Here is a 56576-nt window from a genome sequence, read left to right as displayed (position 1 = left end):
AACGAATTAAAAGAAGCATCAGTTTCTCACGTAGAAATCGAACGTGCTGCTAACCGTATCAATATTGCAATCCACACTGGTAAACCAGGTATGGTAATTGGTAAAGGCGGTTCAGAAATTGAAAAACTTCGTAACAAATTAAATAACTTAACTAACAAACGTGTACACATTAACGTGATCGAAATCAAAAAAGTTGATTTAGATGCTCGTTTAGTTGCTGAGAACATCGCTCGTCAATTAGAAAACCGTGCATCATTCCGTCGTGTACAAAAACAAGCTATTCAAAGAGCTATGAAACTAGGAGCTTTAGGTGTTAAAACTCAAGTTTCAGGTCGTTTAGGCGGAGCTGACATCGCTCGTGCTGAACAATATTCAGAAGGAACTGTTCCACTTCACACATTACGTGCTGACATTGACTACGCACATGCTGAAGCTGATACAACATACGGTAAACTTGGAGTTAAAGTATGGATCTATCGTGGAGAAGTTCTTCCTACTAAGAACAATAGTGAAGGAGGAAAATAATAATGTTGCTACCAAAACGCGTTAAATATCGTCGTCAACATCGTCCAAACACAAAAGGACGTTCTAAAGGCGGTAACTTTGTAACATTTGGTGAGTATGGATTACAAGCTACTACAACTTCTTGGATCACATCTCGTCAAATCGAATCTGCTCGTATTGCGATGACTCGTTATATGAAACGTGGCGGGAAAGTTTGGATTAAAATCTTCCCTCATACACCATATACTAAAAAACCTTTAGAAGTACGTATGGGTGCTGGTAAAGGTGCAGTAGAAGGCTGGATCGCAGTAGTTAAACCAGGTAGAATCTTATTTGAAGTTGCAGGCGTGTCAGAAGAAGTTGCACGCGAAGCATTACGTTTAGCAAGTCACAAACTTCCAGTTAAATCTAAGTTTGTAAAACGTGAAGAATTGGGTGGTGAATCAAATGAAAGCTAAGGAAATTAGAGACTTAACCACTTCAGAAATCGAAGAGCAAATCAAATCTTCAAAAGAAGAACTTTTTAACCTACGCTTTCAGTTAGCTACAGGACAATTAGAGGAAACTGCACGTATTCGTACAGTAAGAAAAACGATTGCACGTCTAAAAACTGTTGCTCGTGAAAGAGAAATTGAACAAAGTAAGGCTAATCAATAATAATTGAAAGAGGAGGTTACAAAAGTGAGCGAAAGAAATGATCGTAAAGTTTATGTAGGTAGAGTCGTATCAGACAAAATGGATAAAACTGTAACTGTACTTGTAGAGACTTACAAAACTCATAAATTATATGGTAAACGAGTAAAATATTCTAAAAAATATAAAACTCATGATGAAAACAATTCAGCTAAATTAGGAGACATCGTTAAGATTCAAGAAACTCGCCCTTTATCAGCAACAAAACGTTTTCGTTTAGTAGAAATTGTTGAAGAATCAGTTATTATTTAATCATTTAAAGATAAGGGAGGTTTAATTCATGATCCAACAAGAAACACGCTTGAAAGTAGCTGACAACTCAGGTGCTCGTGAAGTTCTAACAATCAAAGTATTAGGCGGATCTGGTCGTAAAACAGCGAACATCGGCGACGTAATTGTGTGTACTGTTAAAAATGCTACACCAGGAGGCGTTGTTAAAAAAGGTGAAGTTGTTAAAGCTGTTGTAGTACGTACTAAATCAGGAGTACGTCGTAAAGACGGTTCTTACATCAAATTTGATGAAAATGCATGTGTAGTTATTCGTGACGACAAGAGTCCACGCGGTACTCGTATCTTCGGACCAGTAGCTCGTGAATTACGTGACAGCAACTACATGAAAATTATTTCATTAGCACCAGAAGTACTATAATTTTAATAAATAAAATCTAAGGAGGTGCCCACATGCATATCAAAAAAGGTGACAACGTAATCGTTATCTCAGGTAAAGATAAAGGTAAAACAGGTGTTGTACAAGCAACAGAACCTAAAAAAGACCGTGTCGTTGTGGAAGGTGTGAACATCATTAAAAAGCACCAAAAACCGACTCAATTTAATCCAGAAGGTGGAATCTTAGAAACTGAAGCAGCTATTCATGTTTCTAACGTACAATTATTGGACCCAAAAACAAATGAACCAACTCGTGTAGGTTACAAATTTGTTGATGGTAAAAAAGTTCGTATCGCTAAAAAATCAGGCGAAGAAATCAAATCTAATAATTAATAACTAGTTGAAAGGAGGATCCACTTTGAGCCGTTTAAAAGAAAAATTCAATACAGAAGTTACTGAGAACTTAATGAAAGAATTCAACTATAGTTCAGTAATGGAAGTACCTAAAATCGATAAAATCGTTGTGAACATGGGTGTAGGTGACGCTGTTCAAAACTCTAAAGTATTAGACAACGCTGTTGAAGAGTTAACATTAATTACAGGTCAAAAACCATTAATCACAAAAGCTAAAAAATCAGTAGCAACATTCCGTTTACGTGAAGGTATGCCAATCGGAGCAAAAGTTACTCTTCGCGGAGAAAGAATGTATGAATTCCTTGATAAATTAATCTCAGTATCATTACCACGTGTACGTGACTTCCACGGTGTTTCTAAAAAAGCATTCGACGGTCGCGGTAACTACACATTAGGTATCAAAGAACAATTAATTTTCCCAGAAATCGATTATGATAAAGTAAGTAAAGTAAGAGGAATGGATATCGTTATTGTTACAACTGCTAACACTGACGAAGAAGCCCGTGCATTGTTAACTCAATTCGGTATGCCATTTCAAAAGTAAGCTCTAATATAAAGGAGGCTAATTAAGTGGCTAAAAAATCAATGGTTGTAAAACAAGCTAAAAAGCAAAAATTCCCAGTGCGCGAATACACTCGTTGTGAACGCTGTGGACGCCCACATTCTGTATACCGCAAATTTAAATTATGCCGTATCTGTTTCCGTGAATTAGCTTATAAAGGCCAAATCCCTGGCGTTCGTAAAGCTAGCTGGTAATTAAAGAGAGTCTTGAAAGGAGGCAACAATCTATGACAATGTCAGATCCAATCGCAGATATGCTAACTCGTGTAAGAAACGCAAACATGGTGCGTCATGAAAAAATCGAGTTGCCTGCGTCAAATATTAAAAAACAAATTGCTGAAATCCTTAAAAACGAAGGTTTCATTAAAAACGTTGAGTTCGTAGAAGATGATAAACAAGGTGTTTTACGTTTATTCCTTAAATATGGTCAAAACAACGAACGCGTTATCACAGGCTTAAAACGTATTTCTAAACCAGGTTTACGTGTCTATGCTAAAGCTGACGAAGTACCTAAAGTATTAAACGGTTTAGGTATCGCATTAGTTTCAACTTCTGAAGGTATCGTAACTGACAGAGAAGCAAGAAAACGTAACGTAGGCGGAGAAGTATTAGCATACGTTTGGTAATAAATAATTAAGGAGGTGCCCGTAAATGAGCCGTGTAGGTAAGAAAATTATTGAAATTCCTAGCGATGTTACAGTAGACATCAAAGGTAATACAGTTACAGTAAAAGGTCCTAAAGGTGAATTATCACGTACTATGGATCCTAGCATGACTTACAAATTAGAAGACAACACATTAGAAGTTGTACGTCCATCTGATTCTCAAAAAGACAGAACAGTTCATGGAACAACTCGTGCGTTAATTAACAATATGGTACAAGGTGTAGCTAAAGGTTTCGAAAAAACTTTAGAACTTATCGGTGTTGGTTACCGTGCACAATTGCAAGGTAGCAACTTAGTACTTAACGTTGGTTACTCTCACCCAGTTGAATTCAAACCAGAAGATGGTATCACATTCACAGTTGAGAAAAACACAACAGTTAAAGTTGAAGGTATTTCTAAAGAATTAGTTGGTGCTACAGCATCTAAAATCCGTGCCGTAAGACCACCAGAACCTTATAAAGGTAAAGGTATCCGTTACCAAGGCGAATATGTTCGTCGTAAAGAAGGTAAAACTGGTAAATAATAAATAACTCTCTAAAGAAAGGAGAATAAAGCATGATCAGCAAAATTGATAAAAATAAAGTACGCTTAAAAAGACATGCACGTGTACGTACTAACTTAACTGGTACTTCTGAAAAACCACGTTTAAACGTATATCGTTCTAACAAACACATCTATGCACAAATCATTGATGATACTAAAGGCGTAACTTTAGCTCAAGCATCAACTCAAGATAAAGATTTCGAAAATGAAACTGGTTCAAAAGTTGAATTATCAGCCAAAGTGGGCGAAGTAATCGCTAAGAAAGCAGTTGATAAAGGTATCACTGCAATCGTCTTCGACCGTGGAGGTTACTTATACCATGGACGTGTTAAAGCATTAGCAGATGCAGCACGTGAAAATGGCTTAGAATTTTAATCATAAAAGGAGGGACAAATAATGGCTCGCAGAGATGAAGAAAACAAAGAATTTGAAGAACGCGTTGTTACGATTAACCGTGTTGCGAAAGTTGTAAAAGGTGGACGTCGTTTCCGTTTCACTGCATTAGTAGTAGTTGGAGACAAAAATGGTCGTGTTGGATTCGGTACAGGTAAAGCACAAGAGGTACCAGAAGCGATCAAAAAAGCGGTAGAAGCTGCTAAAAAAGAATTAGTATCTGTAAACCGTGTTGAAGGTACAACACCACACACAATCACTGGCCGTTTCGGTTCAGGAAGTGTATTATTGAAACCAGCAGCACCTGGTACTGGGGTTATCGCCGGTGGACCAGTTCGTGCCGTATTAGAGTTAGCAGGTATCACTGATATCTTAAGTAAGTCATTAGGTTCTAACACACCAATTAACATGGTTCGTGCTACAATCAATGGTTTAGAAAATCTAAAAAGTGCTGAAGAAGTTGCGAAATTACGCGGCAAATCAGTAGAAGAATTATACAATTAAGGAGGGAAAATGAATAATGGCTAAATTACAAATTACCCTCACACGTAGTGTTATTGGTCGTCCAGAAACACAACGTAAAACTGTTGAAGCATTAGGTTTGAAAAAAACTAACTCTACAGTAGTTGTAGAAGACAACCCAGCTATCCGTGGACAAGTGAACAAAGTAAGTCACTTGCTAAAAGTTGAAGAATTAGACGCATAATTAGATAATATATAAGGAGGTGCCGTAATGAAATTACATGATTTACATCCAGCAGAAGGATCACGTAAAGAACGCAACCGCGTAGGTCGTGGTGCTGCTACAGGTAATGGTAAAACAAGTGGACGTGGTCAAAAAGGTCAAAAAGCACGTTCAGGTGGTAAAGTAAGACCAGGTTTCGAAGGTGGTCAATTACCATTATTCCGTCGTATCCCTAAACGCGGTTTCACAAACATCAACCGTAAAGAATACGCAGTTGTGAATTTAGACCAATTAAACCGTTTTGAAGAAGGTACAGAAGTTACTCCTGAACTTTTAATCGAAACAGGCGTAGTTAAAAACGCAAAAGCGGGTATCAAAGTATTAGGTAATGGTTCTCTAGAGAAAAAATTAACAGTAAAAGCACATAAATTCTCTGCATCTGCAGCTGAAGCAATTGATGCTAAAGGTGGAGCACACGAGGTGATCTAATGTTTGACACATTCGTAAACTTCTTTAAAACAAAAGAAGTGCGAAACAAGATCTTTTTTACGCTCGCAATGCTAGTTATTTTTAAAATAGGTACTTATATACCAGCGCCTGGAGTCAATCCAGCAGCGTTTGAAAGTCAACAAGGTTCTCAAGGTGTCACTGATCTATTGAATACATTCGGTGGGGGAGCCTTGAAGAACTTTTCCATTTTTGCAATGGGTATTATGCCCTACATCACTGCTTCAATCGTTATGCAGTTATTGCAAATGGATATAGTTCCTAAGTTTACAGAATGGGCCAAACAAGGTGACGTTGGTCGTAAGAAACTAAACAACGTTACGCGCTATTTTGCGATACTTTTGGCATTCATCCAATCAATAGGGATGGCATTCCAATTCAATAACTATCTTAAAGGTGCATTGATTGTTGATCCTTCACCTATGAGTTATTTGTTGATTGCAATTGTATTAACAGCAGGAACAGCTTTCTTATTATGGTTAGGTGAACAGATAACACAATATGGTGTAGGTAATGGTATTTCCATTATTATCTTCGCCGGTATCTTGTCTACTTTGCCATCATCACTGATTCAGTTCTATCAACAAGCCTTTGTAGGGCAAAGTGATACAACAATCGCATGGTTGCAAGTAGCAGGGCTAGTTATTGGTTTGATTTTACTAACAATGGGTGCTGTGTACGTATTACAAGCTGTTCGTAAGATACCTATTCAATATGCGAAAAAACAATCCGCTCAGCGTTTAGGACGAAATGCAACGTATTTGCCGTTGAAAGTTAACTCAGCAGGGGTTATCCCGGTTATCTTTGCTATGGCATTCTTCTTGTTACCGAGAACGTTAACAATGTTCTTCCCTAAAGCTGACTGGGCGCAGCAAATTGCCAATACAGCCAATCCATCAAGTAACATCGGAATGGTAATTTATATTATCTTGATCATTGCATTCACTTATTTCTATGCATTTGTTCAAGTTAATCCAGAAAAAATGGCTGACAACCTTAAGAAACAAGGCAGTTATGTACCGGGTATCAGACCTGGTGAAAAAACTAAAAAGTATATTACCAAAGTTTTATATCGTTTAACTTTTGTAGGTTCTATCTTCTTAGCAGTTATCGCTATTTTACCGATTCTTGCTACTAAATTTATGAACTTACCGCAATCGATTCAAGTCGGCGGTACAAGCTTATTGATCGTTATCGGTGTTGCAATCGAAACTATGAAGAGCTTGGAAGCACAAGTTAACCAAAAAGAATATAAAGGCTTTGGTGGTAGATAATTTGTAGGAGGGCAATATGAATATCATCTTAATGGGTTTACCTGGCGCAGGTAAAGGAACTCAAGCGAGTGAAATTGTTAAGAAATTCCCTATTCCGCATATATCTACAGGTGATATGTTTAGAAAAGCTATCAAAGATGAAACTGAATTAGGTAAAGAAGCTAAGTCTTATATGGACCGTGGCGAACTTGTACCTGATGAAGTAACTGTGGGTATCGTTAAAGAAAGACTTTCTGAAGACGATGCGAAAAAAGGATTTTTATTAGATGGTTTCCCACGTACACTTGAACAAGCAGAAGCATTAAGTAAAATCATGACAGAACTTGGCAGAAAGATTGATGCAGTTATTAATATTGAAGTTCCGGAAGAAGAACTCATGAATCGTTTGACTGGACGTCGCGTTTGTGAAGTTTGCGGAACAACTTATCATCTTGTGTTCAATCCTCCAAAAGTGGATGGTGTTTGTGATCTTGATGGCGGTAAATTATACCAACGTGAAGATGACAATCCAGAAACAGTTGCAAAACGTTTAGAAGTTAACGTAAAACAGTCTAAACCTATCTTAGAATACTATGATAAAGAAGGCGTTTTGAAAAACGTTGACGGTTCTAAAGATATCCAAGAAGTAACTGGCTCAGTTATCGATATCTTGGAAGATCTTAAGTAATTCAACATTGCTGCTTGTATGTTGAATGAAGGCAGTCTGATATTGTTTGTCTCTCAGCCTAACGAATTATGAGTGACAGCATAACGATAATGATTCCCGATTTTTGTTCAACGTAATGATACAAGGGCAGTATGTCTAACATTTTCCAATAGACATTAACTAATAATGCAAAAGGGGGAATTGTTCTAATGGCAAAACAAGATGTAATTGAATTAGAAGGTACAGTAACAGATACTTTACCAAATGCAATGTTTAAAGTAGAATTAGAAAATGGTCATGAAATTTTAGCACATGTGAGTGGTAAAATTAGAATGAATTATATTCGTATTCTACCTGGCGACAAAGTAACAGTAGAAATGTCTCCGTATGATTTAACTCGCGGAAGAATCACTTATCGTTATAAATAATTCGTCACTCCATTATTACAGGGAGGTATTAAAATGAAAGTAAGACCATCAGTAAAACCTATTTGCGAAAAATGTAAAGTCATTAAACGTAAAGGTAAAGTAATGATCATTTGTGAAAATCCGAAACACAAACAAAGACAAGGTTAATAAAAGAGAGGTGTAAAATAATATGGCACGTATTGCAGGAGTCGATATTCCACGCGAAAAACGCGTTGTAATTTCATTAACTTATATTTACGGTATTGGTAAATCAACTGCTGAAAAAATCGTAGCAGAAGCTGGAGTTTCTCCACAAACTCGTACTAACGAATTAACTGACGATGAATTAGGTCGTCTTCGTGAAGTTGTAGACAGCTACAAAGTAGAAGGTGACTTACGTCGTGAGCAAAACTTAAACATCAAACGTTTAATGGAAATCTCATCTTACCGTGGTATCCGTCACCGTCGTGGCTTACCAGTTCGCGGTCAAAAAACTAAAAACAATGCTCGTACACGTAAAGGCCCAGTTAAAACTGTAGCTAACAAGAAAAAATAATAGGTAAAGGAGGAAAATATTAATGGCACGTAAACAAGTATCTCGTAAACGCAGAGTGAAAAAGAATGTTGAAAACGGTGTGGCTCACATTCGTTCAACTTTCAACAATACAATCGTAACAATCACTGATGAATTTGGTAACGCATTATCATGGTCATCAGCAGGTGCGCTTGGTTTCAAAGGTTCTAAAAAATCTACACCATTCGCAGCACAAATGGCTTCAGAAACTGCTTCAAAAGCAGCTATGGAACATGGCTTAAAATCTGTAGAAGTAACAGTAAAAGGACCTGGTCCAGGCCGTGAATCAGCTATCCGTGCATTGCAATCAGCAGGTTTAGAAGTAACAGCTATTAGAGACGTTACTCCAGTACCTCATAACGGTTGCCGTCCGCCAAAACGTCGTCGCGTATAATATTATTGTCAAGAAATAGTTATTTTCCGCAGATCACTAAGATAAACTGTATCTTATAAGTCGACGTAACCAAGGAGGATATGTAAATAATGATAGAAATTGAAAAACCTAGAATTGAGACAATTGAAATTAGTGAAGATGCTAAATTCGGTAAGTTTGTTGTTGAACCACTAGAACGTGGCTATGGCACTACGCTAGGAAACTCCTTACGTCGTATCCTACTATCTTCATTACCAGGTGCAGCCGTTAAGTACATCGAAATTGAGGGAGTTCTACACGAATTCTCAGCAATTGAAAATGTGGTTGAAGACGTATCTACAATCATTATGAATATTAAGAAACTAGCTCTTAAAATTTATTCTGAAGAAGATAAAACATTAGAAATCGATGTTAAAGATGAAGGCGAAGTAACTGCAGCTGACATTACTCATGATAGTGATGTTGAAATTTTAAACCCAGAGCTTAAAATTGCTACAGTTGCTAAAGGTGGACATTTAAAAATCCGTCTTGTTGCGAATAAGGGTAGAGGTTACGCATTAGCTGAACAAAATAATACTAGTGATTTACCAATTGGTGTTATACCAGTAGACTCTTTATACTCACCAGTAGAAAGAGTTAACTATACAGTAGAAAATACTCGTGTAGGTCAAAGCAGTGACTTTGATAAATTAACATTAGATGTATGGACTGATGGATCAATCACTCCACAAGAATCAGTTTCATTAGCAGCAAAAATTATGACTGAACACTTGAACATCTTTGTTGGACTCACTGATGAAGCGAAAAACGCTGAAATCATGATTGAGAAAGAAGAAGATCAAAAAGAAAAAGTACTTGAAATGTCTATCGAAGAATTAGACTTATCAGTACGTTCTTATAACTGTCTAAAACGTGCAGGCATCAACAGCGTTCAAGAATTGGCTGACAAATCTGAAGCAGATATGATGAAAGTACGTAATTTAGGTCGTAAATCTTTAGAAGAAGTAAAATACAAACTTGAAGACTTAGGTTTAGGTCTAAGAAAAGAAGATTGATAAAGGTAAAGGAGGTTAACTCATGGGTTACAGAAAATTAGGTCGTACATCTGATCAACGTAAAGCAATGTTACGTGACTTAGCTACTTCATTAATCGTTAATGAGCGTATTGAAACAACTGAAGCTCGCGCTAAAGAATTACGCGGTGTGGTTGATAAATTAATCACTTTAGGTAAAAAAGGAGATTTAGCTTCACGTCGTCAAGCAGCTAGAATCGTTCGTGATGTTGAAATCTTAAACGAAGATGAAACTACACAAACAGCTTTACAAAAATTATTCGGTGAAATTGCTCCTCGTTACACAGAACGCCAAGGCGGATACACTCGTGTACTTAAAGTAGGTCCTCGTCGCGGAGACGGTGCTGAAGCAGCAATTATCGAATTCGTTTAATTCCAACTTTAACTTGTAACAAAGCAACGATGATAAGTAGAAGCACACGATGGTGATGACATTGTGCGCTTATCATTGTACAAGTAAACACACTGAACTTATGAATATATAAAGCAAATGAGTGCAACGATAATGTTTGCCACATACAAATATTGTCTAGCTCAGAGTACCCCATTCACAGAACTTAATATTTTTTAAAGCGTGAACTCAATTATTGAATGGGGTGCGCGCTTTTTTATTTCGAAGCCCCTTTACTCTCTTTAGGTACAGGGGCTTTTGATACATAGTCTTGGATATACACATATCGTATATTCATGTACAATAAGTAGAGTGAAAATAAACAGAAGGGACAGAGTCATATTGAACACAGAGAACATTATTGAATTTAATGACGTGTCATTTCAATACCAAGGCGACGAATGGTTCACATTAAAAAATCTATCATTTAATATCCCTAAAGGTAAATGGACCTCTATTGTCGGTCATAATGGTTCAGGTAAATCTACCATCGCAAAACTGATGATGGGTATGATGCCGTTTCAAAAAGGGGAAATTCTTGTAAACGGTCAACCAATGACAGCTGATAATTTAGCAGAGATTCGTCAACACCTAGGCATAGTCTTTCAAAATCCTGAGAACCAATTTGTGGGCTCTACAGTTCAATATGATGTCGCATTCGGTTTAGAAAATTTCGAAGTCCCTTACAAAGAAATGCATCAAGCTGTCCCGCAAGTATTAAAAGAAGTTGAAATGTATGCACAACGTAATCATGAACCACAAGCCTTATCAGGCGGACAAAAACAACGTGTTGCGATTGCAGGTGTATTAGTTTTAAGTCCAGATGTGATTATCTTAGATGAAGCCACATCTATGTTAGATCCTGAAGGCAAACAATCGCTGATGCAGCTGGTCAGACATTTGAACACTGAAAAAAATGTAACGATTATTTCGATTACACATGATTTAACTGAAACATTAGATTCAGATTATATGATTGTGATGAATCGTGGAGAGGTGTATGAAAAAGGTACACCAGAAGCAATTTTTGAGAAAGGAGCATCATTAACAGAAATAGGTTTAGATTTACCATTTCCAATGCGCATTAATTCATTGCTTGGTAACCCGTCTGAGTTTCTGACATATGATGCACTGGTGGCACGTTTATGAGTATAAAATTTAACGACGTCACATATGTGTACCAAAAAGGCACACCTTTTGAATATGAAGCATTACATCAAATCAATACAGAGTTTGAACCAGGACATTATTATGCGATTATTGGTCAGACAGGTTCAGGCAAATCTACATTAATCCAACATTTTAATGGCTTGTTAAAGCCCTCTTACGGCACCGTAGCGCTTGATGATTTAGTTCTGAAGGCAAAGACTAAGGATAAAGCGATTCGCCCTATGAGACAACGTGTAGGGCTTGTCTTTCAATTTCCAGAATCACAACTCTTTGAAGATAGTGTAGAGCGTGAGATTCTGTTCGGTCCCAAAAATTTCAATATGAACTTAGACAAGGTAAAGGACTACGCATATCGTTTACTGATGAAATTAGGTTTTGACCGCGATGTGATGAACAAGTCACCCTTTCAAATGTCTGGAGGACAAATGCGTAAAATTGCGATTGTTTCAATTCTTGCGATGGATCCAGACATCATTGTGTTAGATGAACCGACAGCAGGCTTAGATCCACACAGTCGAAAGCAAGTGATGGGTTTACTAAAACAGTTGCAGCAGGAAGGAAAGACTATCGTATTGGTAACTCATGACATGAATGACGTTGCACAATATGCAGACCGTATTAAAGTCTTACAACAAGAAACGCTTGTATATGAGGGGACACCAAGAGCATTATTCAGTGATTCCGAGCGTATTAATGATTATTCATTGGATTTACCAGACATTGTGCAACTACAAAGAGACTTTGAACACAAACATCAGACTAAACTATCTGATACAGCATTAACTGACGAAGAGTTTATTGAACTCTATAGGGAGTGGCAGCGAAATGAAAAATAAATTTATCATTGGTCGCTATTTACCTCTGGATTCGATAATACATCGTATGGATCCTAGAGCTAAATTAGCATTTGTCTTTTTCTATATTGTCTTAGTCTTTTTCTGTCATAGCTTCCCGATGTATGGGTGGATGTTGTTAGTGTTATTGATATTTATGTATTGTGGTAAAATCAAGCTGTTTTATTTATTAAAAGGCTTAACCCCAATACTGTTCTTTTTAATTTTTACGTTTTTAATGCATTTGTTTTTAACTAAAGGCGGAACGACGTTGTTCAGCTGGAAATTTATTTCGATTGATTCAGGTGGTATCAAAGAAGGGATCTTTATATCTATGCGGTTGATGTTCATTATGATGGCTTCAACGATTATGACTTTAACAACGAATCCGATCGCATTAACAGATGCCTTTGATAAAATTTTATCGCCGCTTAAAGTTGTAAAAGTCCCTGTACAACAATTAAGCATGATGATGTCCATTGCGCTACGTTTCATCCCAACGTTAATGGAAGAGTTAGATAAAATTATTTTAGCGCAAAAATCACGAGGATCTGAAATTAGTTCAGGTTCAATGGGACAAAGAATCAAAGCATTTATTCCATTACTGATTCCACTATTTATTTCTGCCTTTCAACGTGCAGAAGATTTAGCAATTGCGATGGAAGTACGTGGATATGATGTAAAATCAAAACGTACAAGTTTCCGTAAATTAGAATGGCATTGGAAAGATACTTTGCTTATCGGTTCATTGATTCCAATTGCGGTTATATTATTTGTATTAAAATATTTAGGAGTGTAGACGTGTGCGTATTTTAGTTAATATAGCGTATCAAGGAAGCAACTTCTTAGGCTTTCAGATTCAACAACACGGTAGAACCGTGCAACAACAATTTGAGAAGATTTTAAAACGTATGCATAAGCGTCATGTACGTATCCATCCTTCAAGCAGAACAGATAGAGGGGTGCATGCGATGGAACAATATTTCCATTTTGATACAGAACTAGATATCGCACCTAAGCAATGGCAATATGCGATGAATAGCGCACTGCCTGACGACATTTATGTCAAAGAGGTATCAATCGTCGATGACGACTTTCATTGCCGCTATGACTGCGTAGGAAAGCGATATCGTTATATGGTGTATCAAGGTGCGCATCGCGATGTTTTTATGAGCGGTTTAAAAACTTATAATGATTATGACTTAGATTTAGATAAAATGAATCAAGCAGCACAACAATTTATCGGTACGCATGATTTTACAGGATTTTGTTCACAAAAGACCGAAGTAGAAAGTAAAGAGCGTACGCTTTATCAAAGTGAAATTATTAAAACAAAAAATGGCTTTGACTATGTTGTGACTGGCTCTGGTTTTCTATATAATATGGTACGTGTGTTAGTCGCGTTTTTAATCGAAGTCGGTAAAGGTAAGCGATCACCAGACGAAGTTCCAGGCTTATTAGAAGCGAAAGATCGTAATCAAGTACCGTTCACTGCACCCGCAGAAGGATTGTATTTAGAAAAGATATATTTATCACCAGAATCACTGATACAAGATTTTGGTTCAGATATAAAAATTCATCGCAAAAAATCATTGCAAAATGACTGATTCGTATTGACAAATACACTAATAAATTATACGATTATATGCGGTATTGTTTTATATCACCCCACGATAAGCCCCGGAAACTTATTGTGTTACTAGATATAGAAGCAAAGTCGAAACGAAATCAACAATCTGAAATTATCTGAGCTTTGAATCGTAACATTGATTTTTTAAAAAGCAACTCAACACGCAGTTATTATTAGGAGGACAATTATTATGCGTCAAACATTTATGGCTAATGAATCAAACATTGAGCGCAAATGGTATGTTATTGATGCGGCTGGCCAAACACTAGGTCGTTTATCATCAGAAGTAGCAACTATTTTACGCGGAAAACATAAAGTAACTTACACACCACACGTTGATAACGGTGACTATGTAATCATCATCAACGCTGGACAAATCGAAATGACTGGTAAAAAAGAATCTGACAAAGTTTACTACCGTCACTCAAACTACCCAGGTGGTATTAAATCAATCACAGCTGGTGAATTAAAAGAGAAAAACCCAGCACGTTTACTTGAAATTTCAATTAAAGGTATGTTACCAAGCAACCGTTTAGGTGAAAAACAAGGTAAAAAATTATTTGTATATGGTGGCGCTGAACATCCACACGCTGCACAACAACCAGAAAACTACGAGTTACGTGGTTAATTAGAAGGAGGAAATTACATTGGCACAAGTTGAATATAGAGGCACAGGCCGTCGTAAACACTCAGTAGCACGTGTACGTTTAGTACCAGGCGAAGGTAACATCACTGTAAACGGTGTTGACGTACGTGAATATTTACCATTCGAATCATTAATCTTAGACTTAAACCAACCATTCGAAGTTACAGAAACTCAAGGTAACTACGACGTTTTAGTTAACGTTAACGGTGGCGGTTTCACAGGTCAAGCACAAGCTATCCGTCACGGTATCGCTCGTGCATTATTAGAAGCAGATCCTGAATACAGAAGTTCTTTAAAACGCGCTGGATTACTTACTCGTGACCCACGTATGAAAGAACGTAAAAAACCAGGTCTTAAAAAAGCACGTCGTTCACCACAATTCTCAAAACGTTAATTGTTGGACAAACGATTATTATTATTCAAACACTTCCCAAGTTTGGGGAGTGTTTTTTTATGCCCGTAAAAGTTATTTACATATCGACCTTTTAGAAATTTTTTCATTTCTGGTATCCTTTCATATCATTAATTCGCTGGTGCTTTCAATTCTAATTAATTAGTTGTGTGTGATATGATTATTTTAAAAGAAGGAGGCGGTAACATTGCATGAAAAAGTAGATATTTTAGTAACGCTAAATGAAAACTATTTGAAACCATTAAAGGTTATGTTGTTATCATTACATGATACGAATCCCCATTTATCATTTAAAGTTTGGTTGGTTCATGAGAAGATAACACAAAGTAAACTAATGCAGTTAGAAGAATTATTGTCATCATTTAATATGGAATTAGAAGAAGTTAAAGTACCGCCTAATTATTTTGGCAATGCGAAAACAGTTGAACGTTATCCTCAAGAAATGTACTTTAGATTAGCGTGTGGTGAATTACTGCCTGAATCAGTGACAAAAGTACTTTATTTAGATCCAGATATTTTAGTGATTAATACAATAGACGATTTATGGAATCTGAATTTAGAAAGGAATATATTTGCGGCAGCAACACATGAAGGATTTACAAAATTTTCACAAGGCATGAATAATCTACGTTTAGGTACGAAACAAGGTCAAGTATATTTCAATTCAGGAGTTATGTTGATTGATGTAGAAAAAGCAAGACAAGAAATAAGCATGGATGATATTTTTAATTTTATAGAGAAAAATAATCAATACTTATTATTACCTGATCAAGACGTTATGAATAGTTTGTATGGTGATAAGATTAAAGAAATACCGGAAGAAATTTGGAATTATGACACAAGACAAGCAAATATGTATTATACAAAAAGTGTAGGTAAGTACGATACACATTGGGTTGCCTATCATACTGTGTTCTTACATTTTTGTGGTCGTCCAAAACCTTGGGATAACAAAAGCAACAGTAGATTTACCATGTTATATCTTCAGTATCAAAAAAGATTAGAACAACTTGAAAACTTAAATGATTAAATAAAACTCAATACTTGAAAGAAGGGGACATCATGAAAAAAATCATCAGAAGTATTGCGAAATGTAAAATGTGCGGAGATATTATTGAATCTACACATAGACATGAAATGGTCAATTGTAAATGTGGTTGTATCTTTTTGGATGGAGGAACAGATTACCAAAGAGTACTGTGGAAGCCTCAAGAAGGTAAAGGTAGTAAAATGGAAGATTATATTGATTTGAGTTTAACAATTTATGAAGAAGAGGATGAGAAGGACGAGAATAAAAAAGAATGAAAATATACTTTGTCAGACATTCATTAAGAGATAATAGTGTGAAAGAAGATGTCATTGCACCTTTAACTAAAGAAGGGCTGAATAAAGCAGAAGCATTGGCATCTTTTTTTGACGATAAAAACATTGAACAGATATACGCCAGTCCTTATCGTCGTGTCATAGAAACTGTATTACCCACAGCAAAAAGATTGAAGCTGCTGATTAATAAAGACGAAGGTTTGCGTGAAAGAAAAATAGGACGCTGGGTAGAAGACTTTTATGAATTTGCGGAAAAGCAGTGGCGAGATTTTGACTATAAGTTGGAAAATGGTGAGTCTTTAAATGAAGTTCAAGATCGTATCGTTCAAACCTATAATCAAATTATAAAGAATAGTAATGTATCTACATTATTAATATGTGGACATGGCACCGCAATGTCACTGTTATTTAATCATTTAACTAAAGGCAAGTTTCAATATGAAGATTTCCTTCAGATGAAAATGCCTGCGATCTATGAATGGGATACGCAAACACAAATATTAACACATATTCAGTGATTAATCTGATAAAATTCAGTGAATATGCTAATATCGTCACTGATATTAAACAGTTATACTAGAAGAGATGAAATATAAGAATTGCAGGTGTTTGTGATGTTTAATATTAGTTCAGTTTCAAATGAGGTTAAAGAAGAAGTTAAAGGACTCATTGATCAACATATACATCAAGAAGATATTACTGACATGTTAATAGAACTCTCTCAAAACGAATCAAGCAGTAAAATAACAGAAGCACTTAGACAGCTTTACTTTATTGAAAAATTTACGTCTATGTATGAAATAGAACGTTTTGTCTCAACATATGAAAAGGTGACAAAACAATCACTGACAGAAATCACACTTTCAAATGATAAAACGCATCCACTGAATATCTTCCAACAAGAAATTAATATATTTAAGTCATTGCTTCAAGAAACGAGCGCTTTGTTAGATCAAGTAAAGGCGAATGAAACAGAAGCGATTGAATTATTTAAAAGGAAAGTTCAAACACTTTCAGGTTTAATTCCACATTTTAATCGTAAAGAAAAGATTATCTTTCCTGTCATAGAACGAAGAGGAGAGTATATCTTACCGAGAAAAATGTGGGCAGATGATGATGTGATTCGTTTTGCGTTGAATAAACTACAAAAACGTGTAGCTAAACTTGAAGAAGTAGATTGGCGACATATTCAAAATGCTTATACTGAATTAGAAAGCAGTTTAACGGATATGTTACGCCAAGAAGAGATACTATTCATCCCACTAATGCAGGAAGACATCAGTGCAGTTGAGTGGCAACAAATTGCGCACGAAAGTAGCGCTTTTGGCTATGCGGTAGAAGTCACTGAGATATGGCACGATTCTGAAATAGAATTAACTTCTATTGACGCAAAATATGATGCAAAACAAGGGCAACAGAATTTGCGCTTTGGTGGAGGTTTCTTAACGACAAAAGAAGCGGACCTTATTTTAAATAACTTGCCAGTAGAAATTACGTTTGTAGATAAAAACGGCACTTTTAAGTATTTCAATGATTTAGTTGAAGCGTCTGACATGATGTTTATCCGTACATCTATCTCTATTGGGAGAAATGTGGCTAATTGTCATCCACCAAAAAGTTTAAGCAAAGTGATGCAGATTATTCGTGATTTGAAAACAAAACAAAAAAAGTCTGAATCCATGTGGTTTAAAAAAGGTAACCAATTCATTCACGTCACATACAAAGCTTTATTTGATGAAAAAGATGAATATATTGGTATTTTAGAATATGTACAAGATATTCAACCATTCTTTGAGTTACCACAAAAGTTCAAACGAGATGCGACTAAACAATAAACGTTAATTAATAATAAAATGAACAACCCACGAGTCCAATAATGATTCGTGGGTTGTTCATTTATCACAGTCGTTTTAAAGAAACGGTAAGAATTTTGACCAATAAGTAATCAAGTATAGCGGGAAATTCATACAGATATGAATTAATATCAGTAAGTAGATATTTCGATATTTGGCCCAGAAAAAGCCAAGGAATATCCCCGCAAGTGCATGTGTGACCAATGCTTGTGCTGACAAATCCAAAAGATTTCCTTGTCCTTGGATGCCCGCATGCCATAAAGACCAAAGCACTGTGCTGATACATACAGAAGATACTATACCCAAATGTTCTAAACGTGTTTGTAGCCACACACGGTAAAATACTTCTTCTAATACAGCATTCATTAATATTGAAATGATCGCAAATATCAGTACGAAAAGATAAGGTTCATCATAAGAGATATTAGATAAGTTGTTCAAAGGACTAAAATAGAGCACTAACCAAATTACATAGACAATAGGCGCAAGAGACCAATCAATCACTGGATTAGCTTTAGAGAGTATGGACAGTTTTTCTCGCTTAATAATCCATAAAGGAATCAACAACAATAATACAAATTTATAAATATAAAAGAGCTCAAAGTAGGGTTTAGGTGTAAGAAACACAAGTACGATATATAAAACACCTAATATGAGTAAAATACGTTCTGACTTCAAAGGTTTCTGAATAAGAGGTTGAAACTTAAAGTGTAAAGGTAAAACAAATAGCACAACAAGTGGAATTAAATAGATCAACCAAATATTCATAAAATGAGTTTTGTCTTTGGTATCTGCGCTCGTTTGAATAAAACCATTCTGTGTAATTTGTACATATAAAGCTGAAACCATAATTAATAATAAAGTGACAATAGGAATCAATAAACGTAATTTATTTCTCTGCATGGCGTTCTCCTTAATATTAAATTGTAAAAGCATTTAAATAATAATACCCAATTTTATTTAATTTTGGTCCTTTAAACATAAAAAATCCTCAAACCAATTTGATTTGAGGATTAAAGCAATATAGGAATGTCGTTAGTAGAAAAAATTATTTTTTAAAGTTTGCTTGAAGATACTCATAAATCGCATCTGTATCAGTCAATTTAAAGAATTTTTCTAATTCAGCTTTATCTTGTTTTTCAAAGAACACGATAAGGTCTGATAATAAATGTACTTGAGTTGCTTTTGTACCGTTTAAAATCACAAATAAGAATTCTACTGGTAAATCTTTATGAGGTGAACTCATATTTTGGAATACGATAGGGTTAGTTAATTTAACAGGTACAATTTTAGTTGTGTTTACAAATTCAGGTTCAGTATGAGGTACTGCCACATTAGGATATGTTTCACTGATATTTGATAAACTTAGGGCTGTTGGGTAATTTTTTTCACGATCTAAAACATGTTCTAAGAAATTGTCTTTTACATAACCTGCTTTTACTAATGCTTCTGATACTTCTGTTAGTACCGCTTCTTTACTATCCGCATTTGAGACAAAAACGCTATCTTTTGAAAATAATTGAGTCATAAGTTGCTCCTTCTTCGTTAGTAAGTATTTTAATATTTATCTGGTCAATTAAAGTATAGGTAAATGAATAGATAGATGTCAATGTATTATGTGTTTTATACCACAATACATCCCACAATTTTAAAATATTTGTCATAAATAAACGTCGATGTAAGACACCGACGTTTATAACCTATATATTAACTTTCCTCAATTTCCTTTAGTGCCAATTTAATATGTTCTAGATGATGGTTACCATGCCAAGCCATTTTAGCTACAAGATCTGCAAGTCTACCTTCACCTTCTTCAGGATGGTAGAACGTACGGTCAAATGCTTCGATGGGCAGCTCACGTAATAAGATGGCCCAACGTTTATGCATACCGTCAATCAGTTCTAGTGAGTATTCTAAGGGTGCTTGATTGTCTGGAGCTTCAGCCCAAGCATCTTGTAGGAATGATGTGACAAATGGATGGTCTTCAGTCAATGTTTGTTTCGTACGAATAAAACCGTGCATGTGGCTATCAGCAATATGGTGAATTAAAGTTTGAACATCGAAACTGCCTTCACGATAGGTCGCATGACGTTCTTCTGCAGATGCGTTCGTTGTGAGTGTTGTGAGTATATCTGGTAATTCTTCAATCGCATCAATCCACGTGTTTAAATCTTCTACACTATAACGATCTGGTTTTTGGAACTTACCGATTGGAAATTGATTTTTCAGCATGGTTAATCACCTTTCATCAAATATTGAATGAAGTGCTAGTATATCACACGTGAATTTAAATAGATAATTGACTTATTTTACTTTAATATTCTGTATGAAAGACTAAGCTACTTGTAAGACACTATACCCTAATTGTTCTATTGTTTCGCTGATTTGTTCAGAAGAGATGATTGTGTCATCATATTTAACTTTGACTTTACTGCTGTTGAATAAGACTTTTGCTGATTCAACACCTTCTGTTTTATTTAAAGCACCTTCAATTTTCTTGATACATGTAGGGCATGTCAGGGTTTCTAATTGTAGTTTGAGTTGTTTCATTTAAATCTTCTCCTTTAATTTTAAATTTGATTAAACGCATGGCGTTGAATATTACGACTAAGACACTTGCTTCATGGATAAACATTCCAATTGCTAGGTTCACACCGCCGAGGAGTACACCGATGAGCAGTGCAAATACTGTCAGCATCGCAATCCAGATATTTTGTTTAATATTACGGTGTGTGGCTTTAGCTAATAAGAATGCATGAGCATATTGTTTTAAACGATCCGCCATTAATACGATATCTGCGGTTTCCATTGAAATATCTGTACCGCCGTCTCCCATAGCTAAGCCGATATCTGCAGTCGCAATCGCAGGGGCATCGTTAATACCATCACCAGCCATCGCAACATGATAACCTTGATTTTGTAGTTGTTTAACGTAAGCTGTTTTATCTTCCGGTAATAAGCCCGCTTCAACCTCATCTATATCTAACTGTTCTGCTATCACACGTGCAGTATGTGCATTATCACCAGTTAACATAATGGTACGTTTCACACCATGTTGTTTCATTAGATCAATGGCTTGTTTCGCATCTTCACGTACTTCATCTTTAATCGATAAAACAGCTGCTAGTTTTCCGTTAATTGCCGCAAAGACTAAAGTATGACCGGTTTGTTCTTCGTATAAGGCATCTTGTTCAGCTTGTGAAATATCAATATGGTGATTTTGCATTAAAGCACGGTTACCGACGATTAATTGTTGATGATCAACTTGACCTGCAATGCCTTTTCCTTTAATCGGCGTCGTTGATTCTACAACATAATCCGTCAGCACATGATGTTGTTCAGCGTAACTTGTTATCGCATGGGCTAAGTGGTGTTCAGAGGTTTGTTCTAAAGTACCGATTAAACCTAATAAATCATGAGGCGGATTATTATAAGTTTGTACACGTAAGAGTTCTGGTTGTCCTTTAGTCAATGTACCTGTTTTATCAAAGACCATCACATCAATATGTGCTAAGGTCTCCATAATGTCACTGCCTTTGATCAAAGCACCATGTTTTGCGCCATTACCTATACCCGCAACACTTGAAACAGGGGCACCGATAATTAATGCACCTGGGCATGCGATAACGAGGAAAGTAATTGCGAGATGCAAGTTCCAAGTGATAAGCCCAACAATAGCGGCTAATACAATGACAGCGGGTGTATACCATTTAGCGAAGCGGTCTAAGAAACGTTCGGTGTTAGATTTAGTTTCTTGAGCTTCTTCAATCAAATCAATAATCTTCGCAAACGCAGTATCTTCTCCGACTTTATCCGCAATCATTTCAACATAACCAGATTCTAATATCGTACTGCTGTATAACGTATCTTGTTGGCGCTTTGTCAGTGGAACCGATTCACCTGTAATAGAGGCTTCGTTAAATGTACCTTCACCTTCAATGATGTGACCATCAACAGGTACACGGCTGCCTGCTGTTAATATAATGCGATCACCTCTTGAAACTTCTTCGATTGATACTAAAGTACGTGATCCATCCGCTTGTTTAATTAAGGCTTCTTCAGGTGATAATTCTGTTAATGATTGAATGGAGCGACGTGTCCGTTCTAATGTCTTTTTCTCTAAATAACTTCCAAATAAGAATAGAAACATTACAACAGCTGCCTCGATAAATTCACCAATAAAGAGTGCACCGATGACTGCGATACTAATCAGCAGTTCAATGCTGAACATTTTAAATCGTAGTGCCTGTATCGCACGTAATCCGATAGGCAACATCGCAATAGCAGTCGCAAAGATAAGCAAGGCATCTCCCATTACAGCAATATCTTTTAGAAAGATACGTATCAAGATGCCAGCTACAATGGCAATGAATGCGACTAATGTTAATGTTTGTTCATAACGATAAATCCATTTTGTAAACATCAAAAAACTCCTCCTCTCATATGAAGTGATGTCTGCTTTCACTTTTAATGATACGAGAGAAGGAGAGAAATAAAATTGACCTAGATCAATTTTTCAGTACTTTATAGGTATTGTGATTGATTTTGTCTAAAACACCTTCTTGTTCCAGTTGTTTGAAGGTACGATTCAGTGTTTCTGGCTGCATGCTTAAATAAGTCGCTAAATTCTTTTTAGTCATTGAAAGCTTTAATAAACCGTCTGTTGTCTCTAGTTGGATGTATTCCAGTAAACGCTCTTTACTGCTCATCAATGCGATTTGTGTCGTCATCGTTTCAGATTGATTCAATCGTTCTGCCAAACCTTCAATCATTTTAATTCCGATTTCAGGATAATCTGTCATTAATTGATGAATAGAGGATTGGTTAATCGTACATACATCACTGTCCTCTAACGCTTCTGCATACGTATTAGCACTATCTGATGCATTAAATAAAGTCAACTCACCTGTAAAATCACTATGTTCTAAAATACGGATTAATTGTTCATTCCCTTCATCCGTCAGTCTATAGATGCGTACTTTGCCGGAATGAATCACAAATAAAGTATGCACATCATCTCCAGCCATAAAGAGGTAATCGCCTTTACGTACTTTTGTCGCATGAACTTTTGAAAAGACATGTTCTAATGCTTCTGTATCTAAATTTTGGAATAAGGGTACCTTACTGACACATAATTCATAACCTTTCATTATGGATGCTCCTTTAATCTTCTTATCTTTAGCTTAATTCATTTAATTAAAAGGGTAAATAACATTGCTTTTAACTAAAATGTAACGAATTAGTGAAATATTTAACAAATTAATTGAAACAATTGTATGTTTTTAATTGTCAAAGCGTTTTCAGTATGACATACTACAAACTAATTAGTATGACACATTGATAAAAATAGATGAGGTGATCTACAAATGACAAAATATATTTATGCATTTGAAGAAGGTAGTCAATCCATGAAGGATTTGCTTGGCGGTAAAGGTGCAAACTTAGCTGAAATGATGCGCTTAGGTTTACCAGTACCAGATGGCTTTACGATAACTACAGAAGCATGTATTGAATATTTGAAACAAGGCGCAACATTATCTGACGAGTTAAAAGAGGAATTACATACACAACTCAAAGCTTTCTCAGAACGTACTAGGAAATCTTTTTCATCTGACGACAACTTGTTGTTAGTTTCTGTCCGTAGTGGTGCGAAAATTTCAATGCCGGGTATGATGGACACGATTTTAAACTTAGGTTTAAATGATGAAAATGTTGAGAAGTTAGCTGAAAAAACAAATGATGCACGCTTTGCGTATGATTGTTATCGTCGCTTGCTTCAAATGTTTGGACAAGTTGTATACGGTATCAACATGACAGCATTTGATCGCTACTTCGACAAATATAAAGAAGATAATGGTTATGAAACTGATGCTGAAATTCCAGCAGAAGGTTTAAAAGTCATCAGTGCACGTTTCAAAGAAATTTATGAAGAAGAAGTTTATAAACCATTCCCGCAAGATCCATTTACACAATTGACTGAAGCAGTTGAAGCGGTATTTAAATCTTGGGATAACGACCGTGCGCGTGTATACCGTGATTTAAATGATATCCCGCACGATATCGGTACAGGTGTCAACATCCAAGAAATGGTCTTCGGTAATAGTGGAGACCGCAGTGGTACAGGTGTTGCTTTTACAAGAAACCCTGTGACAGGTGATAACCATGTCTTTGGTGAGTACTTATTAAATGCACAAGGTGAAGACGTTGTGGCAGGTATTCGTACACCAAAAGAAATTGAAACACTGGCACAACAAATGCCTGAGGTTTATCAAGAGTTCGTAGATGTGACTGAGAAATTAGAAGCACATTATAAAGATATGCAAGATATTGAATTCACAATTGAAAACGGTAAACTTTATATTTTACAAACAAGAAATGGGAAACGTACAGCCAAAGCAGCAATGAAAATTGCGGTTGATTTAGTAGATGAAGGGGTTATCACTAAAGAAGAGGCGCTAACAAAGGTAGATGTAAAATCAATTGATACATTATTGCATCCGACGTTCAAACCAGAAGCGATTGAAGCGGCAGAAGCAATTTCTGATGCAGGTCTTCCTGCAAGTCCAGGTGCATCAACAGGTAAAGTAGTCTTCTCAGCAGAAGATGCGAAAGTACAAGCGGATCAAGGTGAAAAAGTAATTTTAATGCGACCTGAAACATCACCTGAAGATATTGAAGGTATGGTCGCAAGTGAAGCGATTGTGACAACGCATGGCGGTATGACATCTCATGCGGCAGTTGTTGCTCGCGGTATGGGTAAATGTTGTGTAACAGGCTGTTCAAACTTAAATATCGATACTGAAAATAAAGTTGTAACATATCATGGTCAAACGTTAAATGAAGGTGACATCATTTCAGTTGATGGTTCAACAGGTAATATTTATTTAGGCGATATTGAAAAAACAGATGCTGACCACAGTGAAGACTTTGATCGCTTCATGCAATGGACACAAGAAACTGCACGTTTAAATGTACGCATGAACGCTGAAACACCACAAGACATCGCATCAGGTTACCAATTTGATGCAGCAGGTATCGGCTTAGTCAGAACTGAGCATATGTTCTTTGGTGCAGAACGTTTAGTTCAAATGCGTCGTTTCATCTTAGCTTCTTCACAAGAGGAACGAATCGAAGCATTAAATGAAATCCGTAAATATCAAATTGAAGACTTCGAACAGATTTTCAGATTATCTAATGGCCGTCCGACAATTGTACGTTTACTGGATCCGCCATTACATGAATTCTTACCGAAAACAAATGATGAAATTCAATTAGTTTCACAACAATTAAATGTTGATAAAGACGTGCTGCGTAAACGTATTGTTGACTTGCATGAAACTAACCCAATGCTTGGTCACCGTGGCTGCCGTTTAGCAGTAACTTATCCAGAACTTGCTGAAATGCAGACTGAAGCGATTATCGGCAGTGTGTTAAAATTAAAAAATGAGGGTATCGAAAGTCAACCTGAAATTATGATACCGCTTGTATCTACAGTAGAAGAATTCAAAACATTAAAAGACACAATCCAAGCGACAGCTGAAAGCATGTTAGCAAAAGACAATACGTCGATCGATTACTTAATCGGAACAATGATTGAAACACCAAGAGCTTGCTTGATTGCAGGGCAACTTGCGAAAGAATCAGAGTTCTTCAGTTTCGGTACGAATGACTTAACACAATTAACATTTGGATTCTCTCGTGATGATGCAGGTAAATTTATCAGTGAATATATCAACAGAGGCTTACTTGAAGTCGACCCATTCCAAACATTGGATGTTGATGGTGTAGGTCAGTTGATTAAAACAGCAGTAGAGCAAGCTAAAGCTGCAAATCCAAACATCAAAATTGGGGTTTGTGGTGAACTCGGCGGTGATCCGAAATCAATTCATTATTTCAATAACTTAGCGATTGATTATGTCTCATGCTCACCATTCAGAGTTCCTGGCGCAATGTTGGCTGCTGCTCAAAGCCAAGCAGAAAGTGAGAGAGCAATCGGTGCAAAACAATAATGAACATTTAGCATTATATATAGTGTCAGATTCTATCGGAGAAACTGCACAGCGTATGATTCATGCGACACTAACGCAGTTTCCTGATATAGAAGATGACGTAGAAATTAAGAAATTCCCCTTCATTAAAAATGAAGAAGAATTTCTAACGATTTTAAAATTAGCAAAGCAGCGTGATGCGATTGTCATCACAACGCTCGTGAATCCAAAATTTAATCAAATCGGTCAAGCTTATGCTGAAGAGCAAGGTATCCTTTATGTAGATTATATGACAGATTTGCTTAATTTAATTGAAAACAAAACACATAAAAAAGCCTTACGTGAAAGCGGTGCCTTACGCAAAATGGATCAGCACTATTTTGAACGTATTGAGGCAATGGAATTCTCAGTCAAATATGATGATGGCAAAGTTTTTACCGGTATTGAAGAAGCAGATGCGGTGATTCTAGGTGTGTCCCGAACATCTAAAACACCTCTTAGTATGTATCTTGCGAACAAAGGTTATAAAATCGCCAATATTCCATTAGTACCTGAAGCACCGATTCCTGAAGAAGTCTTCAACAAGAAAATGTTAGTATTCGGCTTAACCGCAAGTCCCGATTATATTATGAATATCCGTACAGAACGCATCCGTGTACTGGGTATGAAAGGTTCAGCCAACTACAACAGTTTACATCGCATTAAAAAAGAATTAAGTTATGCGGAAGAAGTCTTTGATAAATTTAATGCCATTGTCATTAACACGGAATATAAATCTATCGAAGAATCTGCATTTTACATTGAAAAATACCTGAACAAATAACAACCATTCTATTCATCCATTAAACATAATAGAAAATTCCTTAATAACTTCTCACAAATATAAACGAAGCCGTAACTGCCTCCATTCAGTTACGGCTTTTTAAGTTGCTTATATTGAACTTTATGCATTTCACATTTAATTTAGAAGTATAAGTAAAAAAAGGAGCGGTTAAAATGGAAAATGAACAAATTGTCTTCGCACAATTTCCAGACGGATTACCAGATGAACAAACGTTTCGTTATGAACCAGCTGAAATCATAGAGCCAAAACAAGGTGAAGTGTTATTAGAAACAGCATACCTATCAATTGATCCTTATTTTCGTAATGGCATGATTAAAGGGGCTTCTTATGTGACAGCCTTCAAAATTGATCAACCAATATGGGGAAGAGGGCTCGCAAAAGTAATTCAATCAAAAGACAATACGTTCAAAGAAGGAGACATTGTCAGAGGTCTGTTTGAATGGAAACGTTATAATACAATGTCGGCAGAAGATTTGGAAGTGCTAAATGTAGATGATGATATACTAGTGCATTGGTATTTAGGTGCTTTAGGTGCAACGGGTCAAACGGCTTATCATGGTTTGTTAGAAATTGGCCAACCAAAAGCTAGTGAAACGGTTGTTGTTTCAGCAGCATCAGGTGCTGTCGGTTCAGTCGTCGGCCAAATTGCGAAAATCAAAGATTGCTATGTAGTAGGTATTGCCGGCGGTAAGGCTAAAACACAATACCTCATAGATGAACTTGGATTTGATGACGCAGTCGACTACAAAAAAGAGGATTATGCTGAAGCATTAGCTAAAGCAGTACCAAATGGTGTCGATGTATACTATGAAAATGTCGGCGGTACAGTTGCGAATGAAGTATTTAAGCATTTAAATTCATTTGCGCGAATACCTGTGTGTGGTTCAATCTCTAACTATAATGATAAAGAAATATCATATGAACCCGCTGTTCAACCAATGTTGATTAAAAATCAAGCATTGATGCAAGGGTTTTTAGCTTCTCAATTTAAAGATGATTTTGAACGTGCTGAAAAAGACTTAGCACAATGGATCAAAGATGGAAAACTCAAAACAAAAACGTCATTAGTAAAAGGCTTCGGCAACATCCCAAGTGCATTCAGAGCACTCTTTACAGGTAAAGAAATTGGCAAACAAATCGTTCAAGTTTCTTCCGTATTAGATTAATCATTTAGGCATTCTAAAGGTGATACACCACTTTTAGAATGCCTATTTTTCATTGCAGTCCTTTAAAGAAACCTCTATACTTAAGTGAAAATATACAATCAGCAGGAAAGAACGAGGGGATAGAGATGGAGAAACAAAATCAACCTGATGCGAAAACGATTAGAATTATCGCCATAATTGCGATTGTTTTAGGCGTACTAGGTATTGTTAAGTATATATGGGCTGAATATCACCCCACAAATCCGTTAGATAAAGAAACAAAAATCAATACACCTACAATTTTTATGCATGGTTATGGCGGCAGTGTGAATTCATTACGCTTCTTTGAAACACAGGCACAAAAAGAAGGCTATACGAAAAAGCCGGTCGTCGCGACAGTAGGGGCAAATGGCCATGTCACTTTAAAAGGTAAATTTGATACGAAAGATAAACACCCGATTGTTTTAGTTAATTTGAAGGATAACGAAAATGGTGACATGAAACTGAATGCATTTTGGATTAAAAATGTACTTGAAGCGTTACAACAAGATTATCAATTTAAACAATTCAACATTGTGACACATTCTATGAGTAATATGTCGTTTGCGAAGTACATGTTAGACAACAGTAATAATCCAGACTTGCCGACTTTACATAAACAAGTCAATATCGCAGGTATATTTAATGGCATCATCGGTATGGGAGATGAACCAGGAAAAGTAACATTAGATAAAAATGGGAAGCCTGATCAAATGACAGATGGTTATGTAGAAATATTGAAGTTGAAAAAAGATCCTGCCTATAAAAATGTAGAAATCTTAAATATTTATGGAGATATCCAAGATGGTACACACAGTGATGGTCGTGTGACAAATGCTTCTTCTAAATCTTTAAAATATATTATGAAAGATCATGCGAAAAGTTATCGTGAACTTTTGATAGAAGGTAAACAAGGTCAACATAGTCAACTTCATGAGAGTGATAAAGTTGCGGAAAATATCTTTAAGTTCTTATGGGGCAGTAAGCAAGGTTAGAAAAATCATAATTCGGCAATACTAATAATATAATGACTCATAGATTGGAGCGGATGACATGACACAAAATGAACAAATTGTGTTAGCACAATATCCAGAAGGATTGCCTAAAGCAGAGGACTTTCGCTTTGAAATAATTGATATTGCTTCACCTGAAGAAGGAGAAGTCACAATTGAAACAGCTTATATTTCAGCTGATCCTTATATGCGTAATCGTATGAAACCGAATACGAATTCTTATATCGGCGGTTTTGAATTAGACCAGCCAATTGTAGGTTTAGCAGTAGGACAAGTAACAGAATCCAATCATTCTGACTTTAAAAAAGGTGACACAGTGTCTGGTATGTTGCCATGGCAAAAATACAGTACAGTGAAAGCTGATGATTTAATGCATTTGCCAGATTTAGATGTACCACCTTATTTATTCTTAGGTGTTTTAGGCATGACTGGTCAAACAGCTTATCACGGCTTGTTAGATATCGGTCAACCAAAAGCTGGTGAAACAGTCTTGGTTTCAGCGGCTTCTGGCGCAGTCGGTGCAGTGGTTGGCCAAATCGCAAAAATCAAAGGTACCCGTGTTGTCGGTATTGCAGGCGGAGATCAGAAAACAAGCTATCTTGTTGATGAACTAGGCTTTGATGAAGCGGTGGATTATAAGAAAGAAGATTATGCAGAAGCCTTAGCTCAAGCAGTACCGGACGGCGTAGATGTCTACTTTGAAAACGTTGGCGGAACTGTCGCAAATGAAGTATTTAAACACTTAAATACATTCGCACGTATACCGGTATGCGGTTCTATTTCTAAATATAATGATACAGAAGTTTCTTACGAACCTGCAGTGCAACCGATGTTAATTAAACATCAAGCATTGATGCAAGGTTTCTTAGTGCATCAATTCAAAGATGACTTTGCGCGTGCAGGTCAAGAATTAGCACAATGGGTTAAAGAAGGTAAGATTAAAACGAAAACATCTGTAGCAGAAGGTTTTGACCAAGTCCCTAAAGCCTTCAATAATCTTTTCACAGGTGAGAATTTTGGTAAACAAGTGATAAAAATTTCTAATGTATTAGATAAATGAGGTGTATAGATGATGAAAGCAATTGGAGCAGATCGTGCCTTTCAATTATCAGAGGGCAATTTATTTTATGAATTTGATAAAGAAAAACCAACGCCAAAAGATAGAGAATTATTAATTAAAGTTAAAGCAATCAGCGCAAACCCGATTGACACTAAACAACGTCAAAGACCTATTGAACAACCGCCTAGAATTTTAGGATATGATGCAGTAGGTGTTGTTGAAGCAACAGGAGATAACTGTGAACTTTACCAAGTTGGCGATGAAGTCTTTTATTCTGGTTCATTGAAATTTGATGGTTCTAATGCCGAATATCAAACGATGGATGAACGTTATGTGGCGACCAAACCTAGCAATGTATCTTATACAGAAGCGGCAAGTCTTCCATTAACTTCTATTACGGCGTATGAAGTCCTTTTCGATATTTTCAATATCTCTACGAACCCTGATAATAATAAAGGGAAAACCTTATTAATTATCAATGGTGCAGGCGGTGTCGGCAGTATTGCGACACAAATCGCTAAAGCATACGGACTTAAAGTCGTTACGACAGCAGGCAGAGAAGAAACTAAAGCTTGGTCAGAAAAAATGGGTGCAGATTTAGTAATCAATTATAAAGAAGATATGAAAGCACAACTTGAAGCTAACAATGTTAAAGACATTGACTTTATTTTCTGCACTTTCGATACAGATTTATATTATGAAACAATGATTGATCTTGTAAAAGCACGCGGTACACTTGCGACGATTGTCGCATTCAATGAAAAACAAGATTTGAACTTGTTGAAAGGTAAAAGTTTAACATTTGGACATGAAAATATGTTTGCACGTTCATTGAATAATATAGATGTGATTCAATATCACCGTTATTTAACAGACGTTTCTAAAAAAGTAGAAGCGGGTGTTTATCAACCGACAGTGACGAAAGTCTTCGATGAATTAACGCCAGAAACGCTATTTGAAGCGCATCAATTACTAGAAGACCATGTGATGAAAGGTAAAATTGTGTTTGATATGGAATCATAATTAAAATATAAATGACACTAGAAGAATGCTGACAAAGCGAAATTCTAGTGTCATTTTTTATAAGACTGAAAAATTGCTTATTCATATCGGTCATTCTATGATATGGGCACAAACATATAAAGAAAGGAACGATATAAATGAAAGCAATCGGTGCAGATCGAGGATTTGAATTATCTGAAGGTAATTTATTCTATGAATTTGATAAAACGAAGCCTGAACCAAAAGGCAATGAATTATTAGTAAAAGTCAAAGCCATCAGTGTTAATCCTGTAGATACTAAAATTCGCCAATCGCCTGTTGAAAAAGCACCACGGATTTTAGGGTTTGATGCGGCAGGTGTGGTAGAAGCAACAGGACCAGATTGTGAATTATTTAAAGTCGGCGATGAAGTTTACTATTCAGGTGCGAGCTTTTATGATGGCTCAAATGAAGAGTACCAAGTGATGGATGAACGTTATGTAGGTAAAAAACCAAGTAACTTAACATTTACAGAAGCAGCTAGCTTACCGTTAACAGCACTAACAGCGTATGAAGTGTTATTCGATACGTTCAACATTTCATCTAATCCTGAAAATAATAAAGGCAAATCATTATTCATTATTAACGGTGCAGGCGGTGTCGGCAGTATCGCAACACAAATTGCGAAAGCTTATGGATTAGAAGTAGTGACAACTGCTGGACGTGAAGAAACAAAAGCTTGGTCAGAAAAAATGGGTGCTGACTTAGTGATTAATCATAAAGAAGATATCAAAGCACAATTAGATGAACATCAAGTTGCGCCATTTGATTATGTTTTCTGTACGTATGACACGGATGGCTATTATGAATTAATGATAGATTTAGTTAAAGCACGTGGTCATATTGTCACAATTGTGGCCTTTGATGAAAAACAAGATTTAAACTTATTGAAAGGTAAGAGCGTGACATTCACACATGATTATATGTTTGGTCGTGCGGACTATGGTTTAAATGTGATTACGTTCCATCGTCATTTGACAGATTTGACTAAGAAGGTAGAAGCGGGTACGTATCAACACACGAAAACGAAAGAAATACAAGGGTTAACTACAGAAACACTATACGAAGCGCATCAACTATTAGAAAATCAATCCATGATTGGTAAGTTAGTGATTAATATGGAAAACGAATAATTATTTTTGAAGCACTGGGAATCATTTTCTCAGTGCTTCTAATTTTAGTGCATAATAAATTTGATAAGTTTTTTTATGAGAAGAAAAATAATTGTATAAATGAGATTGAAAAGCGTCATAGCGGGTAATTACATGTTATCAACAAATTTAGAAAGGGATTATTGGTATGAAAGAGAAAAAGATTACCAAAGTGTTTTGGTTTGCGCTCGTCATTTGTACATTATTTGTAATCTATGGTGCGATTTTCCCAAAACAACTTGAAGCAGGGACACAACAAATTACAACTTTCATCGCTAAATACTTTACATGGTATTATCTGATTTTATTATTAGTGATATTGATTGTATGTATTTACTTACTCTTCTCACGTTATTCAAATATCACTTTGGGAGAAGAAGGAGAAGATCCAGAGTTTTCACTGCAATCATGGTTTGCGATGTTATTTAGTGCAGGTATGGGTATCGGTTTAGTTTTCTGGACAACAGCTGAACCTATCAGTCATGCATTTACTCAAACGCCGATACATAAAGCTGGAACTCAAGCAGCCATTGATGACGCGATGCAGTTTGCGTTCTTCCACTGGGGCGTTCATGCTTGGGCCGTATACGGTATTGTTGCGTTAGTATTCGCTTATTTCAGTTTCCATCGTGGTTATGCAGGTTTAGTGAGTGCAACGTTGGTACCGTTATTAGGTGAAAAACGTATGAATGGACCGCTTGGCGGTACCATTGATGTATTAGCAATTATTGCGACAGTAACAGGTGTTGCGGCAACACTTGGGTTTGGTGCGTTGCAAATTAACGAAGGATTAAACTATTTATTCAAAGTACCATCTAACTTCGGCATGCAAGTTATTATCGTGATTATTGCGACGTTCTTATTTACATGGAGTGCATGGTCAGGTATCGATAAAGGGATTAAAACTTTAAGTAATATTAATATGATTTTAGCATTTATCGTTTTAATCGTATTATTCGCAGTCGGACCGACACTCTTTACTTTAAATAATTTTACAAACTCACTAGGTAATTATATTTACAATTTCTTTGGGATGAGTTTACGTATTCCGCAAAACGGCGGAGAAAAATTCCAATGGATGCAGAACTGGACAGTCTTCTATTGGGCATGGTGGATTTCATGGGCACCATTCGTAGGAATCTTTATTGCGCGTGTGTCACGCGGTCGTACTATTAAAGAGTTTATTTTAGGTGTTTTATTTGTACCAGCCTTAGTTTGTTTCTTCTTCTTTGCAGTCTTCGGATCAGCTGCAATCTATTTACAGAAAAACGGTATTGCGGATATTGCGAAAGAAGCAACAGAAACAGCTACCTTCGCAACTTTACAACACTATCCGCTCGGCTTTTTATTAAGTCTGGTTTCGTTAGTAGTTATCATGATTTTCTTCGTCACTTCAGCAGACTCAGCAACTTATGTGCTTGGTATGTTAAGTGCAAAAGGAAGTATCCACCCAGCTTCAGCAATTAAAGTATCTTGGGGTGTGATTTTAGCACTCTTTGCGTTGATCATGATTTATACAGGCGGAACACAAGCGATTCAAAACTTATTAATTATCGCAGCACTGCCATTCTCAATCGTTATTATTTTAATGATGTGGTCGTTGTTTAGAGCATTAGGTGAAGAAAAGCCACGGTACCAACAACCCAGATATAAACATTCGGAAGTTTTATCGCATAAAAGTAACAGGGAAGAAATAGAAGAATAGTTAAAAAAATGAAGGCATAAGTTGCTTTATCATAAGATAAACAAACTTATGCTTTTATTTTTTACAATAAAATTTATTGTGTTTTTTTATAAATGAGTCGGGGTATAAAAAAAGTAATGTCACAAACATTGATATGAGGAGGTGCAGCACCGTGAGAAGATTGAAGAATTTCATCTTAGGATTAATCATTGTGGTGGTTGTCGGAATGTTAGTGTTTATGCTCGCTAAAGTACCGCAGATTCCACAAGTTGAAACTTACCAACAACAATTACTGACATTTGCATGGTTCTTACCAGTACTCTTTACGTTGGCTGGACTGTTAATTGTGTTAGGTATTATTTTGGTGTTCAGCTTATTTGCGCCGACACATCGCAAGCCGGGTCTTTATAAATTTTATAAAGATGGTCATATATATATTTCAAGAAAATCAATCGAGAAAGTCGTGTATGACACAATGGCTAATTACGAGCAGTTGATGCAACCGAATGTTGTTACGAAGTGCTACAGTAAAAAGAAAAAGTCGTACATAGATGTAAAAGCGGACTTCTTTTTACCAGATGATACTCATGCACGAACTTTAACAGAAAATGTCAGAACAGATATTAAGAAAAACGTAGAATATTTCACAGAAATTCCTGTAAGAAAATTAGAGGTTAATGTGAAAGATCAGAAAAGTCCATCAAGTCCAAGAGTACTATAAAGGAGGGAGACCCAGATGCCAAACGAAAATAATCAACAACCAAATGATTCAACACAACACGTGGTGAATTTTATTAAAAGTTATATTGGTAGAATTGTCGGATTTTTAGTGTTTTTAGTTATCGCAATCTTATTCCTAACACTCGGCTTTTGGAAAACCATCCTGATTATCGTGTTGTGTTTGATTGGAATAGGAATTGGGTATATTAAAGACCGTAAGCAACAATTTCTCAACTTTTTAAATCGATGGAGTTAATTTATAATTTGAAAATTAGTTTAAGGGTATAGACGAAATATAATATGTTTGAAAAGGAGAATGTACTATGGCAGTAGATAATACAAAAGCAAAACAAGCATATGATCAAGAAACTGGAGTGAATAAAGTGGAACAGCAACAACAAGAAAACCAACAAAACCAACAACCGAAATTCCAAAATAAATTAACATTTGCAGATGAAGTTATTGAAAAAATCTCAGGTATTGCTGCACGTGAAGTTAACGGTATCTTATCATTAAAAGGCAACTTTGTTGATAGTATCAGTAATCAATTCTCTAACACTGAAAATGTGACACAAGGTGTTTCAGTAGAAGTAGGAGAAAAACAAACTGCAGTAGACTTAAAAGTAGTTTTAGAATATGGTGAATCAGCACCAAAAATCTTCAATAAAGTGACAGACTTAATTAAAGAACAAGTAAAATATATGACTGGTCTTCAAGTAGTTGAAGTAAACATGCGTGTTGAAGATGTTATGACTCGTAAAGAGTTTGAACAAAAACAAAAAAATAATCAAGAGCAACAAAAGAACCAAGATAAAGGTTTACAATAATTCAGCGTTGCATCGTGATTTAGTAATATAAATAAGTAAGAGGGCGGATTTGAAGATAACTTCAAAATACCGCCCTCTTTTTGATACATTTTTTATTCTGTTGCTAAAGGATTTTTAACTTTTACATACGTATAGTCATGTGCTTCATCTTCTAAGCGCATAGTAGTAACACATTTATAATCAATCGTTTCATCAAAGAATGTGTGTTTGATGTCAGCTAAACGTTCATTATCAATCGTATGATCTGCTTGCATTTGATTGAATTTCTTTTGTGTAATCTGTTTAACGACATCCCATAATTTGTTTTCTGATATCACGCTTTCTTGTGTATGTTGTGCGATTGTTAAAATTAGCTCTCCAAGATGGTTTTGGATAGTTGAATAGAACGCCTTGTTGAATACAGAAGTTGATTTGCTAGTTAAGATACGTGATTTTTCATGGAAATGTTCTGAAGAGAAACCACTGTCGTTGAGTTGTTGTTCATCAATACGTAAACCTTCATAGTCACGAATGAACATATGATTTAAGCTGCCATCTTCATTGAATGAAGCCACTGCATTTTGTAAATGTGCTTCTAAAGCAATACCATATTTCACCATTAATGGAATCACAATATCGACTAATGCTTGCGCATATTCAGCAAGCCAAGCTTCTGAAGCAGCTTCAAAAGATTCTGTTTGCTTCGCACTTTGATAACGTTCAATTAACGAATTTATCACTGCAATTTCAGCGTTAGGATTACTAACTACTAAACTTGATGGAATGATGTTAATAGTATCAGGTGCTGTTAAGTGATAAACATTTTCTCTTAAGAGTGAACCAAGCTGTTCACTGCGTTCTGTTTGATAGTCGCCTTGATCTTGTTTGTGATAGAAATGAATACCCGCTAGTTCAGAAATTCCAGAAGCTTGAATATCTTTAAATAAAGGGTCTTCAGTCAATATCTGGTTAACGATATGCGTCACAAGTGGACCATTAAACGTTGTTTGTTCTGACAATGTTCGAATCTCTCCGGTAATATGCACATTGGTTGAGAGTTTGACATGCGGTGTTGCTTCTGGCCATTTCGGCATTAAAGTTCTAAATGACAGTCCCGCATAATAAGATGTTTCGTAAGGGATTGTCTTAATTTGACCTGTATCAAGTTCTTGTGCATAGTCACGTTCTAAAATCTCATCATATTGCCAAGGATGTAACACAATAATGCTGTAATGATTGTGTTCATCTGAAGGGATTGCTTGGTTAAAGGCACTTTCTAAACCTTCGAAGTTTTTAAAGAGCGTTTCATTATATGTATGCTCAAGTGTTTGTGTACGAACGAGGTCATTGTGTACCGCAATCCATTTTAATGCAATGGGTTGTTGGAATTCAGAAGAATATTGAATGTTTTCTTGTGGTGTTAAGCCTTTGCGTAATTTGGCACCTGGGTGAAGCGGGTGACCTTCAATGACTGATTGTTCAGAACGTAAATAACTATCTGATGCGTGTGCGATAATATCGAACATAGCACGTGTATCATCTTTTAAAGTGATATGTTGATAGCTGAGTGCGAGTGCCATATTGGCTACACTATTCATCATATCGTCACTGAATTGATCACTTGCTGGTCCTTTGAATTTAGGTGCTTCTGTTAAAATCACTTCTAATACTTCTTCTGGATGCATAATGCGTTGGTGTGTCTCTGGTTTATCCATTTCTGTGAAATAAAATGGACCATCCATATCAATACGATCAAAAGCATGAAATCCTGAAATTGGCGCATAGAGTGTCAGTCTAGATGTCGGCCAATCCATCTTCATGACTTTGCCTGTGTTCGATGATAACTCAAAAGGTAAATCTGTATTATTTATAATTTGTGCTTGTCGGCCTTGATTGACCATATTTTCTCGATAAATTGAAACGACTAAACGTTTCGTAACCAAGTCTCTTGCAGTTAGTAAAATAGCTTTAAATTGCTCAGCCCAATGTGGGTGGGATGCAGAAAGGTAATCATAAGCAGATTGTTCTTCTGCTGTGAGCTTTATAGGTTGTTCATTTGTTTGTTGTAATATATTTTCCATAATACACCTCTTATTTAATTATTTTACAAAACAACTAAAGATTTGTATAATCCATCATATCGGTAATGATAATCATTATCAATTAAAAAGACAGGTGGAATAAAAAATGGCAAAATATTTTTTCCCAAGTTCATTCCTACTGTTTTTGGGGAATTGGATCGGACAAATCGCATTGAATTGGTATGTATACGAGCAATATCACAATGCTTTTTATTTGGGATTGGTCAATTTCGTCAGACTGATACCAATCTTATTTCTAAGTATCTGGGCAGGGGCTTTAGCTGATAAATTCGATAGAGGGAGATTAATTCGAATAACTGTCACAGGTTCTACAACTTTAACAGCAATCTTATGTTTGTTGAGCTTTGAATACAGGGAATTACCTATATATATTATTTTGATTTATGCTTGTTTAAGGGGCATACTTAATGCTGTAGAGACACCTGTCAGACAGGCGATTTTGCCTGATTTATCTGATAAAATCAGTACAGTCAAAGCAGTATCGTATCATTCGTTTATCATTAATATTTGTCGATCAATCGGACCAGCGATTGCAGGGGGCATTATCGCAGTGTTGAATGTGAAATATGCATTTTTAGCACAAACCTTGGTTTACATAGGTGCTATGCTGTTATGCTTGCCACTTCATTTCAAAGTCGCTTCAGCTTCAGATGAAGAAGGTGCAGCACGTTTCTCTGCAACGGTCGTCAAAGATTATTTTAAAACACATGGACAAGGACTCCATATCTTTATTACGTCATTGTTGATTATGGCCACTGGCTTCTCTTATACCACCTTATTACCGGTATTAACCAGTTTGAATTTTCCTGGCCAGGCTTCAGTCTTTGGCATCGCAATGACCTTCAGTGCTATCGGTGGTATTACCGCAACGTTATTATTGCCGCAGATACTGAAATTATTTTATTCAATTAATGTATACTATTTAAGTTCTATCCTGTTTGGTATCGCATTACTGATGGTAGTTATGCCGAATACAATTCTGCTGTTCGGCTTTATCTTTTTAATCGGTTTATTTAGTCAATGTGCACGGACAACGAATCGTGTATATTTTCAAACACATATTGAACCTGAAAGACGTGGCAGAATTTTAAGTATTGTGATGATGGATCGCGGCATGATTCCATTAGGTGCAGTTATTATGAGTGCGTTAACAGAACTTATCGGCATTGTACCGACATTTATTACAATGGGTCTTAGTACATTACTCATTGCAGCGCTCTTTTATGGGATGAAAGAACTTAAGAATAGAGGAAGTGTAATATGAGACAAACAACATTACAACAAGCAGATATCAATATGCAGCATCGTGTGTTCAACGCCATGATTAAAGAACACATTTTTAACGAAGGCACACGTATTACGAAACAAAATCATCGGTTAGAAGTTCAATATCAAGGTAAAGTACTCTCAGTCAGCATTAATGGTGTATATGCATTTGAACGCTATCAAATGCAAGGGCCGCTGGAACTGCAAGAGGGAGACAAACAACAGACGATAGCATCCTTAGAACAACTAATCGACACGCTAGAACAAGATTTTGACGTAGCGTTCCCGACTCGTTTAAAACAAGAGTTGATTCATAGTCGACGCGGCTTTGATTTAACTTATGCGCAAATGGAGAAACGTCATCAGCTCATTCAAGATAGTATGAAATTTTCGAGAATGCCAGTCAGTTTGAATTATTTTGCTTGGATGTCGCATATGAATGCATTAGGTGAAATGGATGATTTATTATATTCAGAGAGTTTAGTTGTCGAAGGACATCCGACTCATCCATTATCCAAAACCAAACTGCCTTTAACGAACGAAGAAGTGATGCGTTATGCGCCAGAGTTCGAACAAATCATTCCATTAAAAGTCATGTTGCTGAGAAAAGAAGATGCAGTGACAACCAGCGCTTCTTCTGATCCTGATTTCATATTGAATGAAGTTCTAAAAGATGATAAAGCCCAATTGAAAGATTATGCGAAAGCGCTCGGTTATGATATCGATGACTTTGAAATTGTCATAATTCATCCATGGCAATATGAACATGTCATTGTAGAACAATTTAAAACTTGGATTCAGGAACAACGTTTAATACCGACACCCATCACTTTGAAGTCAAAGGCAACTTTATCATTTAGAACGATGGCGTTATTAGAGCGTCCTTATCATATTAAATTGCCAGTTCAAGTTCAGGCAACGAGTGCCATTCGTACAGTTTCTTCTGTTACGACAGTAGATGGACCGAAATTAAGTTATGAATTACAAGATATGTTGAACGTCTATCCGCAACTTAAAGTGGCGAGAGAACCGTTCGGCTTACATGCGGCTATTGAACCAGACCAAGCACGACAATTAGCTTATATTGTCAGAGAACGCCCGATGATTGATGGTGAAGGTGTAACTGTCGTAACCGCAAGTTTAGTAAATCAAAATCCTGTAGATGACATGAAAGTGGTGGACAGTTACTTAGAATGGGTTGATCGTGAAATTTCAGCACAATCAATCAAGCATTTCATGACAGTCTATGCACATACTTTAATTCCACCATTAATTGCCTATATCCAAGAGTATGGCATTGCTTTAGAAGCGCACATGCAAAATACAATTGTGAAACTTGGCAAGGACTATAAAATGGCCTTTATGGTCAGAGATTTAGGCGGCTCTCGTATAGATTTAGAAACGATGAAAGAGAAAATTCCAAATGTCAAAGTTGAGAATGAAAGCTTAATTGCGGAAGATATTGAAGCGGTGATTGCGAAATTTCAACACGCAGTCATTCAAAATCAAATGGGTGAATTAATTTATCATTTGAGTCAGCATGAGGATGTGACAGAACAAGAGCTGTTTACGATTGTTCAAGAAATTACACGCCATGCGATTGATCCGAATAAACCACATGCGACAGTCTTGAACCAAATTCTCTTTGGACCGACGATTACTGTGAAATCTTTATTAAGAATGCGCATGGAAGGCAAAGTAAAAAAATACGTAAATACGATTTTAGATAACCCATTGAAAGAAGGAGAGTGAACCCCATGGCTTATGTAGAAATAGATTTAGCCAAAATCCAATTCAATGCATTGATGTTGAAAGAAAAGCTGGCACAAAGAGATTTAGAAATGATGCCAGTGATTAAATGTATCGCTGGAGATAAGCTGATTGTTGAATCATTGAAAACACTTGGTTTTGATCAGATGGGTGACGCACGTATGGTCAATATTGACCAAATTCATGACGGTGCACTCTCTTATATGTTGATTCGCACGCCTAATCGCAGTGAATTAGAAGATTGTATTGAGAAAACTGATATTAGTATACAAACGGATCTTGAAACAATTCGCTTATTGAATGAAACTGCAAAATCAATGGGCAAAAAACATAAAATATTATTAATGGTAGATTGGAAGGACAGTCGTGAAGGTGTCTTAACGTATGACGTTGTTAAGTACATAGAAGAAATCATGTATATGTCTCATATATGTTTAACAGGACTGGCTTTTAATTTTATGTGTTTTTTAGATATTCCGCCGACTGAAGAAGATATTTTACGTATGAATCAATTTGTACAAGCAGTTGAAAAAGAAACGGGTTATACTTTAAAAATGATTTCAGGTGGCAACTCAAGTGCGTTACCATTACTTGATTATTGTACGTTCGGCAGAATCAACCATTTAAGAATAGGTGAGTCATTGTTTCGCGGTATCAGTACAGTAGATCAAAAGCCGATTCATTATCTCTTCCAAAATGCGATTACTTTGAAAGCAGAAATTTTTGAAGTCAAACCAAGAATAGATATTCAACATGATCGCTCATATTTACAGGCCATCTTAGACATCGGTCATATTGATACTGTGATAGAAGATATTACTCCTTTAAATGATCAAGTGAAAATTATGGGTGCGACAAGTGATCACCTCATGATTGATTTACAGAACACAGATTATTATCAAACAGGAGATATCATTGAGTTTACGCTAGGTTATAATGCATTAGCACAAAGTATGTATCAAAAGACGCTGAAACATGTGTATATCAGAGATGCTGGTGTACAAATTTTAGTGGACCATTTTGAAGTCAATCATGATCATGTTCAAATTAATCCTTGATAGATATAGGCAAAAAAATTGACAATATTGTAAACCGAACAAAATTTGTTCGGTTTTTTGTTTATTATTGCTAAAACCATGTTGACATTGAGAATCGTTATCAATAAAATAAAAAGTAAGATGATTGAATGAGCGATAAATGGGATATATCTAAATGGATGGTACGTAGATACATACGACCTTCATACATAACTTGGCACGAGAAAGATAACTGAGTTGACCTTCAGCTACATTTCATTTGTTGTCTCATAGAGCATCTAACAATATGAAGGAGTGGAAACATGAATAGATTAAAGTTTCTTGGTATTCTTATGTTAGTACTTGCTTTGACTGTCGTTGCGGCTTGCGGCAATAACAGCAAAGATAGTTCAAAAGAGTCTGATAGTAAATCTTCAGATGATACAATCGCAGTAAAAAATGAAGCGGGCACAACGAAAGTGAAAAAAGATGCGAAACGTGTCGTTGCTTTAGAATATTCATTCGTTGATGCTTTAGCTGCATTAGATGTGAAACCTGTAGGAGTTGCAGACGATAATAAAAAAGATCGTATTATCAAACCTATCCGTGAGAAAATTGGAAATTACGAATCAGTCGGTACACGTAAACAACCAAATTTAGAAGTAATCAGTAAAGAAAAACCTGACTTGATTATTGCGGATGCACAACGTCATAAAGGTATTTATAAAGAATTAAACAAAATTGCACCAACTATCTTATTACCAAGTTTTGATGGTGACTATGATGCAAACATCGAATCATTCAAAACAATCGCAAAAGCCTTGAATAAAGAAAAAGAAGGCGAAAAACGTTTAGACGAACATAATAAGAAAATGGATAAATACTCAAAAGATATTACTTTAGATAAAGACTTAGCTGCTTTACCTGCTGTATTAACTAAAACAGATATTATGGCGCACTCAGATAAATCTTATGTTGGTCAAGTGTTCCATCAATTAGGCTTTAAAGAAGCATTAAATAAAGATGTATCAAAAGATTTACCTAAATACCTAGATGGTCCATACTTGAAAATGAGTACGGAACAAATTGCGAAAGTAAATCCAAAACAAATGTTCATCATGATTGATGAAAAAGATAAACCATTATTAGAGAAACAACAAAACGACAAAGTATGGCAAACAATTGACGCAGTTAAACATAAACGTGTTTACACTGTAGATCGTAGTACTTGGTCTCGTTCTCGTGGTTTAATTTCATCAGAAGAAATTGCGAAAGAGTTAGTAGAACTATCTAAAGAACAAAACAACAAATAAGCGATTAAGATGATTAGAAGGGTGAATGGCTATGACAAACCAATCTAGCCACAGCCTTATTGAAAAGAAACAAAGAAAACGCACCACACTCCTCTTTATCGGGAGTGTGTGCTTTCTTTTTATTGTGATGTATTTCAATTTGACTGTCGGCACAACACATATGAAATTTAAAGATATTGCAGATTATTTAATATGGCATCATGACACGAAAAATACATTTATTATACATAATATCCGTATGCCAAGAATGGCAGGCGGGCTATTGATTGGTGCAGCTTTAGCAGTTGCTGGTTTATTTATGCAGGCAATGACGCGTAACCCATTGGCATCTCCACAAATCTTCGGTGTGAATGCCGGAGCATCATTTATTATTGTTGTGATTACAGTCATCTTTCCGGCATTGACTTCAATTTCAACATTACTTGCGTTTATCGGCGCGTTTATTGGCGGTAGTATTGTTTATATGTTGTCTGACTCAACGAAAGGCATGACACCAGTCAAATTAGCTTTAGCTGGTATGACGGTTCATTTGTTCTTTACAAGTTTGACACAAGGTATCATTTTATTAAATGAAGATTCTACAACGACAGTTTATTTCTGGTTAGTCGGTACACTCTCAACATTGAAATGGGGAGATGTATTGTCTATCACACCATGGATTATCGGTGCATTCATCGGTGCATTATTCATGGCACGTCAAATTTCAGTGTTAGAACTTGGCGATGAGTTAGCACGAGGACTAGGTCAAAATATTAAGTTAACACGATTGTTGTTAGGGGTGTTGGTGGTAATTTTAGCCGGAGCATCCGTTTCAATTGCCGGACCTATCGGATTTATCGGTTTGATTGTTCCGCACATTGTAAAATATTATACTTCTCATAATTACTTTGTGATTATACCGCTGACGATGATTTTCGGTGCTGCCATTTTATTATTATCAGATGTCATCAGCCGTTTAATTGCATTTCCATTTGAGACACCGGTAGGTATTGTGACATCCTTCGTCGGTGCGGTTTACTTCTTAGGCTTAACATTGAGAGGAGTGAAACGAGTATGACAAGACATTTAGGACGTAAATATATAATTGTGATTGCGATATTGATTGTCGTTTCCATCTTCTCATTATGTGTAGGTGCCGTATTTGTAAATCCGCTTCAAGCCCTCAAAGGCTGGATTATGCAAGATGACTTTATCGTCAATGAATACCGAGAACCAAGACTTTATGTCGGTTTATTAGTCGGCAGCAGTTTAGCAATTTCAGGTGCAGTAATTCAAGGTGTTGTACGAAATCCTTTAGCATCACCAGATGTTATCGGGATTACTAAAGGTGCGAGTTTAGCAGCTGTTTCAGTCTTGATTCTCTTCCCGAAAGCACCGATTTATGTATTGCCGGTTGCTTCGTTTATCGGAGCTTTAGTCATCAGCTTATTATTATCTTATTTAATCGCACGTAAAGAAGTACAAGGTTCAAACTTAGCGTTAATCGGTTTAGCCATCGGTGCGATTTGTATGGCAATTGTGCAATACTTACTCATTCGATTCCCATTAGAAGCCAACTTAGCTTTAGTATGGTTAACAGGAAGTTTATTCGGACGTTCCATGGACCATGTGATTTCAATCTTGCCGTGGTTTATTGTGACCGTACCGCTTATCTTATTTTTTGCGCAACGTTTAGATATTATTCATTTAGGTGATCAAGTAGCGACTGCGCTTGGTACGAGAGTTCGTTCAGTTAAAATGGTAATGTTGATACTTGCGGTTATGCTGGCAGGTTCCTCTATTGCGGTTGTCGGCGGACTGAGTTTCTTAGGATTGATTGCACCACATATTGCACGTTCGATTGTCGGCCATAAACATATTCATATCATTATGATGTCTGGATTAGTCGGTGCGATTTTAATTATAGTCAGTGATACATTAGCACGCGGCATTCATCCGCCGTTAGACATTCCAGTCGGTGTGATTATTGTGATTGTCGGTGCACCATACTTTATTTATGTTTTACGCAAAATGTAATAGGGAAATAGACAACTGTCTCTTATTAACATGAGAGGCAGTTTTTTTATAGGGGAAGTTGGGGTATTAGAATTTGAAGGTGTTAAATTTATACAGATTTATGTATAAGTATTAAAATTCTTATTGCTTAACCATTACAATACGCTTATAATGTATTGTAATGAAAGGGAGAGACTATGGAAAAATATACAAAATCAGAAATCTTCAAGGGACGTTTGAAGTTCATTATCATGTCATTGCTCGGTATCATGTTGTTCTTAGTACCGGTGCCGGTGACACAAGACGGAAAGCAACAAACGACATTATTGGTAGCATTTTTAGCAGGTTGGTTGAAGGACGTATTAGGTCCAGCAATGCCGTATTTAATTTTAATTGTAATTACATTATCTGGTATTTTGACTTTATGCTGTTCGACTTTCTTAAAGAAGCGCTTAAAGTCTGATGGGTTATTGAATAATACGTTTAATGTGACGCCGATTTGGTTGGTTGTCAGATTATTAGCGGTAGTGTTTGCATGGATGACATTTTTACATATTGGTACAAAAGTGATTTATTCAGACGATACTGGAAATTTAATCTTTTCTAGTTTATTGCCGACGTTATTCTCAGTGTTCTTTTTTGCGGCACTCTTTTTACCGTTACTGATGGAATTCGGTTTATTAGAAATGTTAGGACCGATTTTCAGACCAGTCATGCGACCATTATTCACTTTGCCTGGCCGTTCTACAGTGGATAACCTTGCATCATTTATCGGTGATGGTACAGTTGGTGTTATCATTACGAGTAAGCAATATGATCAAGGCTTTTACTCTAGACGTGAAGCGACCGTTATTTCAACAACATTCAGTGTTGTTTCACTGACGTTTGCGATTGTAGTGGCTGAAACAGTAGGGATGCAGAATCATTTCTTCTATTTCTATTTAACAGTTATCGTTTCTTGTTTAGTTGCTGCAGTGATTATGCCGAGAATTTGGCCGTTACGCAGTGTACCAGATGAATATGCGGTTGAAAACAGTGAATATGCGAAAGATGAATCTAAACCTGAAGGCATATCAGCTTTCAAACATGGATTTAATCTAGCGACTGAAAAAGGAATCAAATCACCAGGCCTTTTGCAATTCTTTAAATCAGGGTTGGTCACTGTTGCAGATATGTGGTTCGCAATTTTACCAGTTGTTATGGCAATTGGGACACTTGCGACGATTATCGCAACATATACACCTGTCTTTGAGATTATTGGGAAACCTTTTGTACCGCTGCTTGAACTCTTACACATTCCTGAAGCAGAACGAGCATCTGAAACTATGTTGATCGGATTTGCGGATATGTTCTTACCTTCAATTTTAATTGATGGTGTGAAGAGTCAAATTACCTTATTTGTTGTCGGTGCATTGAGTATTTCACAATTGATTTACTTATCAGAAGTCGGTGGGGTTATCTTAGGTTCTAAGATTCCTGTCAGTGTCTGGAAATTATTTGTGATTTTCTTATTCAGAACGATTATCGTATTACCAATTATTGCTTTAATGGCACATTTATACTTCTAAATATAAAAGCTGAGTCTTGCAGTAGAAACTGCTCGACTCAGCTTTTTTTATTATTCTAATGTACCTAATGATGACAACACACGAGATTTTACTACGTTGTTTCCGATAACAGGAGATTCTGATGAGGCATTTGACTCAGAAGATTTAGGGCGTTGATGTGCTTGTTTGAAAGCATCGCTATTCTTCCAATTTTCAAAATCATCTTGAGATGCCCACCATGTTGAAACATGCATGAACTCAGTATCTTTTTGATCACCTTCTACTAAAGAAACTTCAACACGATGAAATCCTGGCATTTCTTTTAATTGAGGGTTGGAAGTAAAGCGACCTGCCATTTTTTCAGCAAAGCCTTTTTTCACTTCTATTTGGTTTGTGACAATATACAAGACTATCATCCTTTCAAAATTATTGTTAATCTTCTTTACCCGATTTTTTGTATGTTCATTGTGTGTAATTATCAGTATTTTGATTATAAAACATGTGGTACAATATTTAAAAAGAAAAAGAAGAATCTTAATTAATAGGGGAAAAGTGAATGAAGAAAAAAGAAGTCAGTATGGCCGAACTGTTTTTTGATTTGGTCTTTGTTTATGTACTTTCGACGATTAATATTACAGTGGAACATATTTCTACTTCATTAGTCGACTTGGAAAGTCTTGGCAAAAATTTTATGTTGTTTTTAGTATTTTTCTCAATTTGGATTTATCATACATTGCTGGTCAATCGATTCTTTGAACAGAAATGGTATCAATATGTCTTTTTATTTATAGATATGTTTCTGATTTTATATCTGTCTAAAGCGATTAATGGTAATTTCCAAGAAACATTTGTTGCGTTTGCATCAACAACTACAGTTATCTTTATCAGTATTATAATTCAGTATGTTTTAAGTTATAAATTTGTGGACCATTCTATTAATGCACGTTTCTTAAAGGTGTATGTAACAGGTCTTGTTTTAACAGTCGTGTTTTCGGTAGTCGGTTTACTTCTACCTAAAGGCATTAACTTTTGGGTATATTTTATCGGTATCGTGATTTCAGCCACATTCCCTGCATTTTTTGCGAATGCATCTAAAGAGAATCCAGTTATTTTTAAACATTTAACTGAACGACTGAGTTTGTTTATGATTTTATTGTTTGGAGAAGGGATTGTTCAAATCGTCAATAATATGGAACTCTCTCAATTTAAAGCACTAGATGTTGTCTATTTCTTAATGGTCATTAGTTTATTTGTGATTTATACGTTCCATTACAAAGGTAGCTTGGATCAGGAGAAAGATGAAGCAACAGGCTTTTTAACGATGTTCCTGCATTTATTCATTATTTATTCTGCAAACTTTATTTTCTTGATTATGAATAAAGGCTTATCAGATCATCCTTTAAGCTTTGCGGAAGGCATCGGTTATACCGTTGCATTTTGTGTTTTCTTATTTGGTGTATTCTTTGATACGATTTTACATCGCAATATTACAAAGAAAAAAGGTCTGTATATTGGCATTATCTTAGTAACTACAGTCATTGGATTTATCATTCCAAATATTCACTTGATAACAGTAGTTCAAATCATAGGTATTATCGTACTATGCAGCATGTATTATATTGAAAATAGGGATATATTAACAGATTAAGTTAAAAGAACTTAATCAATAAAAAAACCTTCCACTTCAGAATTAGAAGCGGAAGGTTTTAGTTTATACTTTTTTAATTTATTTATTTTGTGAGTTCATTATAGACTTTCTTGTCATTGAAAGTGAAGATGATGTATTCGTGATCATCAGTATCAATAATAACGCGGTTAGTTTTACCAAATGTAGAACCAATACGAGATACCTCTCTGCCATCGTCTTCTGGTACCGCATGGATATCTTGATCTTCTCTAATGTTTTTAATATCTGCTGTTGGGATTTTGATGTCTGCTACTCTCCATTGGATACGAACTTCGTCATTATTTTTCTTTACTGTCATTGCCATTATGGAACACATCCTTTAATTATTTTTGTATTGCTATCATACACTATTTGGAAACCGTTTTCAAGCAATGTGAGATACTTTTTTATAAATGTGTCATACTAATTAAAAACCGAACATACAGTCCGAAAATATGTTCGTGTTTATTAAGAAATTGTGATAAAATAAAACAACTAGAAAGGAGTATAGAGATGACAGGGAAAACACACTTATCATGCGGGTTTCTTATAGGAACACTCGCCATCAACTATTATCATCCCGATTTATTTACTTCTATCACCACTGTAGTCTTAGCAGGGGCTGGAAGCTTATTGCCTGACATTTGTCATGCACAAAGTAAAATCGGGCGTCGTTTTAAGTTTTTAAGCTTAATTGTTCGTCTTTTGTTCGGTCATCGAACATTTACACATTCAATTTTATTTACGCTACTTGTGGCGTTGCTGTTATCTACTATACATACACCTCCTGTATATATGACAGCAATTATCGGCGGTATGGTTTCTCATATCATTCTAGATATGTTGACGCCGAGAGGTGTTAAGTTATTATATCCATTTCCATTATCAGTTAAACTGCCGATGCAATTTAAAACTGGTGGAATGGTAGATTTATCACTGGCCACTGCATTTACTTTTGGCGGAACATATGTTATATTCCGCGAAGTCATCAATCAATGGTTCATGCACTGGTTTCATTTGAATATATAAAAGAATGAACGACAAGGTGTTGTCGACATGATTAAAGAAGATTTTAAGAACCTCTGCTTTTTTAAAGTGGGGGTTCAAGCTTGAAAAATTGATTTGTGATATAATTCAAGAATATTGAAGGGTTTATGTTGGCCAAATACATATTTAAAGGCAGAACCCTTGGTAATCGCGGAGAAACTTAAGGAGAGGTATCATGTTAGATAAGAATAAATTAGAGAAATTCAATCAGCAACATTTGTTAGAATTGGAGAAATTAATGAGTTCCAACGAAAAAGAAAATATTGCTTCTAAATTACAATCATTAGACTTATCTGCAATTTTAGATTTGTATGAATCACTTTATGTAGAACAATCTCAAAATAAAACTGAAGAAGTATCTGAAGCGACTGAAGTTAAATATAGAGTACGCAAAGATTATTCAACAGAAGAATTAAATAACTTTTATGCTCAAGGTATCGATGCGATTAAGAAGGGTGAATTTGCGGTTGTCTTAATGGCAGGTGGCCAAGGTACACGTCTTGGTTATGATGGTCCGAAAGGTTCATTTGAAATTGAAGGTGTCAGCTTATTTGAACTACAAGCAAGACAGCTATTAAAATTAGCCGAAGAAACTGGACGTACAATTGACTGGTATATTATGACTAGCGATATCAATGATGAAGCAACGCAAGAATTCTTTGAACAACAAAACTATTTTGGCTATAACCCTGACTATATCCATTTCTTCAAACAAGATAATATTGTCGCTTTAAACGAAAAAGGCGAGATTGTCTTAACAGAAAATGCTGAAGTCATGGAAACGCCAAACGGAAATGGCGGCGTATTTAAAGCGTTAGATGCATACGGCTATCTTGATAAAATGGAAGAAGACGGTGTGAAGTTTATCTTTATGAACAATATTGATAATGTTTTAGCGCGTGTATTGGATCCAGTTTTTGCAGGATTTACTGCAGAAGCTAATCGTGATATCAGCACAAAATCTATTGAACCAAAACAAGGTGAAAGTGTTGGACGTTTAGTCAATATTGACTGTAAAGATAGTGTCTTAGAATACTCAGAACTTGGTGATTCAGATGTAAATGCATTCCAAAATGCGAATATCGGTATTCATGCGTTCAAACTTGCATTTATCCAATCAGCAGTTAATCGTGAATTGCCATATCATTTAGCAATCAAACAATTGAATCAATTAGATGAAGACTTTAATGTAGTGAAAGCACCTGCATTGAAATTTGAACTGTTCTATTTTGATATCTTTAAATACGCAACTAGTTTTATTACACTACAAGTTCCTAGAGAAGAAGAGTTTTCACCTTTAAAAAATCGTGAAGGCAAAGATAGTGTAGAAACTGCAACGCAAGATTTAAAACGCTTAAATCTTATTTAACTGTAAAGGTGGAGTCATAGTTGAAACAGACTTCAAATACACGTAGTGAACGTGGTCTCAATCGTTTTAAAGATATTATTCCTTTATCATTCGGTGAAGAAATCGGTAATGCAGTCTCACATGGGGCAGCGGCTTTGATTACACTAATCGTATTGCCTTATGCGGCAGTCCATAGTTATATTCATGGCGGTACATTGGCATCAGTCAGTGTATCTATATATGTCATCAGTATCTTTTTAATGCTGATTTCATCAACGATTTATCATGTGATGCAAAATAACTCACCGCATAAATATATTATGCGTATTATCGATCACAGTATGATTTATATAGCAATATCTGGTACATATACACCAGTATCATTAGTCGTAGTCGGCGGATGGTTCGGTTGGATTATAATGGTGTTGCTATGGGGAATTACGATATGGGGCATTTTGTATAAAGCAATTGCTGAAAATGTAAATCCTAAACTCAGTTTGTTCATATATTTAATTATGGGCTGGGTCGGTATTTTATATCTTCCGATTATTTGGAGAGAAGCCTCATGGCAATTTATGTTATTTATTTTGCTTGGAGGTATTGCTTATACGATTGGTGCATGGTTCTATGCACAAAAGAATCGTCCGTACTTTCATATGATCTGGCATATCTTTATTGTGATAGCATCGTTATGTCATTTCATCGGAATTTTATATTTTATGTAGGGGGAGAGGCTGAGGCTCTTGTTGAATAGAAGCCTTGACCTCTTTCTTATTTGAGAAAAAGAAAGAGGTGTCAAAGTGTGAAAATGGATTTGAAGTCAATCGGTGTAGTGACCGCATTGATTTTAATTATGTTTATGGCGGCTATCGAAACATCTATCATTTCTTTAGCATTGCCTACGATCAAAACAGATTTAAACGTGACGAGCTCGATTTCGCTTGTGTTCTCAATTTATTTTATTGCCTTAGTTATTGTGAATCCATTAGTCGGGGAGTTGCTTTCGCGTTTTAAACTTATACATGTAACGATTGGTGGACTATTATTATTCAGCGTCGGTAGTTTGATGTCTGGATTAAGCAGTACATTTACTTTATTAATTATCTCTCGCTTTATCCAAGGTTTAGGGTCAGGTGTCATGATGGTGCTCAGCCAAATTGTACCGAAACTTGCCTTTGAAATTCCGTTACGATATAAAATAATGGGGATTGTCGGCAGTGTATGGGGGATTTCAAGTATTATCGGTCCTTTACTTGGTGGTGCAATCTTAGAATTTGCGACATGGCATTGGTTATTCTTTATTAATATTCCGATTGCTGTGGTTGCTGGTGTGTTGGCATTTACGACCTTTATTTTTGATGAGGAACAAGTATCAAGTGGAGAAGCATTTGATCAAAAAGGTCTGTTCTTCTTCTATTTAGTTCTTATCTTTATATTAGGTGCGATTACAACACCATTATCACTATGGTTGAAAGGTATCATGATTGTAATTGGTATCGTATTTGCCTATAAACTTGTCAAAGTTGAGAAACAAGTATCGACACCGTTTTTACCTATTGAAGAATTTAATCGTCGCATCACTATTATTTTTATTACTGATTTTATATATGCGATGATCTTAATGGGCTATAACTTATACATGCCGATATACTTACAAGAAGAAATCGGATTATCGCCACTCCAAAGTGGATTTGTGGTTTTCCCGATTTCAGCAGCTTGGTTGTTGATTAACTTCAATTTACATCGTATTGAAGCAGGGTTAACAAGAAAAGCGTTGTATCTTGTTGCCTTCACTTCATTACTGTTATGTAGTGTGATTGTCTTTGTTACACATGCAGCACCGATATTATTAGCCGCAACATTGATGTTAGCAGGCGCAAGTTTCGGTATTGTTTATACAAAGGACAGTGTGATTGTGCAAGAGGAAACGTCACCGAGAGAAATGAAGCGGATGATGTCGTTTTATTCTCTTTCTAAGAACTTAGGTAATTCTATCGGTTCTACAATCATGGGCGGCATGTATGCCTTACCGTTTATTGTAGGAGGCGCAAGAATTTTAAATAACGTTGTTTTGATTATCATCTTTATTATGATGCTATTCCTATTATGGATAGTCTTTTATCGAAATCAAACGCAAAACGACTAATTTGGTATCCCGCTGAAATGCGGGATATTTTTAATTAATAACTTAAATCATATTGTGTTATTATACGGGTGTATAAAGAAAGAGCGAAAGGAGTGAGGAAAACTTGAAATTCAATATATTCAATTTAATATCTACATTAATTGTGCTATTAGTGTTTGTGATTTCCGGTGCGATTTTCCTCACACTTTTAGGCTTTGTATTATTTGGTTTGAGTCGTTTGCTTATTTTTTGGCATCTAGGGTATTTCGGATATAACAAAGGTTTCTACCAAAACTTATTTTACTACGGCAGCTATATTGTATTAGGTTACTTCACAATGTTCTTAGTAGAATATCTGATGGATTATTTCAAAAAGAAATTACCGCATAGCCCATATTTTCATGGTGAAATCTTTCATTTGATTTCATACTCCGTTACAACGGTAATGTTCTATTTTGTAGTCCATATTCATTATGCATATATCAACATTGATTTTTGGGTCATTATGTTGATTATGGCGTTCTTTTACGTATGTAAAGAAGTCTTTTATCCTGATAGTGAAGACTTGAATAGAAATAAGTGACCTGCATGAGCAATTAGTTTGCTTTGCTAACTATTTTTAGTGCATTATATTATGGTAAGTTTATAAAGGAGTGTTTATATCTATGCCAGAGCAGGCTACTATTTCTAAGCAAAAAAGAAATTTGATTGTCACAGTTATGATTACGAGCGCATTCATTGCGATATTAAACCAAACGCTACTTAATACTGCACTGCCTGCTATCATGCGTAGTTTCAACATTGGAGAGAACACATCCCAATGGCTAGTAACTGGTTTTATGTTAGTTAACGGAGTCATGATTCCTTTAACTGCCTTCTTAATGGATAAAATCAAAACCAGACCGTTATATTTAGCATCAATGGGAATATTTTTAATTGGTACTATATTAGCGGCAATTGCACCGAACTTCGGTGTTTTAATGACTGCACGTGTCATCCAAGCTATGGGTGCAGGCATTATTATGCCGTTGATGCAATTCACTTTATTTACACTTTTCCCGAAAAATGAACGCGGTTTCGCAATGGGGTTAGCTGGTCTTGTTATTTCCTTCGCGCCAGCAATCGGACCAACAGTATCAGGTTTGATTATTGATGTTTCAAGTTGGCGTACACCATTTATCGCAGTAGCTGTGATTGCGTTAATTGGATATATCTTCGGAGCAATCAGTATTAAAAGCTTCAATGAACCTAAAGATATTACATTAGATATGAAATCTGTGATTTATTCAACAATCGGATTCGGTGTAATGTTATTAGCGTTCAGTAGTGCGGGTTCTTCAGGCTTTGACAGCTGGACGTTCTATGTACCATTTATTGCCAGCCTATTTGTCATTTGGGTGTTTGTGAAACGTCAATTAACAATCGAGAATCCAATCTTGAACTTGCGCGTTTTTAAAAACAAAACATTTACGCTATCAGCTATTTGTTCAATGATCGTAATGACATCAATGATTGGCCCAGCACTGTTGATTCCCATTTATGTACAAAATGCGATGGGCTTATCAGCTTTCTTATCAGGTATTGTGATATTACCTGGTGCAGTGGTCAACGGCGTGATGTCTATCTACACCGGTAAGTTCTACGATAAATACGGTGTTAGACCATTAGTGATTATCGGCTTTACCATGTTGACTATATTTACTGGAGTCTTAGCATTCTTAAAAGTAGATACACCATTCTGGTATCTTGTATTAATTTATGCGTTAAGAATGTTCTCAGTGTCATTACTTGCGATGCCGCTTAATACAGCGGGCGTCAATGCATTACCGAATAAAGATATTTCACACGGTACAGCAATTATGAACTTCGCTCGTATGATGGCTTCATCAATTGGTACAGCGATTATGGTTGCATTAATGACATTAGGTACAAGAACATTTGCGCCAAATCCAAATGAAGTGGCTTCTAAAGAATTATTCCATCGCGAAGCAATTGCGCGTGGTGTGGATTTATCATTTGGTGTAGTGACAGTTATTGTATTAATTGGCTTCATTATAGGTTTATTCATTAGAGATAGAATAAAAGGTGAAACTAAAAAGCAAATGAATGCACGTAAAATTTAAAACTGAATCAATCTTTAAACATAAAACCAGCAAAGCAATATACAGATTGTTTTGCTGGTTTTTGTTAGGTTTTCTAGGAAAGGGGAAGTTCTTTGGATTATTCGTTACCACTTATACATTAAGTTTGTTAAAATAATAAGAGTAAACATTAATTTATATTTGGGGTGACGTACTTTGTTAACAGTTGAACAAGTCAACGAACTAGTGGGGAATCTGAAAGATCCAATTTTAGATGTACCATTTAAAGATACAGGTGGTATTGTGAATATCACGATTAAAGAAGAGATTGAACATGTCAGTGTCAAAATTGCGATGGCAAAATTAGGTGGAAAACCTCAATTAGACTTGCAAATGGCAATTGTTGAAACATTGAAAGAAAATGGAGCAAACACAGTTGGTATTCGTTTTGAAGAATTAGATTCTGAAACGGTTGCTAAGTTTACTGGTGATGATCCAGCAGAAGACCAACCGCAAACAATCGAAGGTCTGCTTTCAAAAGGTAATCCTGTTGAATTTATTGCGATTGCATCTGGTAAAGGCGGCGTAGGTAAATCTACAGTAGCAGTTAACCTTGCTGTGGCATTAGCACGTGAAGGTAAAAAAGTCGGTTTAATCGATGCTGACATTTATGGTTTCAGTGTTCCTGATATGATGGGTATCGATAATAAACCAGGCATTGAAGGTAAATCAGTAAAACCAGTTGAACGTCATGGTGTAAAAGTAATGTCTATGGCATTCTTCGTTGAAGAGAATGCACCTGTAATTTGGCGTGGACCAATGCTAGGTAAAATGTTGACGAACTTCTTTACAGACGTAAAATGGGGAGATCTTGATTACTTACTATTAGATTTACCTCCAGGTACAGGTGATGTGGCATTGGATGTACATACAATGTTGCCATCAAGTAAAGAAATTATCGTAACAACACCTCATCCAACTGCAGCATTTGTAGCAGCACGTGCTGGAGCAATGGCAAAACATACAGAACATTCTATTTTAGGTGTTATTGAAAACATGTCTTATTTCGAAAGTAAGGAAACTGGAAATAAAGAATATATCTTTGGTAAAGATGGCGGTAAAAAACTAGCAGATGAACTTAATGCTGACTTATTAGGTCAATTACCATTAGCACAACCTACATGGGATCCTAAAGATTTTTCACCTTCTATTTATCAACCTGATGATCAACTTGGTGAAATTTATCAACAAATCGCGCAAAAAGTTATCACTAAAACAATGAAAAAATAAGAAGTCTAAATAAAACGCAGGTTTTTTCAAAAAATCTGCGTTTTTCTCTTGCGTTTTTCTGAAATCCTGTTAGAATATATTTTTGTGAGCGAGAAAAACAAGTTAAATAAACACTTAAAAAAACTGAAAAAAAGTTATTGACTTAACACTTTGAAGGTGCTAAGATAATAAAGTCGCTAAAAAACGACGAGTTATCAAGAGTGTAAAACTTACTCTTGCGGAAATGAAGAAAACATTTTAAAATTGTAAAAGTAATGTTAATTAAGTGTTGACTTCGAAAACACGAAGTGCTACAATGAATAACGTTACTGAAAAAATGAACATTGAAAACTGAATGACAATA

The 56576-nt window shown here is 35.9% G+C and carries 67 protein-coding genes (1 of these 67 running past the window's edge); 58 read left to right on the top strand and 9 right to left on the bottom strand.

Features of this window, described 5'->3' with window-relative positions:
- From rpsC to HMPREF3031_RS07435, 32 genes are all read left to right on the top strand, one after another.
- Nucleotides 1-525: the 3' portion of a 30S ribosomal protein S3 gene (rpsC, locus tag HMPREF3031_RS07590; RefSeq protein WP_002479565.1), read on the top strand. 129 nt of this gene lie to the left of the window's left edge; the window shows 525 of its 654 coding nt (coding positions 130-654); the start codon falls outside the window, past its left edge; its stop codon occupies nucleotides 523-525.
- Nucleotides 526-527: 2 nt separating this feature from the next.
- Nucleotides 528-962: a 50S ribosomal protein L16 gene (gene rplP / locus HMPREF3031_RS07585; protein ID WP_002479564.1), complete on the top strand. Its 435-nt coding sequence runs from the start codon at nucleotides 528-530 to the stop codon at nucleotides 960-962.
- Nucleotides 952-1161, top strand: coding sequence for a 50S ribosomal protein L29 (rpmC, locus tag HMPREF3031_RS07580; RefSeq protein ID WP_000644737.1), 210 nt, complete (start codon nucleotides 952-954; stop codon nucleotides 1159-1161). Before rplP ends, rpmC begins: the two co-directional genes overlap by 11 nt.
- Before the next feature lie 24 nt (nucleotides 1162-1185).
- Complete coding sequence (rpsQ, locus tag HMPREF3031_RS07575; protein ID WP_001829723.1) at nucleotides 1186-1449, top strand: 30S ribosomal protein S17; 264 nt, start codon at nucleotides 1186-1188, stop codon at nucleotides 1447-1449.
- A 28-nt stretch (nucleotides 1450-1477) separates the two neighbouring features.
- A complete protein-coding gene (rplN, locus tag HMPREF3031_RS07570; RefSeq protein ID WP_002479563.1) occupies nucleotides 1478-1846 on the top strand; it encodes a 50S ribosomal protein L14 in 369 nt (122 codons plus the stop codon).
- 32 nt (nucleotides 1847-1878) lie between these two features.
- Nucleotides 1879-2196, top strand: a complete 318-nt coding sequence (gene rplX / locus HMPREF3031_RS07565; RefSeq protein ID WP_002479562.1) for a 50S ribosomal protein L24 — start codon at nucleotides 1879-1881, stop codon at nucleotides 2194-2196.
- Nucleotides 2197-2221: 25 nt separating this feature from the next.
- Entirely contained in the window at nucleotides 2222-2761 is a 540-nt protein-coding gene (rplE, locus tag HMPREF3031_RS07560; protein ID WP_002479561.1) for a 50S ribosomal protein L5, read from the top strand.
- Nucleotides 2762-2787: 26 nt separating this feature from the next.
- Nucleotides 2788-2973 (top strand): type Z 30S ribosomal protein S14, encoded by a 186-nt coding sequence (locus tag HMPREF3031_RS07555; protein WP_002479560.1) that lies wholly within the window; start codon nucleotides 2788-2790, stop codon nucleotides 2971-2973.
- Nucleotides 2974-3005: 32 nt separating this feature from the next.
- Nucleotides 3006-3404: a 30S ribosomal protein S8 gene (gene rpsH, locus HMPREF3031_RS07550; protein ID WP_002479559.1), complete on the top strand. Its 399-nt coding sequence runs from the start codon at nucleotides 3006-3008 to the stop codon at nucleotides 3402-3404.
- A gap of 25 nt (nucleotides 3405-3429) precedes the next feature.
- On the top strand, nucleotides 3430-3966 hold the full coding sequence (gene rplF, locus HMPREF3031_RS07545; RefSeq protein ID WP_002479558.1) for a 50S ribosomal protein L6: 537 nt from the start codon (nucleotides 3430-3432) through the stop codon (nucleotides 3964-3966).
- 32 nt (nucleotides 3967-3998) lie between these two features.
- Nucleotides 3999-4361 carry a 50S ribosomal protein L18 gene (rplR, locus tag HMPREF3031_RS07540; RefSeq protein ID WP_002479557.1) on the top strand — a complete coding sequence of 121 codons (363 nt, stop codon included), beginning with the start codon at nucleotides 3999-4001 and terminating at the stop codon, nucleotides 4359-4361.
- Between the two features lie 21 nt (nucleotides 4362-4382).
- Complete coding sequence (rpsE, locus tag HMPREF3031_RS07535; RefSeq protein ID WP_002479556.1) at nucleotides 4383-4883, top strand: 30S ribosomal protein S5; 501 nt, start codon at nucleotides 4383-4385, stop codon at nucleotides 4881-4883.
- Between the two features lie 16 nt (nucleotides 4884-4899).
- Nucleotides 4900-5085 carry a 50S ribosomal protein L30 gene (gene rpmD, locus HMPREF3031_RS07530; RefSeq protein WP_002479555.1) on the top strand — a complete coding sequence of 62 codons (186 nt, stop codon included), beginning with the start codon at nucleotides 4900-4902 and terminating at the stop codon, nucleotides 5083-5085.
- 27 nt (nucleotides 5086-5112) lie between these two features.
- Nucleotides 5113-5553, top strand: coding sequence for a 50S ribosomal protein L15 (rplO, locus tag HMPREF3031_RS07525; protein WP_002479554.1), 441 nt, complete (start codon nucleotides 5113-5115; stop codon nucleotides 5551-5553).
- Entirely contained in the window at nucleotides 5553-6845 is a 1293-nt protein-coding gene (gene secY / locus HMPREF3031_RS07520; RefSeq protein ID WP_002479553.1) for a preprotein translocase subunit SecY, read from the top strand. Before rplO ends, secY begins: the two co-directional genes overlap by 1 nt.
- A gap of 16 nt (nucleotides 6846-6861) precedes the next feature.
- Nucleotides 6862-7512 carry an adenylate kinase gene (locus HMPREF3031_RS07515; protein WP_002479552.1) on the top strand — a complete coding sequence of 217 codons (651 nt, stop codon included), beginning with the start codon at nucleotides 6862-6864 and terminating at the stop codon, nucleotides 7510-7512.
- A gap of 188 nt (nucleotides 7513-7700) precedes the next feature.
- Nucleotides 7701-7919: a translation initiation factor IF-1 gene (infA, locus tag HMPREF3031_RS07510; RefSeq protein ID WP_002479551.1), complete on the top strand. Its 219-nt coding sequence runs from the start codon at nucleotides 7701-7703 to the stop codon at nucleotides 7917-7919.
- A gap of 33 nt (nucleotides 7920-7952) precedes the next feature.
- Nucleotides 7953-8066, top strand: coding sequence for a 50S ribosomal protein L36 (gene rpmJ, locus HMPREF3031_RS07505; RefSeq protein WP_002479550.1), 114 nt, complete (start codon nucleotides 7953-7955; stop codon nucleotides 8064-8066).
- A 22-nt stretch (nucleotides 8067-8088) separates the two neighbouring features.
- Complete coding sequence (rpsM, locus tag HMPREF3031_RS07500; protein ID WP_002479549.1) at nucleotides 8089-8454, top strand: 30S ribosomal protein S13; 366 nt, start codon at nucleotides 8089-8091, stop codon at nucleotides 8452-8454.
- A gap of 22 nt (nucleotides 8455-8476) precedes the next feature.
- The gene (rpsK, locus tag HMPREF3031_RS07495) at nucleotides 8477-8866 is read left to right on the top strand and encodes a 30S ribosomal protein S11 (RefSeq protein WP_002479548.1); all 390 of its coding nucleotides are present in this window, start codon (nucleotides 8477-8479) and stop codon (nucleotides 8864-8866) included.
- 89 nt (nucleotides 8867-8955) lie between these two features.
- Complete coding sequence (locus tag HMPREF3031_RS07490) at nucleotides 8956-9900, top strand: DNA-directed RNA polymerase subunit alpha (RefSeq protein WP_002479547.1); 945 nt, start codon at nucleotides 8956-8958, stop codon at nucleotides 9898-9900.
- Nucleotides 9901-9922: 22 nt separating this feature from the next.
- A complete protein-coding gene (gene rplQ, locus HMPREF3031_RS07485; RefSeq protein ID WP_002479546.1) occupies nucleotides 9923-10291 on the top strand; it encodes a 50S ribosomal protein L17 in 369 nt (122 codons plus the stop codon).
- Nucleotides 10292-10648: 357 nt separating this feature from the next.
- Complete coding sequence (locus HMPREF3031_RS07480) at nucleotides 10649-11458, top strand: energy-coupling factor transporter ATPase (RefSeq protein ID WP_037556168.1); 810 nt, start codon at nucleotides 10649-10651, stop codon at nucleotides 11456-11458.
- Nucleotides 11455-12315, top strand: coding sequence for an energy-coupling factor transporter ATPase (locus HMPREF3031_RS07475; protein WP_070724802.1), 861 nt, complete (start codon nucleotides 11455-11457; stop codon nucleotides 12313-12315). Before HMPREF3031_RS07480 ends, HMPREF3031_RS07475 begins: the two co-directional genes overlap by 4 nt.
- Nucleotides 12305-13111 (top strand): energy-coupling factor transporter transmembrane component T family protein, encoded by an 807-nt coding sequence (locus HMPREF3031_RS07470; RefSeq protein WP_070724800.1) that lies wholly within the window; start codon nucleotides 12305-12307, stop codon nucleotides 13109-13111. The genes HMPREF3031_RS07475 and HMPREF3031_RS07470 overlap by 11 nt, the downstream gene beginning before the upstream one ends.
- 4 nt (nucleotides 13112-13115) lie before the next feature.
- A complete protein-coding gene (gene truA / locus HMPREF3031_RS07465) occupies nucleotides 13116-13919 on the top strand; it encodes a tRNA pseudouridine(38-40) synthase TruA (protein ID WP_002479542.1) in 804 nt (267 codons plus the stop codon).
- A 213-nt stretch (nucleotides 13920-14132) separates the two neighbouring features.
- Complete coding sequence (gene rplM, locus HMPREF3031_RS07460) at nucleotides 14133-14570, top strand: 50S ribosomal protein L13 (protein WP_002479541.1); 438 nt, start codon at nucleotides 14133-14135, stop codon at nucleotides 14568-14570.
- A 19-nt stretch (nucleotides 14571-14589) separates the two neighbouring features.
- Nucleotides 14590-14982: a 30S ribosomal protein S9 gene (gene rpsI, locus HMPREF3031_RS07455; protein WP_002479540.1), complete on the top strand. Its 393-nt coding sequence runs from the start codon at nucleotides 14590-14592 to the stop codon at nucleotides 14980-14982.
- A gap of 205 nt (nucleotides 14983-15187) precedes the next feature.
- A complete protein-coding gene (locus HMPREF3031_RS07450; RefSeq protein WP_002479539.1) occupies nucleotides 15188-16030 on the top strand; it encodes a glycosyltransferase family 8 protein in 843 nt (280 codons plus the stop codon).
- Between the two features lie 32 nt (nucleotides 16031-16062).
- Nucleotides 16063-16305 (top strand): DUF7695 domain-containing protein, encoded by a 243-nt coding sequence (locus tag HMPREF3031_RS07445; RefSeq protein WP_070724798.1) that lies wholly within the window; start codon nucleotides 16063-16065, stop codon nucleotides 16303-16305.
- Nucleotides 16302-16841 carry a histidine phosphatase family protein gene (locus HMPREF3031_RS07440; RefSeq protein ID WP_002479537.1) on the top strand — a complete coding sequence of 180 codons (540 nt, stop codon included), beginning with the start codon at nucleotides 16302-16304 and terminating at the stop codon, nucleotides 16839-16841. The genes HMPREF3031_RS07445 and HMPREF3031_RS07440 overlap by 4 nt, the downstream gene beginning before the upstream one ends.
- A gap of 96 nt (nucleotides 16842-16937) precedes the next feature.
- Nucleotides 16938-18158, top strand: coding sequence for a PAS domain-containing protein (locus HMPREF3031_RS07435; protein ID WP_070684062.1), 1221 nt, complete (start codon nucleotides 16938-16940; stop codon nucleotides 18156-18158).
- A gap of 75 nt (nucleotides 18159-18233) precedes the next feature.
- Here the strand turns inward: HMPREF3031_RS07435 and HMPREF3031_RS07430 are convergent, their stop codons facing one another.
- From HMPREF3031_RS07430 to HMPREF3031_RS07405, 6 genes are all read right to left on the bottom strand, one after another.
- The gene (locus tag HMPREF3031_RS07430; protein ID WP_002479535.1) at nucleotides 18234-19079 is read right to left on the bottom strand and encodes a CPBP family intramembrane glutamic endopeptidase; all 846 of its coding nucleotides are present in this window, start codon (nucleotides 19077-19079) and stop codon (nucleotides 18234-18236) included.
- A 145-nt stretch (nucleotides 19080-19224) separates the two neighbouring features.
- On the bottom strand, nucleotides 19225-19704 hold the full coding sequence (locus HMPREF3031_RS07425; protein WP_002479534.1) for a PTS sugar transporter subunit IIA: 480 nt from the start codon (nucleotides 19702-19704) through the stop codon (nucleotides 19225-19227).
- Between the two features lie 179 nt (nucleotides 19705-19883).
- Nucleotides 19884-20408, bottom strand: a complete 525-nt coding sequence (locus HMPREF3031_RS07420) for a YfiT family bacillithiol transferase (RefSeq protein WP_002479533.1) — start codon at nucleotides 20406-20408, stop codon at nucleotides 19884-19886.
- A 102-nt stretch (nucleotides 20409-20510) separates the two neighbouring features.
- Entirely contained in the window at nucleotides 20511-20726 is a 216-nt protein-coding gene (locus HMPREF3031_RS07415) for a heavy-metal-associated domain-containing protein (protein ID WP_002479532.1), read from the bottom strand.
- Nucleotides 20665-22599 carry a heavy metal translocating P-type ATPase gene (locus HMPREF3031_RS07410; protein ID WP_070724796.1) on the bottom strand — a complete coding sequence of 645 codons (1935 nt, stop codon included), beginning with the start codon at nucleotides 22597-22599 and terminating at the stop codon, nucleotides 20665-20667. The genes HMPREF3031_RS07415 and HMPREF3031_RS07410 overlap by 62 nt, the downstream gene beginning before the upstream one ends.
- Nucleotides 22600-22684: 85 nt before the next feature.
- Nucleotides 22685-23326 carry a Crp/Fnr family transcriptional regulator gene (locus HMPREF3031_RS07405; RefSeq protein ID WP_002479530.1) on the bottom strand — a complete coding sequence of 214 codons (642 nt, stop codon included), beginning with the start codon at nucleotides 23324-23326 and terminating at the stop codon, nucleotides 22685-22687.
- Nucleotides 23327-23542: 216 nt separating this feature from the next.
- Here HMPREF3031_RS07405 and ppdK point away from each other — a divergent pair, with 216 nt between their 5' ends.
- From ppdK to HMPREF3031_RS07350, 11 genes are all read left to right on the top strand, one after another.
- Entirely contained in the window at nucleotides 23543-26185 is a 2643-nt protein-coding gene (ppdK, locus tag HMPREF3031_RS07400; protein ID WP_002479529.1) for a pyruvate, phosphate dikinase, read from the top strand.
- Complete coding sequence (locus HMPREF3031_RS07395; protein ID WP_002479528.1) at nucleotides 26172-26987, top strand: pyruvate, water dikinase regulatory protein; 816 nt, start codon at nucleotides 26172-26174, stop codon at nucleotides 26985-26987. Before ppdK ends, HMPREF3031_RS07395 begins: the two co-directional genes overlap by 14 nt.
- Before the next feature lie 173 nt (nucleotides 26988-27160).
- Entirely contained in the window at nucleotides 27161-28174 is a 1014-nt protein-coding gene (locus HMPREF3031_RS07390; RefSeq protein WP_002479527.1) for an NADP-dependent oxidoreductase, read from the top strand.
- Between the two features lie 125 nt (nucleotides 28175-28299).
- Entirely contained in the window at nucleotides 28300-29187 is an 888-nt protein-coding gene (locus HMPREF3031_RS07385) for an alpha/beta hydrolase (RefSeq protein ID WP_002479526.1), read from the top strand.
- Nucleotides 29188-29245: 58 nt separating this feature from the next.
- Nucleotides 29246-30265, top strand: coding sequence for an NADP-dependent oxidoreductase (locus tag HMPREF3031_RS07380; RefSeq protein ID WP_070724794.1), 1020 nt, complete (start codon nucleotides 29246-29248; stop codon nucleotides 30263-30265).
- Nucleotides 30266-30277: 12 nt separating this feature from the next.
- The gene (locus HMPREF3031_RS07375) at nucleotides 30278-31288 is read left to right on the top strand and encodes a zinc-binding alcohol dehydrogenase family protein (protein ID WP_037556162.1); all 1011 of its coding nucleotides are present in this window, start codon (nucleotides 30278-30280) and stop codon (nucleotides 31286-31288) included.
- Between the two features lie 137 nt (nucleotides 31289-31425).
- Nucleotides 31426-32439, top strand: coding sequence for a zinc-binding alcohol dehydrogenase family protein (locus HMPREF3031_RS07370; protein WP_002479523.1), 1014 nt, complete (start codon nucleotides 31426-31428; stop codon nucleotides 32437-32439).
- Nucleotides 32440-32605: 166 nt separating this feature from the next.
- Nucleotides 32606-34162 carry a BCCT family transporter gene (locus HMPREF3031_RS07365; protein WP_002479522.1) on the top strand — a complete coding sequence of 519 codons (1557 nt, stop codon included), beginning with the start codon at nucleotides 32606-32608 and terminating at the stop codon, nucleotides 34160-34162.
- 151 nt (nucleotides 34163-34313) lie between these two features.
- On the top strand, nucleotides 34314-34862 hold the full coding sequence (gene amaP, locus HMPREF3031_RS07360) for an alkaline shock response membrane anchor protein AmaP (RefSeq protein WP_002479521.1): 549 nt from the start codon (nucleotides 34314-34316) through the stop codon (nucleotides 34860-34862).
- Nucleotides 34863-34877: 15 nt separating this feature from the next.
- Nucleotides 34878-35117 (top strand): DUF2273 domain-containing protein, encoded by a 240-nt coding sequence (locus HMPREF3031_RS07355; protein ID WP_002479520.1) that lies wholly within the window; start codon nucleotides 34878-34880, stop codon nucleotides 35115-35117.
- A gap of 67 nt (nucleotides 35118-35184) precedes the next feature.
- On the top strand, nucleotides 35185-35688 hold the full coding sequence (locus HMPREF3031_RS07350) for an Asp23/Gls24 family envelope stress response protein (RefSeq protein ID WP_002479519.1): 504 nt from the start codon (nucleotides 35185-35187) through the stop codon (nucleotides 35686-35688).
- Between the two features lie 92 nt (nucleotides 35689-35780).
- Here the strand turns inward: HMPREF3031_RS07350 and HMPREF3031_RS07345 are convergent, their stop codons facing one another.
- Nucleotides 35781-37748, bottom strand: a complete 1968-nt coding sequence (locus HMPREF3031_RS07345) for an IucA/IucC family protein (RefSeq protein ID WP_070724791.1) — start codon at nucleotides 37746-37748, stop codon at nucleotides 35781-35783.
- Nucleotides 37749-37854: 106 nt separating this feature from the next.
- On the opposite strand from HMPREF3031_RS07345, the gene HMPREF3031_RS07340 reads away from it, so the two are divergent.
- The 7 genes from HMPREF3031_RS07340 to HMPREF3031_RS07310 all read left to right on the top strand — a co-directional run bounded on the left by HMPREF3031_RS07340 (nucleotide 37855) and on the right by HMPREF3031_RS07310 (nucleotide 46697).
- Nucleotides 37855-39033 carry an MFS transporter gene (locus tag HMPREF3031_RS07340; protein WP_002479517.1) on the top strand — a complete coding sequence of 393 codons (1179 nt, stop codon included), beginning with the start codon at nucleotides 37855-37857 and terminating at the stop codon, nucleotides 39031-39033.
- A complete protein-coding gene (locus tag HMPREF3031_RS07335) occupies nucleotides 39030-40787 on the top strand; it encodes an IucA/IucC family protein (RefSeq protein WP_002479516.1) in 1758 nt (585 codons plus the stop codon). The genes HMPREF3031_RS07340 and HMPREF3031_RS07335 overlap by 4 nt, the downstream gene beginning before the upstream one ends.
- 5 nt (nucleotides 40788-40792) lie before the next feature.
- Nucleotides 40793-41863, top strand: coding sequence for an alanine racemase (locus tag HMPREF3031_RS07330; RefSeq protein WP_002479515.1), 1071 nt, complete (start codon nucleotides 40793-40795; stop codon nucleotides 41861-41863).
- A gap of 281 nt (nucleotides 41864-42144) precedes the next feature.
- Entirely contained in the window at nucleotides 42145-43134 is a 990-nt protein-coding gene (locus HMPREF3031_RS07325) for an ABC transporter substrate-binding protein (RefSeq protein WP_002479514.1), read from the top strand.
- A gap of 31 nt (nucleotides 43135-43165) precedes the next feature.
- Nucleotides 43166-44191, top strand: coding sequence for a FecCD family ABC transporter permease (locus tag HMPREF3031_RS07320; protein ID WP_002479513.1), 1026 nt, complete (start codon nucleotides 43166-43168; stop codon nucleotides 44189-44191).
- Nucleotides 44188-45150: a FecCD family ABC transporter permease gene (locus tag HMPREF3031_RS07315; protein ID WP_070724790.1), complete on the top strand. Its 963-nt coding sequence runs from the start codon at nucleotides 44188-44190 to the stop codon at nucleotides 45148-45150. The genes HMPREF3031_RS07320 and HMPREF3031_RS07315 overlap by 4 nt, the downstream gene beginning before the upstream one ends.
- A 176-nt stretch (nucleotides 45151-45326) precedes the next feature.
- Nucleotides 45327-46697, top strand: coding sequence for a YjiH family protein (locus tag HMPREF3031_RS07310; RefSeq protein ID WP_002479511.1), 1371 nt, complete (start codon nucleotides 45327-45329; stop codon nucleotides 46695-46697).
- A gap of 50 nt (nucleotides 46698-46747) precedes the next feature.
- Here the strand turns inward: HMPREF3031_RS07310 and HMPREF3031_RS07305 are convergent, their stop codons facing one another.
- Nucleotides 46748-47083, bottom strand: coding sequence for a heme oxygenase (locus tag HMPREF3031_RS07305; protein WP_002479510.1), 336 nt, complete (start codon nucleotides 47081-47083; stop codon nucleotides 46748-46750).
- 149 nt (nucleotides 47084-47232) lie between these two features.
- On the opposite strand from HMPREF3031_RS07305, the gene HMPREF3031_RS07300 reads away from it, so the two are divergent.
- Nucleotides 47233-48324, top strand: coding sequence for a low temperature requirement protein A (locus tag HMPREF3031_RS07300; RefSeq protein ID WP_002479509.1), 1092 nt, complete (start codon nucleotides 47233-47235; stop codon nucleotides 48322-48324).
- Nucleotides 48325-48406: 82 nt separating this feature from the next.
- Here HMPREF3031_RS07300 and HMPREF3031_RS07295 read toward each other — a convergent pair whose 3' ends face one another.
- The gene (locus HMPREF3031_RS07295) at nucleotides 48407-48667 is read right to left on the bottom strand and encodes a SunI/YnzG family protein (protein WP_002479508.1); all 261 of its coding nucleotides are present in this window, start codon (nucleotides 48665-48667) and stop codon (nucleotides 48407-48409) included.
- Nucleotides 48668-48855: 188 nt separating this feature from the next.
- Here HMPREF3031_RS07295 and HMPREF3031_RS07290 point away from each other — a divergent pair, with 188 nt between their 5' ends.
- The 7 genes from HMPREF3031_RS07290 (at nucleotide 48856) to HMPREF3031_RS07260 (ending at nucleotide 56233) form a co-directional block, all read left to right on the top strand.
- Nucleotides 48856-49371 (top strand): metal-dependent hydrolase, encoded by a 516-nt coding sequence (locus tag HMPREF3031_RS07290; protein WP_002479507.1) that lies wholly within the window; start codon nucleotides 48856-48858, stop codon nucleotides 49369-49371.
- 193 nt (nucleotides 49372-49564) lie between these two features.
- A complete protein-coding gene (locus HMPREF3031_RS07285) occupies nucleotides 49565-50758 on the top strand; it encodes a UTP--glucose-1-phosphate uridylyltransferase (protein WP_002479506.1) in 1194 nt (397 codons plus the stop codon).
- Between the two features lie 20 nt (nucleotides 50759-50778).
- A complete protein-coding gene (locus HMPREF3031_RS07280; protein WP_070724788.1) occupies nucleotides 50779-51462 on the top strand; it encodes a PAQR family membrane homeostasis protein TrhA in 684 nt (227 codons plus the stop codon).
- Between the two features lie 83 nt (nucleotides 51463-51545).
- A complete protein-coding gene (gene sdrM / locus HMPREF3031_RS07275; protein ID WP_037556160.1) occupies nucleotides 51546-52883 on the top strand; it encodes a multidrug efflux MFS transporter SdrM in 1338 nt (445 codons plus the stop codon).
- Between the two features lie 103 nt (nucleotides 52884-52986).
- Nucleotides 52987-53445, top strand: coding sequence for a SepA family multidrug efflux transporter (locus HMPREF3031_RS07270; protein ID WP_002479503.1), 459 nt, complete (start codon nucleotides 52987-52989; stop codon nucleotides 53443-53445).
- 82 nt (nucleotides 53446-53527) lie between these two features.
- The gene (locus HMPREF3031_RS07265) at nucleotides 53528-54985 is read left to right on the top strand and encodes an MDR family MFS transporter (protein WP_002479502.1); all 1458 of its coding nucleotides are present in this window, start codon (nucleotides 53528-53530) and stop codon (nucleotides 54983-54985) included.
- 174 nt (nucleotides 54986-55159) lie between these two features.
- On the top strand, nucleotides 55160-56233 hold the full coding sequence (locus tag HMPREF3031_RS07260; RefSeq protein WP_002479500.1) for an Mrp/NBP35 family ATP-binding protein: 1074 nt from the start codon (nucleotides 55160-55162) through the stop codon (nucleotides 56231-56233).
- Nucleotides 56234-56576 lie beyond the last annotated feature (343 nt).

Origin of the sequence: Staphylococcus sp. HMSC072B07, from assembly GCF_001815505.1 — a bacterium.
Taxonomy (GTDB): Bacteria; Bacillota; Bacilli; order Staphylococcales; family Staphylococcaceae; genus Staphylococcus; species Staphylococcus simulans.
Note: the sequence above shows the minus strand (reverse complement) of the source record. Positions and strands in the feature narration are given on the sequence as shown.

What these genes read in the sequence shown, in the direction of transcription:
- rplP (WP_002479564.1), top strand. Translation starts at nt 528, where the DNA reads ATGTTGCTACCAAAACGCGTTAAATATCGTCGTCAACATCGTCCAAAC.
- rpmC (WP_000644737.1), top strand. Translation starts at nt 952, where the DNA reads ATGAAAGCTAAGGAAATTAGAGACTTAACCACTTCAGAAATCGAAGAG.
- rplN (WP_002479563.1), top strand. Translation starts at nt 1,478, where the DNA reads ATGATCCAACAAGAAACACGCTTGAAAGTAGCTGACAACTCAGGTGCT.
- rplX (WP_002479562.1), top strand. Translation starts at nt 1,879, where the DNA reads ATGCATATCAAAAAAGGTGACAACGTAATCGTTATCTCAGGTAAAGAT.
- rpsH (WP_002479559.1), top strand. Translation starts at nt 3,006, where the DNA reads ATGACAATGTCAGATCCAATCGCAGATATGCTAACTCGTGTAAGAAAC.
- rplF (WP_002479558.1), top strand. Translation starts at nt 3,430, where the DNA reads ATGAGCCGTGTAGGTAAGAAAATTATTGAAATTCCTAGCGATGTTACA.
- rplR (WP_002479557.1), top strand. Translation starts at nt 3,999, where the DNA reads ATGATCAGCAAAATTGATAAAAATAAAGTACGCTTAAAAAGACATGCA.
- rpsE (WP_002479556.1), top strand. Translation starts at nt 4,383, where the DNA reads ATGGCTCGCAGAGATGAAGAAAACAAAGAATTTGAAGAACGCGTTGTT.
- rpmD (WP_002479555.1), top strand. Translation starts at nt 4,900, where the DNA reads ATGGCTAAATTACAAATTACCCTCACACGTAGTGTTATTGGTCGTCCA.
- rplO (WP_002479554.1), top strand. Translation starts at nt 5,113, where the DNA reads ATGAAATTACATGATTTACATCCAGCAGAAGGATCACGTAAAGAACGC.
- secY (WP_002479553.1), top strand. Translation starts at nt 5,553, where the DNA reads ATGTTTGACACATTCGTAAACTTCTTTAAAACAAAAGAAGTGCGAAAC.
- HMPREF3031_RS07515 (WP_002479552.1), top strand. Translation starts at nt 6,862, where the DNA reads ATGAATATCATCTTAATGGGTTTACCTGGCGCAGGTAAAGGAACTCAA.
- infA (WP_002479551.1), top strand. Translation starts at nt 7,701, where the DNA reads ATGGCAAAACAAGATGTAATTGAATTAGAAGGTACAGTAACAGATACT.
- rpmJ (WP_002479550.1), top strand. Translation starts at nt 7,953, where the DNA reads ATGAAAGTAAGACCATCAGTAAAACCTATTTGCGAAAAATGTAAAGTC.
- rpsM (WP_002479549.1), top strand. Translation starts at nt 8,089, where the DNA reads ATGGCACGTATTGCAGGAGTCGATATTCCACGCGAAAAACGCGTTGTA.
- rpsK (WP_002479548.1), top strand. Translation starts at nt 8,477, where the DNA reads ATGGCACGTAAACAAGTATCTCGTAAACGCAGAGTGAAAAAGAATGTT.
- HMPREF3031_RS07490 (WP_002479547.1), top strand. Translation starts at nt 8,956, where the DNA reads ATGATAGAAATTGAAAAACCTAGAATTGAGACAATTGAAATTAGTGAA.
- rplQ (WP_002479546.1), top strand. Translation starts at nt 9,923, where the DNA reads ATGGGTTACAGAAAATTAGGTCGTACATCTGATCAACGTAAAGCAATG.
- HMPREF3031_RS07475 (WP_070724802.1), top strand. Translation starts at nt 11,455, where the DNA reads ATGAGTATAAAATTTAACGACGTCACATATGTGTACCAAAAAGGCACA.
- HMPREF3031_RS07470 (WP_070724800.1), top strand. Translation starts at nt 12,305, where the DNA reads ATGAAAAATAAATTTATCATTGGTCGCTATTTACCTCTGGATTCGATA.
- rplM (WP_002479541.1), top strand. Translation starts at nt 14,133, where the DNA reads ATGCGTCAAACATTTATGGCTAATGAATCAAACATTGAGCGCAAATGG.
- HMPREF3031_RS07445 (WP_070724798.1), top strand. Translation starts at nt 16,063, where the DNA reads ATGAAAAAAATCATCAGAAGTATTGCGAAATGTAAAATGTGCGGAGAT.
- HMPREF3031_RS07440 (WP_002479537.1), top strand. Translation starts at nt 16,302, where the DNA reads ATGAAAATATACTTTGTCAGACATTCATTAAGAGATAATAGTGTGAAA.
- HMPREF3031_RS07435 (WP_070684062.1), top strand. Translation starts at nt 16,938, where the DNA reads ATGTTTAATATTAGTTCAGTTTCAAATGAGGTTAAAGAAGAAGTTAAA.
- HMPREF3031_RS07430 (WP_002479535.1), bottom strand. Translation starts at nt 19,079, where the DNA reads ATGCAGAGAAATAAATTACGTTTATTGATTCCTATTGTCACTTTATTA.
- HMPREF3031_RS07425 (WP_002479534.1), bottom strand. Translation starts at nt 19,704, where the DNA reads ATGACTCAATTATTTTCAAAAGATAGCGTTTTTGTCTCAAATGCGGAT.
- HMPREF3031_RS07420 (WP_002479533.1), bottom strand. Translation starts at nt 20,408, where the DNA reads ATGCTGAAAAATCAATTTCCAATCGGTAAGTTCCAAAAACCAGATCGT.
- HMPREF3031_RS07415 (WP_002479532.1), bottom strand. Translation starts at nt 20,726, where the DNA reads ATGAAACAACTCAAACTACAATTAGAAACCCTGACATGCCCTACATGT.
- HMPREF3031_RS07410 (WP_070724796.1), bottom strand. Translation starts at nt 22,599, where the DNA reads ATGTTTACAAAATGGATTTATCGTTATGAACAAACATTAACATTAGTC.
- HMPREF3031_RS07405 (WP_002479530.1), bottom strand. Translation starts at nt 23,326, where the DNA reads ATGAAAGGTTATGAATTATGTGTCAGTAAGGTACCCTTATTCCAAAAT.
- ppdK (WP_002479529.1), top strand. Translation starts at nt 23,543, where the DNA reads ATGACAAAATATATTTATGCATTTGAAGAAGGTAGTCAATCCATGAAG.
- HMPREF3031_RS07390 (WP_002479527.1), top strand. Translation starts at nt 27,161, where the DNA reads ATGGAAAATGAACAAATTGTCTTCGCACAATTTCCAGACGGATTACCA.
- HMPREF3031_RS07385 (WP_002479526.1), top strand. Translation starts at nt 28,300, where the DNA reads ATGGAGAAACAAAATCAACCTGATGCGAAAACGATTAGAATTATCGCC.
- HMPREF3031_RS07380 (WP_070724794.1), top strand. Translation starts at nt 29,246, where the DNA reads ATGACACAAAATGAACAAATTGTGTTAGCACAATATCCAGAAGGATTG.
- HMPREF3031_RS07375 (WP_037556162.1), top strand. Translation starts at nt 30,278, where the DNA reads ATGAAAGCAATTGGAGCAGATCGTGCCTTTCAATTATCAGAGGGCAAT.
- HMPREF3031_RS07370 (WP_002479523.1), top strand. Translation starts at nt 31,426, where the DNA reads ATGAAAGCAATCGGTGCAGATCGAGGATTTGAATTATCTGAAGGTAAT.
- HMPREF3031_RS07365 (WP_002479522.1), top strand. Translation starts at nt 32,606, where the DNA reads ATGAAAGAGAAAAAGATTACCAAAGTGTTTTGGTTTGCGCTCGTCATT.
- HMPREF3031_RS07355 (WP_002479520.1), top strand. Translation starts at nt 34,878, where the DNA reads ATGCCAAACGAAAATAATCAACAACCAAATGATTCAACACAACACGTG.
- HMPREF3031_RS07350 (WP_002479519.1), top strand. Translation starts at nt 35,185, where the DNA reads ATGGCAGTAGATAATACAAAAGCAAAACAAGCATATGATCAAGAAACT.
- HMPREF3031_RS07345 (WP_070724791.1), bottom strand. Translation starts at nt 37,748, where the DNA reads ATGGAAAATATATTACAACAAACAAATGAACAACCTATAAAGCTCACA.
- HMPREF3031_RS07340 (WP_002479517.1), top strand. Translation starts at nt 37,855, where the DNA reads ATGGCAAAATATTTTTTCCCAAGTTCATTCCTACTGTTTTTGGGGAAT.
- HMPREF3031_RS07335 (WP_002479516.1), top strand. Translation starts at nt 39,030, where the DNA reads ATGAGACAAACAACATTACAACAAGCAGATATCAATATGCAGCATCGT.
- HMPREF3031_RS07330 (WP_002479515.1), top strand. Translation starts at nt 40,793, where the DNA reads ATGGCTTATGTAGAAATAGATTTAGCCAAAATCCAATTCAATGCATTG.
- HMPREF3031_RS07325 (WP_002479514.1), top strand. Translation starts at nt 42,145, where the DNA reads ATGAATAGATTAAAGTTTCTTGGTATTCTTATGTTAGTACTTGCTTTG.
- HMPREF3031_RS07320 (WP_002479513.1), top strand. Translation starts at nt 43,166, where the DNA reads ATGACAAACCAATCTAGCCACAGCCTTATTGAAAAGAAACAAAGAAAA.
- HMPREF3031_RS07315 (WP_070724790.1), top strand. Translation starts at nt 44,188, where the DNA reads ATGACAAGACATTTAGGACGTAAATATATAATTGTGATTGCGATATTG.
- HMPREF3031_RS07310 (WP_002479511.1), top strand. Translation starts at nt 45,327, where the DNA reads ATGGAAAAATATACAAAATCAGAAATCTTCAAGGGACGTTTGAAGTTC.
- HMPREF3031_RS07300 (WP_002479509.1), top strand. Translation starts at nt 47,233, where the DNA reads ATGAAGAAAAAAGAAGTCAGTATGGCCGAACTGTTTTTTGATTTGGTC.
- HMPREF3031_RS07295 (WP_002479508.1), bottom strand. Translation starts at nt 48,667, where the DNA reads ATGGCAATGACAGTAAAGAAAAATAATGACGAAGTTCGTATCCAATGG.
- HMPREF3031_RS07290 (WP_002479507.1), top strand. Translation starts at nt 48,856, where the DNA reads ATGACAGGGAAAACACACTTATCATGCGGGTTTCTTATAGGAACACTC.
- HMPREF3031_RS07285 (WP_002479506.1), top strand. Translation starts at nt 49,565, where the DNA reads ATGTTAGATAAGAATAAATTAGAGAAATTCAATCAGCAACATTTGTTA.
- sdrM (WP_037556160.1), top strand. Translation starts at nt 51,546, where the DNA reads ATGGATTTGAAGTCAATCGGTGTAGTGACCGCATTGATTTTAATTATG.
- HMPREF3031_RS07265 (WP_002479502.1), top strand. Translation starts at nt 53,528, where the DNA reads ATGCCAGAGCAGGCTACTATTTCTAAGCAAAAAAGAAATTTGATTGTC.